This is a genomic window from Neorhizobium sp. S3-V5DH (genome assembly GCF_004343065.1).
GTDB classification, from domain to species: Bacteria; Pseudomonadota; Alphaproteobacteria; order Rhizobiales; family Rhizobiaceae; genus Neorhizobium; species Neorhizobium huautlense.
In genome coordinates this window covers 54,832-111,227 of record NZ_SMCL01000012.1, presented here as the reverse complement: position 1 = coordinate 111,227, position 56,396 = coordinate 54,832, and the positions used below count along the sequence as shown (strand labels likewise).

Annotated in this window: 54 protein-coding genes, 1 tRNA gene and 1 other RNA gene (2 of these 56 only partly in view); 22 read left to right on the top strand and 34 right to left on the bottom strand. The window is 61.3% G+C overall.

Features of this window, described 5'->3' with window-relative positions; translation table 11 throughout:
* Positions 1-389, top strand: partial view of a sensor histidine kinase gene (locus EDE09_RS17435; RefSeq protein ID WP_132411938.1) — the 3' portion only. 994 nt of this gene lie to the left of the window's left edge; only the last 389 of its 1,383 coding nucleotides appear in the window; its start codon lies off the left edge, out of view; it ends in the stop codon at positions 387-389.
* Here the strand turns inward: EDE09_RS17435 and nagA are convergent.
* Genes nagA through EDE09_RS17415 form a run of 4 tightly spaced genes read right to left on the bottom strand, consistent with a single transcriptional unit; the run spans position 386 to position 4,234 of the window.
* Complete coding sequence (gene nagA, locus EDE09_RS17430) at positions 386-1,549, bottom strand: N-acetylglucosamine-6-phosphate deacetylase (protein ID WP_132411936.1); 1,164 nt, start codon at positions 1,547-1,549, stop codon at positions 386-388. The two genes, EDE09_RS17435 and nagA, sit on opposite strands and share 4 nt — an antisense overlap.
* A complete protein-coding gene (locus EDE09_RS17425) occupies positions 1,546-2,568 on the bottom strand; it encodes an SIS domain-containing protein (protein WP_112796466.1) in 1,023 nt (340 codons plus the stop codon). Before EDE09_RS17425 ends, nagA begins: the two co-directional genes overlap by 4 nt.
* Before the next feature lie 17 nt (positions 2,569-2,585).
* The gene (locus EDE09_RS17420; protein WP_112796229.1) at positions 2,586-3,350 is read right to left on the bottom strand and encodes a GntR family transcriptional regulator; all 765 of its coding nucleotides are present in this window, start codon (positions 3,348-3,350) and stop codon (positions 2,586-2,588) included.
* Positions 3,347-4,234 (bottom strand): N-acetylglucosamine kinase, encoded by an 888-nt coding sequence (locus EDE09_RS17415; RefSeq protein WP_112796233.1) that lies wholly within the window; start codon positions 4,232-4,234, stop codon positions 3,347-3,349. Before EDE09_RS17415 ends, EDE09_RS17420 begins: the two co-directional genes overlap by 4 nt.
* Before the next feature lie 206 nt (positions 4,235-4,440).
* On the opposite strand from EDE09_RS17415, the gene EDE09_RS17410 reads away from it, so the two are divergent.
* The 6 genes from EDE09_RS17410 to EDE09_RS17385 all read left to right on the top strand — a co-directional run bounded on the left by EDE09_RS17410 (position 4,441) and on the right by EDE09_RS17385 (position 10,726).
* Positions 4,441-5,355 carry an N-acetylmuramic acid 6-phosphate etherase gene (locus EDE09_RS17410; RefSeq protein WP_112796235.1) on the top strand — a complete coding sequence of 305 codons (915 nt, stop codon included), beginning with the start codon at positions 4,441-4,443 and terminating at the stop codon, positions 5,353-5,355.
* 26 nt (positions 5,356-5,381) lie between these two features.
* A complete protein-coding gene (locus EDE09_RS17405; protein ID WP_132411934.1) occupies positions 5,382-6,638 on the top strand; it encodes an ABC transporter substrate-binding protein in 1,257 nt (418 codons plus the stop codon).
* A gap of 212 nt (positions 6,639-6,850) precedes the next feature.
* Positions 6,851-7,801, top strand: coding sequence for a sugar ABC transporter permease (locus EDE09_RS17400; RefSeq protein WP_112796239.1), 951 nt, complete (start codon positions 6,851-6,853; stop codon positions 7,799-7,801).
* Positions 7,802-7,811: 10 nt separating this feature from the next.
* Positions 7,812-8,651 (top strand): carbohydrate ABC transporter permease, encoded by an 840-nt coding sequence (locus EDE09_RS17395; protein WP_105373598.1) that lies wholly within the window; start codon positions 7,812-7,814, stop codon positions 8,649-8,651.
* Positions 8,648-9,712: a Gfo/Idh/MocA family oxidoreductase gene (locus tag EDE09_RS17390; protein WP_112796241.1), complete on the top strand. Its 1,065-nt coding sequence runs from the start codon at positions 8,648-8,650 to the stop codon at positions 9,710-9,712. The genes EDE09_RS17395 and EDE09_RS17390 overlap by 4 nt, the downstream gene beginning before the upstream one ends.
* Before the next feature lie 12 nt (positions 9,713-9,724).
* Positions 9,725-10,726, top strand: coding sequence for an ABC transporter ATP-binding protein (locus EDE09_RS17385; RefSeq protein ID WP_105373600.1), 1,002 nt, complete (start codon positions 9,725-9,727; stop codon positions 10,724-10,726).
* Here the strand turns inward: EDE09_RS17385 and EDE09_RS17380 are convergent.
* The 6 genes from EDE09_RS17380 to EDE09_RS17355 are packed head-to-tail and all read right to left on the bottom strand — an operon-like array spanning position 10,723 to position 17,230.
* Complete coding sequence (locus EDE09_RS17380) at positions 10,723-11,619, bottom strand: PfkB family carbohydrate kinase (RefSeq protein WP_112796243.1); 897 nt, start codon at positions 11,617-11,619, stop codon at positions 10,723-10,725. The genes EDE09_RS17385 and EDE09_RS17380 overlap by 4 nt on opposite strands.
* Positions 11,619-12,662, bottom strand: a complete 1,044-nt coding sequence (gene ugpC / locus EDE09_RS17375; RefSeq protein WP_132411932.1) for a sn-glycerol-3-phosphate ABC transporter ATP-binding protein UgpC — start codon at positions 12,660-12,662, stop codon at positions 11,619-11,621. The genes EDE09_RS17380 and ugpC overlap by 1 nt, the downstream gene beginning before the upstream one ends.
* Complete coding sequence (gene argH, locus EDE09_RS17370; protein WP_112796247.1) at positions 12,662-14,176, bottom strand: argininosuccinate lyase; 1,515 nt, start codon at positions 14,174-14,176, stop codon at positions 12,662-12,664. Before argH ends, ugpC begins: the two co-directional genes overlap by 1 nt.
* A gap of 4 nt (positions 14,177-14,180) precedes the next feature.
* Positions 14,181-15,023, bottom strand: coding sequence for a carbohydrate ABC transporter permease (locus EDE09_RS17365; RefSeq protein ID WP_112796249.1), 843 nt, complete (start codon positions 15,021-15,023; stop codon positions 14,181-14,183).
* On the bottom strand, positions 15,020-15,961 hold the full coding sequence (locus EDE09_RS17360) for a sugar ABC transporter permease (RefSeq protein WP_112796251.1): 942 nt from the start codon (positions 15,959-15,961) through the stop codon (positions 15,020-15,022). The genes EDE09_RS17365 and EDE09_RS17360 overlap by 4 nt, the downstream gene beginning before the upstream one ends.
* Positions 15,962-15,976: 15 nt before the next feature.
* Positions 15,977-17,230: an extracellular solute-binding protein gene (locus EDE09_RS17355; RefSeq protein ID WP_112796253.1), complete on the bottom strand. Its 1,254-nt coding sequence runs from the start codon at positions 17,228-17,230 to the stop codon at positions 15,977-15,979.
* Between the two features lie 257 nt (positions 17,231-17,487).
* Here EDE09_RS17355 and EDE09_RS17350 point away from each other — a divergent pair, with 257 nt between their 5' ends.
* The 4 genes from EDE09_RS17350 (at position 17,488) to EDE09_RS17335 (ending at position 22,411) form a co-directional block, all read left to right on the top strand.
* Entirely contained in the window at positions 17,488-18,714 is a 1,227-nt protein-coding gene (locus EDE09_RS17350; RefSeq protein ID WP_112796255.1) for an ROK family protein, read from the top strand.
* An 18-nt stretch (positions 18,715-18,732) separates the two neighbouring features.
* On the top strand, positions 18,733-21,135 hold the full coding sequence (locus EDE09_RS17345; RefSeq protein ID WP_112796257.1) for a PIG-L family deacetylase: 2,403 nt from the start codon (positions 18,733-18,735) through the stop codon (positions 21,133-21,135).
* A complete protein-coding gene (locus EDE09_RS17340) occupies positions 21,132-22,040 on the top strand; it encodes a DMT family transporter (RefSeq protein ID WP_112796259.1) in 909 nt (302 codons plus the stop codon). Before EDE09_RS17345 ends, EDE09_RS17340 begins: the two co-directional genes overlap by 4 nt.
* A gap of 107 nt (positions 22,041-22,147) precedes the next feature.
* Positions 22,148-22,411, top strand: coding sequence for a hypothetical protein (locus EDE09_RS17335; protein ID WP_112796261.1), 264 nt, complete (start codon positions 22,148-22,150; stop codon positions 22,409-22,411).
* 60 nt (positions 22,412-22,471) lie between these two features.
* On the opposite strand, the gene EDE09_RS17330 is transcribed toward EDE09_RS17335, so the two are convergent.
* Positions 22,472-22,547, bottom strand: a tRNA-Ala gene (locus tag EDE09_RS17330).
* Positions 22,548-22,703: 156 nt separating this feature from the next.
* Positions 22,704-23,090, bottom strand: coding sequence for a TIGR02300 family protein (locus tag EDE09_RS17325; RefSeq protein WP_105373610.1), 387 nt, complete (start codon positions 23,088-23,090; stop codon positions 22,704-22,706).
* 202 nt (positions 23,091-23,292) lie between these two features.
* On the opposite strand from EDE09_RS17325, the gene EDE09_RS17320 reads away from it, so the two are divergent.
* The 3 genes from EDE09_RS17320 (at position 23,293) to rpsA (ending at position 26,479) form a co-directional block, all read left to right on the top strand.
* Entirely contained in the window at positions 23,293-23,934 is a 642-nt protein-coding gene (locus EDE09_RS17320) for an FMN-binding negative transcriptional regulator (protein ID WP_112796263.1), read from the top strand.
* Between the two features lie 35 nt (positions 23,935-23,969).
* A complete protein-coding gene (gene cmk / locus EDE09_RS17315; protein ID WP_112796265.1) occupies positions 23,970-24,599 on the top strand; it encodes a (d)CMP kinase in 630 nt (209 codons plus the stop codon).
* 173 nt (positions 24,600-24,772) lie between these two features.
* The gene (gene rpsA / locus EDE09_RS17310; protein ID WP_105373613.1) at positions 24,773-26,479 is read left to right on the top strand and encodes a 30S ribosomal protein S1; all 1,707 of its coding nucleotides are present in this window, start codon (positions 24,773-24,775) and stop codon (positions 26,477-26,479) included.
* Between the two features lie 97 nt (positions 26,480-26,576).
* Here rpsA and EDE09_RS17305 read toward each other — a convergent pair whose 3' ends face one another.
* The 13 genes from EDE09_RS17305 to rimP all read right to left on the bottom strand — a co-directional run bounded on the left by EDE09_RS17305 (position 26,577) and on the right by rimP (position 42,368).
* Positions 26,577-28,259, bottom strand: a complete 1,683-nt coding sequence (locus EDE09_RS17305) for a hypothetical protein (RefSeq protein WP_112796267.1) — start codon at positions 28,257-28,259, stop codon at positions 26,577-26,579.
* A gap of 237 nt (positions 28,260-28,496) precedes the next feature.
* Positions 28,497-29,525: a hypothetical protein gene (locus EDE09_RS17300; protein WP_112796269.1), complete on the bottom strand. Its 1,029-nt coding sequence runs from the start codon at positions 29,523-29,525 to the stop codon at positions 28,497-28,499.
* 61 nt (positions 29,526-29,586) lie between these two features.
* On the bottom strand, positions 29,587-30,471 hold the full coding sequence (locus EDE09_RS17295; RefSeq protein WP_112796271.1) for a DUF817 domain-containing protein: 885 nt from the start codon (positions 30,469-30,471) through the stop codon (positions 29,587-29,589).
* Entirely contained in the window at positions 30,471-31,094 is a 624-nt protein-coding gene (locus tag EDE09_RS17290) for a ribonuclease D (RefSeq protein ID WP_105373617.1), read from the bottom strand. The genes EDE09_RS17295 and EDE09_RS17290 overlap by 1 nt, the downstream gene beginning before the upstream one ends.
* 388 nt (positions 31,095-31,482) lie before the next feature.
* Positions 31,483-32,472 (bottom strand): Ldh family oxidoreductase, encoded by a 990-nt coding sequence (locus EDE09_RS17285; RefSeq protein ID WP_112796273.1) that lies wholly within the window; start codon positions 32,470-32,472, stop codon positions 31,483-31,485.
* A gap of 54 nt (positions 32,473-32,526) precedes the next feature.
* Positions 32,527-33,534 carry a TonB family protein gene (locus tag EDE09_RS17280; protein WP_112796275.1) on the bottom strand — a complete coding sequence of 336 codons (1,008 nt, stop codon included), beginning with the start codon at positions 33,532-33,534 and terminating at the stop codon, positions 32,527-32,529.
* Entirely contained in the window at positions 33,531-34,052 is a 522-nt protein-coding gene (gene exbD / locus EDE09_RS17275; RefSeq protein WP_105373620.1) for a TonB system transport protein ExbD, read from the bottom strand. Before exbD ends, EDE09_RS17280 begins: the two co-directional genes overlap by 4 nt.
* 6 nt (positions 34,053-34,058) lie before the next feature.
* Entirely contained in the window at positions 34,059-35,150 is a 1,092-nt protein-coding gene (exbB, locus tag EDE09_RS17270; protein WP_112796278.1) for a tonB-system energizer ExbB, read from the bottom strand.
* Between the two features lie 310 nt (positions 35,151-35,460).
* Positions 35,461-36,222 (bottom strand): 2-dehydro-3-deoxy-D-gluconate 5-dehydrogenase KduD, encoded by a 762-nt coding sequence (kduD, locus tag EDE09_RS17265; RefSeq protein ID WP_112796281.1) that lies wholly within the window; start codon positions 36,220-36,222, stop codon positions 35,461-35,463.
* A 380-nt stretch (positions 36,223-36,602) separates the two neighbouring features.
* Positions 36,603-39,323: a translation initiation factor IF-2 gene (infB, locus tag EDE09_RS17260; protein WP_112796283.1), complete on the bottom strand. Its 2,721-nt coding sequence runs from the start codon at positions 39,321-39,323 to the stop codon at positions 36,603-36,605.
* 101 nt (positions 39,324-39,424) lie between these two features.
* Positions 39,425-40,114, bottom strand: a complete 690-nt coding sequence (locus tag EDE09_RS17255) for an RNA-binding protein (protein WP_112796285.1) — start codon at positions 40,112-40,114, stop codon at positions 39,425-39,427.
* The gene (gene nusA / locus EDE09_RS17250; protein ID WP_105373624.1) at positions 40,111-41,718 is read right to left on the bottom strand and encodes a transcription termination factor NusA; all 1,608 of its coding nucleotides are present in this window, start codon (positions 41,716-41,718) and stop codon (positions 40,111-40,113) included. Before nusA ends, EDE09_RS17255 begins: the two co-directional genes overlap by 4 nt.
* Before the next feature lie 62 nt (positions 41,719-41,780).
* Positions 41,781-42,368, bottom strand: coding sequence for a ribosome maturation factor RimP (gene rimP, locus EDE09_RS17245; protein WP_112796469.1), 588 nt, complete (start codon positions 42,366-42,368; stop codon positions 41,781-41,783).
* A gap of 244 nt (positions 42,369-42,612) precedes the next feature.
* Between rimP and EDE09_RS17240 the strand changes: the two genes are divergently transcribed.
* Positions 42,613-44,244: an MFS transporter gene (locus EDE09_RS17240; RefSeq protein ID WP_112796287.1), complete on the top strand. Its 1,632-nt coding sequence runs from the start codon at positions 42,613-42,615 to the stop codon at positions 44,242-44,244.
* 10 nt (positions 44,245-44,254) lie between these two features.
* Positions 44,255-44,710: a GNAT family N-acetyltransferase gene (locus EDE09_RS17235; protein WP_112796288.1), complete on the top strand. Its 456-nt coding sequence runs from the start codon at positions 44,255-44,257 to the stop codon at positions 44,708-44,710.
* On the opposite strand, the gene EDE09_RS17230 is transcribed toward EDE09_RS17235, so the two are convergent.
* Positions 44,707-45,963, bottom strand: coding sequence for a lytic murein transglycosylase (locus EDE09_RS17230; protein WP_245505183.1), 1,257 nt, complete (start codon positions 45,961-45,963; stop codon positions 44,707-44,709). The genes EDE09_RS17235 and EDE09_RS17230 overlap by 4 nt on opposite strands.
* 17 nt (positions 45,964-45,980) lie before the next feature.
* Entirely contained in the window at positions 45,981-46,586 is a 606-nt protein-coding gene (recR, locus tag EDE09_RS17225; protein ID WP_105373628.1) for a recombination mediator RecR, read from the bottom strand.
* A gap of 54 nt (positions 46,587-46,640) precedes the next feature.
* Between recR and EDE09_RS17220 the strand changes: the two genes are divergently transcribed.
* Positions 46,641-47,252 carry an MOSC domain-containing protein gene (locus tag EDE09_RS17220; protein ID WP_112796292.1) on the top strand — a complete coding sequence of 204 codons (612 nt, stop codon included), beginning with the start codon at positions 46,641-46,643 and terminating at the stop codon, positions 47,250-47,252.
* Here EDE09_RS17220 and EDE09_RS17215 read toward each other — a convergent pair.
* From EDE09_RS17215 to ffs, 4 genes are all read right to left on the bottom strand, one after another.
* On the bottom strand, positions 47,249-47,860 hold the full coding sequence (locus tag EDE09_RS17215) for a LysE family translocator (RefSeq protein ID WP_105373630.1): 612 nt from the start codon (positions 47,858-47,860) through the stop codon (positions 47,249-47,251). The two genes, EDE09_RS17220 and EDE09_RS17215, sit on opposite strands and share 4 nt — an antisense overlap.
* Positions 47,861-47,889: 29 nt before the next feature.
* Positions 47,890-48,213 carry a YbaB/EbfC family nucleoid-associated protein gene (locus EDE09_RS17210; RefSeq protein WP_105373631.1) on the bottom strand — a complete coding sequence of 108 codons (324 nt, stop codon included), beginning with the start codon at positions 48,211-48,213 and terminating at the stop codon, positions 47,890-47,892.
* Positions 48,214-48,231: 18 nt separating this feature from the next.
* Positions 48,232-50,103, bottom strand: a complete 1,872-nt coding sequence (locus EDE09_RS17205; RefSeq protein ID WP_112796294.1) for a DNA polymerase III subunit gamma/tau — start codon at positions 50,101-50,103, stop codon at positions 48,232-48,234.
* Between the two features lie 81 nt (positions 50,104-50,184).
* Positions 50,185-50,281, bottom strand: an RNA gene (gene ffs, locus EDE09_RS17200) — signal recognition particle sRNA small type.
* An 88-nt stretch (positions 50,282-50,369) separates the two neighbouring features.
* Here ffs and EDE09_RS17195 point away from each other — a divergent pair.
* The 4 genes from EDE09_RS17195 (at position 50,370) to EDE09_RS17180 (ending at position 52,961) form a co-directional block, all read left to right on the top strand.
* Positions 50,370-50,777 (top strand): HIT family protein, encoded by a 408-nt coding sequence (locus tag EDE09_RS17195; protein ID WP_112796297.1) that lies wholly within the window; start codon positions 50,370-50,372, stop codon positions 50,775-50,777.
* The gene (gene nudC, locus EDE09_RS17190) at positions 50,774-51,751 is read left to right on the top strand and encodes an NAD(+) diphosphatase (protein ID WP_112796299.1); all 978 of its coding nucleotides are present in this window, start codon (positions 50,774-50,776) and stop codon (positions 51,749-51,751) included. The genes EDE09_RS17195 and nudC overlap by 4 nt, the downstream gene beginning before the upstream one ends.
* 73 nt (positions 51,752-51,824) lie before the next feature.
* Complete coding sequence (locus tag EDE09_RS17185) at positions 51,825-52,520, top strand: YafY family protein (protein WP_112796301.1); 696 nt, start codon at positions 51,825-51,827, stop codon at positions 52,518-52,520.
* 69 nt (positions 52,521-52,589) lie between these two features.
* Entirely contained in the window at positions 52,590-52,961 is a 372-nt protein-coding gene (locus EDE09_RS17180) for a VOC family protein (protein ID WP_112796303.1), read from the top strand.
* Positions 52,962-53,016: 55 nt separating this feature from the next.
* On the opposite strand, the gene EDE09_RS17175 is transcribed toward EDE09_RS17180, so the two are convergent.
* The gene (locus EDE09_RS17175; RefSeq protein WP_105373637.1) at positions 53,017-53,880 is read right to left on the bottom strand and encodes a prephenate dehydratase; all 864 of its coding nucleotides are present in this window, start codon (positions 53,878-53,880) and stop codon (positions 53,017-53,019) included.
* Positions 53,881-53,891: 11 nt separating this feature from the next.
* Entirely contained in the window at positions 53,892-54,650 is a 759-nt protein-coding gene (locus tag EDE09_RS17170; protein WP_112796305.1) for a 3-deoxy-manno-octulosonate cytidylyltransferase, read from the bottom strand.
* 153 nt (positions 54,651-54,803) lie between these two features.
* Between EDE09_RS17170 and EDE09_RS17165 the strand changes: the two genes are divergently transcribed.
* Positions 54,804-55,391, top strand: a complete 588-nt coding sequence (locus EDE09_RS17165; RefSeq protein WP_105373639.1) for a cytochrome c family protein — start codon at positions 54,804-54,806, stop codon at positions 55,389-55,391.
* An 89-nt stretch (positions 55,392-55,480) separates the two neighbouring features.
* On the opposite strand, the gene EDE09_RS17160 is transcribed toward EDE09_RS17165, so the two are convergent.
* On the bottom strand, positions 55,481-56,396 hold the 3' portion of the coding sequence (locus EDE09_RS17160; RefSeq protein WP_112796307.1) for an AEC family transporter. Its footprint extends 29 nt past the window's final position; the window shows 916 of its 945 coding nt (coding positions 30-945); its start codon lies off the right edge, out of view — the gene reads right to left on this strand; its stop codon occupies positions 55,481-55,483.

Here is a 56,396-nt window from a genome sequence, read left to right as displayed (position 1 = left end):
CGGAAGCTGACATCGATCTCGGTTTTGAGGGCGAGGGGGATTCCACGGTCTTCGCCGAGCCCCTGCTGATCGGCGAACTCCTGAAAAACCTGATCGGCAACGCGCTGCTCTATGCGGGCGCCGGTGCAGAGGTAACGGTCCGGGTCAACCAGAAGGGCGACATGGCCGTACTTGAGGTGGAGGACAATGGCCCCGGTATTCCCCCGGACAAGCAGACGCAGGTGCTGAAGCGCTTCGAACGCGGAGGGATGACGGAAAAATCCGGCACAGGCCTCGGGCTGCCGATCGTGGAAGAGATCGCCCGCCTCCACGGCGCGGCATTGTCCCTCGCGCAAGGCCGCGAAGGGAGGGGCCTAAAAGTACAGGTCGCCATTCCGATAGCCGGTTAGTGGTTTTGATAGACCTTGTTGCCGCCAATCCAGGTGCTCTTCATGCCGAGGTCACGTGTGAGGATTACGAAGTCCGCGTCGTACCCTGCCTTCAGTGATCCTTTTCGATCCGAAATATGGACCGCTTCCGCAGGATAGGCCGAGGCCATCCTGAGTGCCTCCTCGAGCGGCAGTCCAAGGGTCCGGTGTACGAAACGCACGGAAGATATCATGTCGATATCGGCGCCGGCGAGCGTCCCGTCGGCGAGCGTCAGGCGGCCGTACCGACGCAGGATCTCCCGGCCGTTCAGGGTGAAGCTCTTCAAATCGGTTCCGATGGTGGACATGGCATCCGTCACAATGAAGATCTTGCCAGGCCCTGTCTTGGCGTGGAGGGCGACCTGCATCGAAGCAGGGTGCACGTGAATGCCGTCGGCAATCAGCCCTGCATAGAGCGAGCCGGTGTCCAGCGCGGCTCCGACGAGACCCGGCTCGCGGTGGCCAAGCGGGCTCATCGCGTTGAAGAGATGCGTCACCGTCCGCGCCCCTGCCGCTGCATAGGTTCTCGCCGTTTCGTAGCTTGTTTCGGTATGGCCGAGGCTGACGGTGAAACCGGCTTGCGCCAGACGCCCTGCCTGGTCGACCGTCACGTTTTCCGGCGCGATGGTGATCATCATCGCCTCGAACTCCCCCCGGCAGGTCAGGATGAGTTCGATATCCTTCTCTTCCATCGGCCGGATCAGGGTCGGGTCATGAGCTCCCTTGCGCGCGACCGATAGATGCGGCCCCTCCAGATGCAGGCCGAGAAAACCGGGTAATCCCTGCTCTTTTGCTTGCTTGCCGGCCGCCACCGTTTTGGCCGTGATTTCCGGCGTATCGGTGATCAGCGTCGGCAACAGCGCGGTGGTGCCGAATTTCGCATGCGCTGCGCAGATCTGTCTCAGGCCTTCCGCTGTCGGCTCCTCGTTCAGCAACACCCCGCCGCCGCCATTGACCTGAAGATCGATGAACCCCGGCACGATCAGCGCGCCCTCGGCATCAATCGTTTCCGCGTCCGATGGCAGGTGCGTTGCCCGCTCCACGGACCCGATCTTGCTGTCTGCGATGATGAGTGCGGCACCGTCATGCCAGATGGTGCCGTCGAAAATGCGGGCACCGGTGATGGCCTTGCGTGTCGTCATAATGTCTCTGTCACTTTCTTGAGTGCTACCGGCGCATCCGGATTGAAGCCCTTGGCGCGCGACCATGCCTCGACGAAACCATAGAAAGGCAGGATCAGGGCGAGCGCATCGGTCAGGGGATGGCCGGTCGGGACAAACGGCAACTGCCTGGCTTTCTTCACCTTGTCCGAAGTGGCAAAAGCAAGCGCGCCCTTGTTCGCCAAGCTGTCGGCGATCTCGGCCACAGAGGCTTCAGCGGCATCCCGTGCAGCAAAGGTTACGACGGGAAACCGCTTTTCGACCAACGCAACCGGACCATGCAGGACCTCCGCCGCGGAATAGGCTTCCGCATGCATATTGGATGTCTCCTTGAACTTCAGTGCCGCTTCGCTCGCAATCGCAAGCGCTGGGCCACGCCCAAGCATGTAGAGGGAGTCCGCTTCGCCGAGTTCCTGTGCGAGCTCGCTCCAATCGAGTTTAACTGCGGTTTCGAAATGTGACGGCAGATTGCCGATCGCCGCCTTAAGTCCTTGGTCGCCTACCCATTCCGAAAGCAAAACGAGACCCGCGACAATGGAATTGACGAAAGATTTGGTCGCCGCGACCGCAAGTTCCGGTCCGGCATTGATATTCACGGCGTGGGCCGAGGCGCCGGCGATCGGCGAAGGCAGCGTGTTGGTAAGCGCAATCGTTACCGCACCGGACTTGGTTGCCGCCTCCGCCATCGCCACGATATCGGGGCTCTTGCCCGATTGGGAAATGGCGATCGCGGCTCCGGCGCCGAGTTCGAGCCTTGCGCCATAGATGGATGCAAGCGAGGGGCCGAGCGAAGCGACGGGTCTGCCGCTGGTGAGTTCGACCGCATATTTGATGAAGGTTGCGGCATGATCGGAGGAGCCGCGGGCGATCGTAATCAGGAAAGCCGGATCTTTGTCGCGAAGCGCACGACCTGCGGCGGCAAGCTCGGATTTCGACCCGTCGAGCAGGCGCTGAACGGCCTCCGGTATCTCATCAATCTCCTGCCGCATGTGAGTCTGCATCATCTTGTCCTCGAACGTTATTTTTCGCCGAGCGAAAGCTCGGCCACGAAATCATAGGCATCGCCCCGATATAGGGACCGCGTCAGCTCGACGACACGGCCGGACGCCAGATAGGATACGCGCTCGATGGACAGGCCGGCCGCTCCGATCGGCACCGCCAAAAGCCCCGCATCCGGGTCTTTCATATTGCAGGCTGATATTCGCTGGATGGCGCGCACGGGGCGGGCGTTCTTCTTTTCCAGCTCCGCATAAAGAGAGTTGGTGACGACCGAAGGGTCCGGGAGGAACTCGACGGAAATACTGGCCCGCTCAATGGCAAGCGGCATGTCGTCCGCAATGCGAAGACGGCCGAGACGGGCGACCTTGGTTCCTGGTGCCAGCCCCAGCATCATCATTTCTTCCGGAGAGGGGTGGAAAAGCCCGCGCTCCAGCCATTCCGACCTCGTCACCAGGCCGCGTCGGGCCATATCCTCCGTGAACGATGTCAGTCGGGTTAGCGGTTGTTCGACGCGTGACAACGGTTTGGCCACGAACGTGCCCGAGCCATGCTTGCGGGTAAGCAATCCGTCCTTGACGAGGTCGTCCACGGCCTTGCGGACGGTGACGCGACTGACATTGGCATAGTCGGCAAGATCGCGTTCCGCCGGCAGTGCGTCTCCATGGCTAAGCCTGCCGGTACGGATCGCATCTTCCAGGCTTTGCCGCAGCTTCATGTAGAGCGGCCCTGTCCCAGCTGACTGAAGGCCATCGAGCGGAAGGATCGTGGCAAGCGTCTCGTTCATACGCGCACCTCCGCCGCGTGGCCATGGGTCTTGACTGCAAGTGCGACAGCGCCCGTAAGGGCGTCCGCAAGTGGTTCGGATAGTCGCGACCGGTGCCGTTCTGCAAGATATTGCGGATAAAGCGGCGCCAGCCCGCCCAGCAGGCAAAGCCGGCCTTTCCCTCTGGTAATGGCGTTCACCGCATCGAGCGCCTGGTCTATGTCCGAGGCTCCCGTCTTCACAATGCGTATTGCGGCTTCGTCGCCGCGCCCGGCGAACTCGAATACCCTCGGCGTGTAGCGGCCGAAGTCGCCGGGCCTGGCGAGACGCGCGAAGTCGACGACATTTTCGGGGTTGTTGCCGAATTCCGCGAGGATCGCCTTCGAGAACTCTGTCATCGGGTGAATCCGGTCATAGGCGAGCAGGCTCTCCTGCAGTGCGAGCTGGCCGAGACGTGCACCGCTGCCGAGATCGCTGACCTGAAATCCCCAGCCTGCGACGGAGCGAAGCACTCCTTCATGCCGGGTGATGTAAACCGTGCCTGTACCGACTATGCCGATCGCGCCGTCATCGTCTCCAATCGCGCCTTGCAAGGCGATGACGCCGTCGGAAACGATATCCGCCTTCTTGAAGGGCAGGCGGCCCTGGACGTAGCTAACCGCGTCGCCGACATTGTTGCCGGCAAGGCCGAGGGTGGCGGCAACGGAAGCGAGATCGGGGATAAGTCCCGCATTCTCGAACGCGAACCGCGCGGCTTCCGTGATGTGCTTGAGCGCAGTATCGGGATCGGTCAGAATATTGGAGGCGCCGCTTTTCCCGCGCCCGATGATCTCGCCTGCACCGTTGGCCAATGCCGCACGGCAGCTCGTTCCTCCACCGTCGATTCCGATAAAATAGTCGCCCATGGATACCTCCGTAATTGATGATACCAAAAAAATACCATTAACCAAGGCCATTTCGGAATTTTTCGAAGCGGATGCCGCATATTATTGAAATAAAGCTATTTTTTACGGGTTCATTCAAACGGTGAGCCTCTTTCTTCATAAAAGTTAATTTTCCTTCTGGACAATTGGTATTTTTTTGGCATCATTTTGGCAGAGGGAGAAACCGGATGAGCAGTAACGCCACCGAAGCCAGGCATGGGAAGGCAGAAGGGCTCGATACGCGTGAGCCTGCTGAGATCCTGCGCCTTCTGGCGGCCGGCCAGCAGCAGGCGGCGAAGGCCGTCGATGATGCCATTCCCGCCATTGCTCAGGCTGCGGATATTGTTGCGTCGACCTTGAGGTCCGGAGGCAAGCTTTTTTATGCGGGTGCCGGCAGTTCCGGCTTGATGGCCATGGCCGACGCGCTTGAGCTGCCGGGCACCTATGGTATCCCGCGCGAGCAGATCGTGCTTCTGCTCGCCGGCGGCATATCGAGTCTCACCGATATGGAAGGCGCGCCGGAAGACGACGTTGCACTGGCCAAAAAGGATGCCGCGATTGTCGGCCGGGACGATTGCGTCATCGCCGTGTCGGCGAGCGGTTCGACCCCTTACGCGCTCGCGGTTGCCGACATTGCCCACAGGCGCGGAGCCAGGATTGTCGCCATGGCCAACAACGCGGGCGCTGAGCTTTTCAAAAGAGCCGATGTCGCGATCCTGCTGGAGACGCCGCCGGAAGTGGTGGCCGGCTCGACGCGCATGGGTGCTGGCACCGCCCAGAAAATGGCCTTCAACATGCTCTCGACGCTCGCTGCGGTGAAGCTCGGCCATGTTCATGACGGTCATATGGTCAACCTGCGCCCCGATAATGACAAGCTGCGTGCCCGCGCCGCACGTATGGTGGCGGAGATCGCCGGCATCGATATGGACGAGGCGGGCATTTTGATGGGGTCTGCCCAGGGTTCGGTGAAGGTCGCGGTCCTGCTGGCCGCCGGCGCTCCCGGCACCGAAGTCGCGAAGGCGCTGCTCGCCCGCTCAGGCGAGGTGCTGCGTGTCGCGCTGAGCGAACTGCAGGCAAATAAGAGTTCCATGAAGCGCGCCTGAAGGCGCAAAAAAAGAGGGAGAACATCATGACCCGCATATTGAAAGGCATGCTTTTCGCCACGACCGTGCTCGCGCCTGCTGGCCTGGTTCACGCGGCGGATGCGCAGCTGACGATCGAAAGCTGGCGGAACGACGACTTGGCGATCTGGCAGGAAAAGATCATTCCGGCTTTCGAGGCGAAGAACCCCGGTATCAAGGTGAGCTTCGCACCGATGGCGCCGACGGAATACAATTCCGCGGTCAACGCCAAGCTGGAAGCCGGTACCGCCGGCGACCTCATCACCTGCCGCCCGTTCGACCTCTCGCTCGCCATGTTCCAGAAGGGCCAGCTTGCTCCGCTGAGCGATCTGCCGGGCATGGAAAACTTCTCCGACGTGGCGAAGTCTGCCTGGACTACGGACGACGGCAAAACGACCTTCTGCGTGCCGATGGCTTCCGTCATCCACGGCTTCATCTACAACAAGAAGGCATTCGAGGAGGCCGGCGTTCAGGTCCCCAAGACGGAGGACGAGTTCTTCGCCGTGCTCGAAAAGTTCAAGAAGGACGGCAACTACATCCCACTCGCCATGGGCACCAAGGACCAGTGGGAAGCGGCGACGATGGGCTATTACAACATCGGCCCCAACTACTGGAAGGGCGAGGAAGGCCGCAAGGCGCTGATATCGGGCAAGGAAAAGCTCACCGATGCGCAATGGGTCGAGCCTTACAAGGCGCTGGCGAAGTGGAAGCCTTATCTGGGCGACGGTTTTGAAGCGCAAACCTACCCGGACAGCCAGAACCTCTTCACGCTCGGCCGTGCTGCGATCTATCCGGCTGGCTCCTGGGAAATCGCGCCGTTCAAGGCGCAGGCTGACTTCGAGATGGGCGCTTTCCCGCCACCGGTGAAGAAGGCCGGCGATACCTGCTACATCTCCGACCATAACGACATTGGCCTCGGCCTGAACGCCAAGGGCAAGAACCAGGAGGCCGCGAAGAATTTCCTGGCTTGGGTGGCCTCGCCAGAGTTCGCCGAACTCTATGCAAACTCGCTGCCGGGCTTCTTCAGCCTGAACTCCAAGCCGGTCAAGATGACCGATGGTCTGGCTCAGGAATTCGTATCCTGGCGCCAGAACTGCAAGACGACCATCCGTCCAAGCGCTGCGATCGTCGGCCGTGGGCAGCCGAACCTCGATCTGGAGATGTGGCGTGTTTCGGCGAACGTGATCAACGGCACCCAGACGCCGGAACAGGCCGCCGCCGAAACCCAGAAGGGTCTCGACAGCTGGTACAAGCCGGCCAAGTGAGCTGAAGGCGCCCTCTTCGAAAGAAGCGCTTCATCCCAACCCTCTCCCTGCAAGCCGGGGGAGGGAATGGACCCTGCTCGACCACGACGTCGAGGAAGTTGCCGCAGAACACGGCCTTATCTCCAATAGACGGGGAGAAGGTAGCTGTAGCTGGATGTAAGTATTGCCGTAACCTTTCCGCCGACACCCTTATGAACACTTGGAACCGAGCCATGAGCGATACCGAAATTGCCGATATCGAAGCGGCTCCTGTCAAACGGTCGACCCGCTGGCACATTGCCGTTTTTCTGGCGCCGGCCTTTCTCGTCTATACGGCCGTAATGATCCTGCCTCTGATCGAGACCCTGCGCCTGTCGCTGTTCAACATGGTCGAGGGCCAGCTCGCCTTCGTGGGTCTCAACAATTTCAAGGTGCTCTTCAGCGATCCGCGGCTTTCCGCCGACTTTTGGAACGCACTGAGCAACAACGTCGTCTTCTTCATCATCCATATGCTGGTGCAGAACCCGGTCGGCATCGCGATCGCCGCCATGCTGTCGGTACCGAATTTGCGCTTCGCCGCTTTCTACCGCTCGGCAATCTTCGTGCCGACGCTGCTGTCCTTCGTTATCGTCGGCTTCATCTGGAAACTCATCCTTTCGCCGATCTGGGGTATTGCGCCGGGCCTGATGGACCTTGTCGGCCTCAAATCCTTCTTCGCGCCCTGGCTCGGCAAACCGGATACTGCGCTGCTCGCTGTCTCCCTCATCTCGGTCTGGCAATATGTCGGCATCCCGATGATGCTGATCTATGCTTCGCTCCTGAATATTCCCGATGAAGTTCTGGAAGCGGCCGAATGCGACGGCATCACCGGCTGGAGCCAGTTCTGGAAGATCAAGCTGCCGCTTATCCTGCCTTCGATCGGCATCGTCTCGGTGCTGACTTTCGTCGGCAATTTCAACGCCTTCGACCTGATCTATACGGTGCAGGGCGCTCTCGCCGGGCCGAACGGCTCGACTGATATCCTGGGCACGCTGCTCTATCGCACCTTCTTCGGTTTCCAGAACCAGATGGGCGACCGCTCCATGGGCGCCACCATCGCCGCCGTGATGTTCCTCATCATCCTGGCCGGCGTATCCCTTTACCTCTTCGTCATCCAGCGGCGCATGCGTCGCTATCAATTCTAGGAGCGCAAAGATGTCGAAAGCCCGCGCCGCTCCGTTGCGCACCGCGCTCATCCACCTCGCGCTGATTGCCTATACGGTGGTTGCGCTTTTCCCGGTCTTCCTGACGGTGGTCAATTCGTTCAAGAGCCGCAACGCCATCTTCCGCGAGCCGATGGCCGTGCCGACGCCCTCGACCTTCAGTCTCGTCGGCTATGAGACGGTTCTGCAGCAGGGCGATTTCATCGGATATTTCCAGAACAGCCTTGTCGTCACGGTTGTCTCCATCGCTCTGGTCCTGCTGTTTGGCGCGATGGCCGCATTCGCTCTGTCTGAATACCGTTTCCGCGGAAACACGCTGCTCGGCCTCTATCTGGCGCTCGGCATCATGATCCCGATCCGCCTCGGCACGGTCGCGATTCTGCAGGGCATGGTGGCCGCCGGCCTCGTCAACACGCTGACCTCGCTGATCCTCGTCTACACCGCGCAAGGGCTGCCGCTCGCCATCTTCATCCTTTCGGAATTCATGCGCACCGTATCAGACGATCTGAAGAATGCCGGCCGGATCGATGGGCTTTCGGAATATGCGATCTTCTTCCGCCTTGTCCTGCCGCTGGTCAGGCCCGCCATGGCGACGGTCGCGGTCTTTACCATGATCCCGATCTGGAACGACCTCTGGTTCCCGTTGATCCTGGCTCCCGGCGAGGCCACCAAGACGGTCACGCTCGGCGCCCAGATGTTTATCGGCCAGTTCGTCACCAACTGGAATGCAGTGCTGTCGGCGCTGTCGCTGGCGATCCTGCCGGTCATGGTGCTTTACGTCATCTTCTCGCGGCAATTGATCCGCGGCATCACCTCGGGAGCCGTCAAGTGAACACATCCACTCCTCCTGTCCGCGTTGTCGTCGCAGGCGTCGGTAACATGGGCCGCAGCCATGCGCTCGCCTATCACAACAATCCGGGCTTCGAGATCGTCGGGCTCGTCAACCGTACGAAACGGGATTTGCCGACGGAGCTCGATGCCTATCCGGTCTTCTCGGATTTCGGGCAGGCACTCGATCAACTGAAGCCTGATTTATGCTCGATCAACACCTATTCGGACAGTCACGCGGACTATGCGGTCATGGCCTTTGAAGCCGGCTGCCACGTCTTCGTGGAAAAGCCTCTGGCGACCACCGTCGCCGATGCCGAGCGCGTCGTCGCGGCGGCGAAGAAGCATGGCCGCAAGCTGGTGATCGGTTATATCCTTCGCCACCACCCGTCCTGGATGCGGCTGATCGAGGAGGCGCGCAAGCTCGGTCCGCCTTTCGTCTTCCGCATGAACCTGAACCAGCAGTCGTCGGGCGAAAAATGGGACGTCCACAAGGCGCTGATGCAAACCACCTCGCCGATCGTCGATTGCGGCGTGCATTACGTCGATGTCATGTGCCAGATCACCGATGCCAGGCCGGTCGAGGTGCGCGGCATGGGCCTGCGCATGTCCGAAGAGATTGCGCCGGACATGTATAACTACGGCCATCTGCAGGTGATGTTCGAGGACGGTTCCGTCGGCTGGTACGAGGCAGGCTGGGGTCCGATGATGTCGGAGACGGCCTTCTTCGTGAAGGACGTCATGTCGCCCAGGGGGTCGGTGTCGATCCTCGTCGATCATAAGGCCAAGTCCGACGACATCGACACGCATACCAAGACTTCGGTCATCCGTGTCCACACCGCCGAGACCGGCCCGGATGGCCGGTTTATTCGGCCGGATGAAGATCTTTCCATGTCCGGTGAGCCGGATCACCAGAAACTCTGCGATCTCGAACAGGCCTATGTTCTGAATGCCATCCGCGGGGACATCGATCTCACCCGGCACATGGACGATGCCGTCCAGTCGCTCAGGATCTGCCTCGGGGCGGATGAGAGCGTACGCACCGGCAAGCCGATCCGTTTATAAGGAAAACGTACCTTGGGTTCTCTTGAGCTGAAATCCATCCGCAAGGCCTTCGGCACGCACGAGGTGCTGAAAGGCATCGACCTTGAGGTCAAGGACGGCGAGTTCGTCATCTTCGTCGGGCCGTCCGGTTGCGGCAAATCCACGCTCCTGCGGGTGATTGCCGGGCTTGAGGATGCCACCTCCGGCAGCGTGCGGATCGACGGCGCAGAAGTCGTCAACACGCCGCCGGCAAAGCGCGGCATTGCCATGGTCTTCCAGTCCTACGCGCTTTATCCCCACCTCAATGTCAAGGACAATATGGGTCTTGGCCTCAAGCAGGCGGGCACCGAAAGAGCGGAGATCGACACCCGCGTCGCCAAGGCGTCGGCCATGTTGTCGCTTGATCCCTATCTTGCCCGCCGACCGGCCGAATTGTCCGGCGGCCAGCGCCAGCGCGTTGCCATCGGCCGCGCCATCGTGCGCGAACCGAAGCTCTTCCTGTTCGACGAACCGCTCTCGAACCTCGACGCGGCACTACGCGTCCAGACGCGGCTGGAGATCGCCGGCCTTCACCGGCGGCTGAAAGCGACAATGATCTACGTCACCCACGACCAGGTCGAGGCTATGACATTGGCCGACAAGATCGTCGTGCTGAATGCCGGCGCGATCGAGCAGATCGGCTCGCCGATGGAGCTTTACAACAGGCCGGCCAACATCTTCGTTGCCGGGTTCATCGGCTCGCCGCAGATGAATTTTATCCCCGCAGAAAAACTCGGTCAGTCCGGCGCGAAAACGATCGGTGTCCGTCCTGAGCACATCGCCCTGTCCCGCGAAAACGGCGCCTGGAAAGGCAGGGTGATTCACGTGGAGCACCTCGGCGCCGATACGATCGTTTATCTGGAAACGGAAGTGACGGGACTTCTGACCGTTCGACTGTTCGGCGAGCATCGTTATGCGCCCGATGACGTGGTTTATGCCACGCCGGACAAGGCAAGCCTTCATCGGTTTGACACGAACGATCGGGCGATTGCCTAATTCGCAGCCGGAAGCAGCCTGGCGCCGCCGGCAGCCTGAACCGCAAGGCTGCCGAAGCGGATGCCGGCACGCAAACAAGCCTCGTCAGAGGCCCCGTTCAGCCACGCATTGATGAAGCCCGCATTAAAAGCATCGCCTGCCCCCGTCGTATCGATAACCGGTACCGTCTCGGCTGGCTCATGCAGCACCTGGTCATTCGACATTGCCCATGCGCCCTTCGCGCCTCCCTTCACCACGACCGTCGAAAACGCAAGCGACAGTTTGCGGATCGCAGCTTGCGGATCGGCAGAAGCGGTGATCGCTTCTGCCTCTTCTAGGTTCGGCATGAACAGATCGACGTCTTCGCAGGCGCGGAGCAGGCCGCGATCGTAAATCAGCGTCGCGTCCCAACTGGGGTCGAGCGAGACGGTGAGGCCTCTTTCCTTAGCGCGGGAAACGAGATCCGGGATTTCGTGCAGCGTTGCGTATTCGGCGATGTGGAGGTGGCGCGCCTCTTCCCAGTCCAAGGCGGCGTCGAGCGTTGCCGGAAGGGCTTGTCCCGCACGGCGGGTCAAGAAGGCGCGGTCCTGCCCGACCACGGCCGCCACGGTCACTTGCGGTCCGGCGTCTTCCGAATGTTCGATGAACTGAAGGTCGACCCCGCTTTCACGAATCTGCGTTTCGACGCCCGCCGACAGAGAGTCCGTGCCGAGCCGGGCAGCGAGCGCCACCTTGCGCCCCGCATGGGCGAGATGCGCCGCAGCGATGAAGGCTCCGCCGCCGGCCGCGATCTCCATCCCGCTTGCAAAAAGCTCGCGCCCCAGCACCGGCAAGTGGTCGAGGCCTGTGAAGATAAGGTCGCAATAGATCCGCCCGATGCTGAGCACCGCGGATCTTGTCTCTGTATGCGTCATTATGAACGCTCCAGAAATTTCTCTGTGCTGGCATCGAAGAGGTAGAGGCCACCGGAAGCGGCGGCGCAGCTGAGAGTACTTCCGACGGCCGGCACGAACTTGTTTCGCGCGGTCGCAATGATTGAGGTTCCGACCACATCCAGATGTACGAGCGTCTCCGGCCCCAGTGGCTCAACGGCTATCACGGTGCCGCGCAACCGGAATGCGGCAGGGGACGCCTTATCATCGTCGGCAACGATCAGGTCGTGGGGCCGGATGCCGATCAGGACATCGCCGCCGTCCTGTGCCTCCACGCCGCTGCCGGTTCTCCTGCCACGCACCAGGTTCATCGAAGGGCTGCCGATAAAACGCGCGGTGAACACGTCGACGGGGCTTTCATAGAGCTCCGAGGGCGTTCCGACCTGAAGGATATTGCCGTCCTTCATCACGACGATCCGGTCGGCCATGGTCATGGCCTCGATTTGGTCATGCGTCACGTAAACGGTGGTTGTCTTCAGCCGCTGGTGCAAGCGCTTGATCTCGATGCGCATCTGGGCGCGAAGCTGGGCGTCGAGGTTGGAAAGCGGTTCGTCGAACAGGAAAGCGGCAGGATCGCGGACCATGGCGCGGCCGATCGCGACGCGTTGCCGTTGGCCGCCGGAAAGCGCCGCAGGGCGTCGGTCGAGTAAGGCCTCGAGGCCGAGGATGTGGCCGGCCTCCTCGATTCTTCTGTCCTTCTCGGGCTTGCTGAATTTCGAGGTATAAAGCCCGAAGCCGATATTCTGGCGCACCGTCATATGCGGATAAATCGCATAGTTCTGGAATACCATGGCAATGTTGCGCTGCTTCGGTTCGCGTTCGTTGACCACCGCCTCGCCGATCTTCAGCGTGCCGCCGGAAATTTCTTCGAGCCCTGCAATCATTCGGAGCGTGGTCGATTTTCCACAGCCGGACGGACCGACGAAGACAATAAACTCACCGTCGGCGATCGAAAGGTCGATGCCCTTGACCGCCTCGACCTTGCCGTAGCTCTTCACGAGTTTCTCAAGTTCGATCGTTGCCATCAGCAGGCTCCCACGAGGGCGGTGAATTTTTCCTCGAGTTCGGCCGCGGCGGCTGCTTCGTACTCCGCCGCCTTCCTTGCGTGCGCCTCGAAAGCGGAAAGTGTCTCGCGATAGCTGGTCAACGCCGCGTTCATCGGCTCGGTCGCGGGGCCGCCGAAGCGGGCGCGCACGGAAACGAAATGCTCCGGCGAGACGATCTCCCTGAACTTGACGAGATCGACCGAGGGCTTGCGGCCCGTGAGATGTTCAAACGCCTTCAGGAAGGGCTCGTATCCGTCATCGCTCAGGCTGCCCTTGGCGGCGACGACGCTCTTGGCGGTCGCGGCGGCAATCTCGTGCGCCTCGCGGAAGGAAAGGTCTTCGATCCTGACCAGGGAGTCCGCAAGCTCGGTGATGGTAATGCAGGACCGGCGGATGTTCTGGTCCACCCGTTCCGGATCGACGCTGATCTGGCTGATCAGCGCGGCAAGCAGGTCGAGCACACGGGAGGCGGAGGCGAAGGCCTCGTAGCCCATGCCTTGGGTCTCGCCCTCGCTGTCGTTCATGTCGGTGAAGGGCGTGTTGTGCATCACGTCGAGCATGGTCCGGGCTCGGCCCATCGTCTGGCTCGCGAGATGGCGAAGATGCTCGATCGGCACCGGATTGCGCTTCTGCGGCATGATCGAGGAAATCTGCACCAGCGCATTCGGCACGTAGATCTGGCCGACTTCGAAGCTCGTCCAGAACTGGAAATCCTGGATCAGTCGACCGAGATGCAGGAACATCAACTCGATCGCCGAATAGGTAGAAGTCGTATAATCGACGGCGGCGATGCAGGAATAGGAATTTCTGAGCGGCGCCGAGAAGCCGAGCAGTTCGGCGACACGGGCGCGGTCGATCGGGAAGCCGGACGTGGTGATCGCCGCAGCGCCCATCGGCGACAGATCGACGATCCGGCGGGCTTCGGCAAGTCGTTCTATATCCCGGATCAGTACCTCGATCGCAGCGGAGAGATAGTGTCCGAACGTGGTCGGCTGGGCCGGTTGGCCGTGGGTATAGGCCACGATCAACGTCGCCTTCTCCCGCTCGGCGGCATCGATCATCGTGGCAAGCAGGCGTCGAGCTTTACCCATCAGCGCATCGATCCTGTCCTTGAGGCCGAGCTTGAAGAGCGTGTGGTCGATGTCGTTGCGCGAACGGGCCGTGTGCAGGCGCCCGGCGATATCAACGCCGATGCGGGCCTTCAGCTCCTTCTCGATGAGGAAAAAGAAATCCTCCACCTCGCCCGTATAAACGAGGGTCGAAGGATCGATTTCCCGATCGATCGCCACGAGCGCATCAGCGATCTTGGACGCAAGACTCTTCTCAAGGATGCCGGTTTCGACCAGCATGACGAGATGCGCGCGGTCGATCCGGCGGAAACCATCAACGTGATGGCTCTTGGCGCCGTCAAAGAGCGGCCGCAGCACCGTTTCCTTGTAGACCGGATCGGGGAACTTGCTGGTGTCGGAAAGGCGCGGGTTGATATCCGCCATGGTTTTATCCTTTCAGGCCTGCCAGCATCACACCGCGGACGATGTAGCGCTGCAGGACGAGGAAGACGAGAAGCGTGGGAAGGGTGGCGATTGCCGCACCTGTCATGATCATTTCCCACTGGATGGACTGCTCGACCGCGAAGCTCGAAAGTCCAACCGGCAGCGTATAGAGTTCCTTGCTGGTGGTGACGATCAGCGGCCAGAAGAACGCCGTCCAGTTGCCAAGGAAGGTGAAGATCGCAAGCGCCGAAAGCGCCGGCGTCACCAGCGGTAGCGCCACTTTCCACCAGATTTGGAATTCATTGAGCCCGTCGACGCGCGCGGCCTCGATGAAATCGTTCGGCACAGTCTCGAAAAATTGCTTCATTAGGAAGGTGCCGAAGGCCGTCATCATGCCGGGAAACATGATGCCCCAATAGCTGTCCAGCCAGCCGAGCTGGCTCGACATTAGATACCACGGAATGACCAGCATCTCGGTGGGAATCATCAGCGTCGAGAGGATTGCGAGAAAGATGAAATAGCGGCCACGAAACTGGAATTTCGCGAGCGTATAGCCGACCAGGCTGTCGAAGAAGCAGTTCGATAGGGTGACTATGACCGCAACCAGCGTGGAATTGAAGAACCAGCGCGTGAATCGGCCGTCGGCCAGTACGGCGATGTAATTCGTAAGTGTAGGCGCAGCCGGTACAAGGCGCAGGTCGTAGACTTGATCGGCCGTCTTGAAGGATGTCGAGAACATGAAGGCAAGTGGCGAGACCATGATGAGGCCGCCGATCAGAAGCAATGTCCAGGCGATGATCCGGCCAGGTCGGATGTTGGAATGGAAAAGGGCTGGCGCTTCGCTCATTTCTTGTCCCTCAGGATGAAGAGCTGCAGCAACGAAACCACCAGCAGAATGGTGAACAGAACAACGGTCTGTGCGGCCGCATATCCCATGGCGTAGGAGTTGAAGGCGGTCTGGTAGATCATCAGCACTAGCGGCTTGGTCGATCCGAGCGGCCCGCCGGGATCGTTGGTGGTCATGTTGTAGACCTGATCGAAGATGCGCAGGAAACCGATCGACGAGAAGACCACCAGGAAGACGGTGGTCGGCTTCAGGAGCGGCAGGGTGATCTTGCGCAGGATTGCCCATTCGCCGAGCCCATCGATGCGGGCAGCCTCGTAGAAAGTAGTCGGAATGGCGCGTAGTCCGGCCATGAAGATGATGATTTGGAAGCCGAGGCCCGCCCATATGGCCGTTACCATGATCGAAAACAGCGCCTGGTCCACCGAGCGGATAAAGGGCTGTTGCGGAATGCCAAGCATGCCGAAGACGTCGTTGATCACGCCGATCGGCGGCGGTTGGTAGAACCAGCGCCAGACCCAGGCCATGGCCGCGGCAGTTGTAAGGTAGGGCAGGAAATAAAGCGCCCGGATGAAGCCGTGTAGGAGGCGAACGCGATCGAGAAAAAAGGCGATGACGAAGGCCAGAACCAGGCTGATAGGAGTGCCGACGATCAGATAGGTGAAGGTATTTTTGAACACCTTCCAGAACTGCGGATCCTTGAACAGCTTCACGTAATTCGCGGCGCCGATGAACTTCGCGGGGCGGAGCAGGTCCCAATTGGTAAACGACAGGTAGAAGGCTTGAAATGTCGGATAAAAGCGGATCACTGTGTAGAAGAGGATCGGCAGCGCCAGAAATCCCCAGACCCAGAGCAGCCGCTTCGTCCGCATGGAAATGCGGTCTCCAAGGGATCCGCCGGGACGGTCGGATGCCGCCCCCCGTTGTTCGATCGCTGCCATGATTGGCTCCGCCGGTTATGGCTTGGCCGCGTCGATGATTTCCTGTTCGGCTTCTGCCGCCTGCTTGATAGAGTCCTTGACGGATTGGCCTTCGAGCAGGACGCGGTTCGCCATATCGATGGCGTTCTGGCGCTGGGCGGCTTCATCCTTGAACAGCGTGGTGTGAGCGTATTCCAGGCCTTTCAGGAAAGGCCCATAGATGGGGTCTTTCAGATTGGCTTCGGTGAGCGCCGCTGAACGCCTTGCCGGCAATTCGCCGACTGTCTTTAGCCAGATCTCCATCGCTTCGGGCGAGGAGATGTAGGCCAGGAACTTCTTGGAAGCTTCGAGTTCTTCGCCTTTGGTCTTGGCGCTGATGCCGTTGGCGAAATAACTAGCGTAGTTGGATCGAACGCCTTCTGCATTGGCGGGCAGTTCGGTTACGCCCCATTCGAAGTCCTTGATCGTCTTGAAAGAGCCGAGGCGGAAGGTGCCATCGATCGTCATGCCGGCCTTGCCGCCGCGAAATGCAGCCTGGCCCTCGTCCATGAAGCCGGCCTGTCCGATCTTCTTTTCGAGTTGAAGACTGGTATAGAACGTCAGCGCCTTGATGCCGGCTTCGCTATCATAGGCAACTTTCGCGTCGTTGTCCGTGTAGGGGGTGCCGCCAAACTGGCGGATCAGCACTTCGCGCCACCATTGGTGGTCCTGCCCGCCCATATCGAGTGTCGAGCCCGCAACGGTAAGGTTACCCGAGGCATCATGCTTGGCGATCTTTTCGGCTGCGGCGACGAACTCGTCGAGCGTCTTCGGCGGGTTCGCAGGATCGAGGCCGGCTTCCGTGAAGAGCTTTTTGTTGTAAAAAAGTGCAAGCGAGCGCACTGCGGTGGGCAAACCGTAATAATCCTCGCCACGCTTCATGGCGCTGACGATCGGGAAGAATTCGCTCTCGATCTTGTCGTGCGGGAACATATTGGTCGGCAGCGGCTGCAGAAGTTGGCCGGATACGAATTTGTCGAGCCAGCCGTAGAAGAGCTGCATGACGTCCGGACCTTGACCCGCCATGTTGGCGGCGATCACCCGGGTCTGATAATCGGCATAAGGGAAGGTGACCTGTTTGACGGTGATGCCCGGATTGGCCTTCTGGAACTCGGCGATGAGCTGGTCCATCGCCTTCACGCGCGTCTCGAAGACATACTGCCAATATTCGATCTCGACCGCCTGCGCGGCATTGAATGCAAATGTGCTGAATCCGGCGACGAGACCGGCGAACAAAGTTGCCTTGCGCATGTGAGCCTCCGTTTACCCCGCCGGATCTCCCGGTCTTTGGGGCTGGTTGTTCCCTGCATCCCACCGTCGATTGACGTTGGACGCCTTGCCGATCTGCGAAAAGATGCTTCCGCCGAAGTGCTGCGGCTCGGTGCCGCAACTCCCTTACGGTTTCCCGGCTGGCATCGTTTGTCAATAAGATAATTTACTTGAATTATTGTATTGCCGCCTGCCGCCTTGCGGCGTTATGAATTTCCCTCGAACCAAGGACCGGCGAGATGACCATACACACGATCGGCACCCATCCGGTAGCCATCGGGAAGAACCCCGAACGAAGCCGCGATCACAACCGGCGCGTTGTGCTCGATGTGGTGAGGCGGCATGGTTCCCTCGGTCGCGCCCACATCGCAAAGCTCACCCGTCTCACACCGCAGGCGGTCGCCAATATCGTGGATGAGCTGGCGAGCGAGGGCTTGCTGATGGAAATGGGGCGCCTGCGGTCCGGCCGGGGTCAGCCGCCGGTTCAGTTCGCCGTCAACCCCGAAGGCGGTGCCACGATCGGCGTGGAAATCGCCGCCGACCATATGGTGACCGTGGCGCTCGACCTCTCCGGAAAACTCCGGGCAAGGCGCATCGTGTCGCTTCGGGATGCGACACCGGAACACATTCTTCCGGCATTTGCGGACGAGCTTTCCACAGTCAGTCGATCGGTCGGCGCAAAACTCCTGGGTACGGGCGTTGTCATGCCGGGTCCTTTCGGGATCGACGGCATGACATCGGTTGGTCCAACCACGCTGCCGGGCTGGGCGGGCCTGGACGCGGCACAATCACTGAGCGAGGCTTGCGGCCATACGGTGCTCATAGAAAACGATGCCACGGCCGCGGCAGTCGGCGAACGGCTTTTCGGGGCAGGCCTGACGATCTCCAATTTCGGCATGATCTATTTTGGCGTTGGCATTGGTTTGGGGATCATCCAGGATGGCGCGCCCTATCGCGGTGCCTTCGGCAATGCAGGTGAAATTGGCCACGTCACGGTCGTGCCGAAAGGCAAGACTTGCCCTTCCTGCGGCCAGCTCGGGTGCCTGGAGGGTTATGCTTCCGTCTATGTGCTGAAGGAAAAGCTCAGCTGTGCCGGCCTTCCGGATTGCGGCTTTTCCGACATCGAGAAATTGCATGCCGAACGGCATCCCCTCATCGAGGAATGGGTTGACGAGGCAGCCACCTATCTCGGTCCGATGGTTGCAATGCTCGAAAACATCCTTGATCCGCAGACCGTGATCCTCGGGGGGGCGCTGCCGGACGCCGTCATCGGCGATATCATCGGCCGCATGGGCAATCTCCCCACCTCGGTCGCTAGTCGGCGCCAGCGAGACCTGCCGCGTGTCTTGCGCGGCCAGACCGGACAACTGACCGCCGCACTCGGCGCGGCAGCACTTCCGCTCTTCGATGTGGTGACGCCCAAGCTCGAAACCTCACATGCCGTGCTTGCCGATATTCCTACCTGATATTTTTGGAGAACTTTCATGCTGACCGCTCGCGAACGCATCGAACGGCAAATGGCCGACCCCTCGCTCGTGCGGCTTCATCGGAGGCTTTCGCGTCTGAAATCGACGGTCACGGTAATGAATACCGGTGCCCATCCGGACGACGAGCAGAACGGGATGCTCGCCTGGTTCCGTTTTGGCCTTGGCATGCGGGTCATCATCGCCTGCTCGACGCGTGGGGAGGGTGGGCAAAATGCGCTGGGACCGGAACGCCTCGGCCCGCTTGGCGTGTTGCGTTCCCGCGAATTGGAAGAGGCGGCCCGGGTCATTGACGCCGATATATCCTGGCTCGGCCACGGCCCCTGCGACCCGGTGCACGATTTCGGTTTTTCCAAGGATGGGGACGCGACCTTCACGCGCTGGGGCGAAGCCCGCATCGTCGAGCGCCTGGTGCGCGCCTACCGCATGGAACGCCCTGATATCGTCATCCCGACCTTCCTCGATGTCCCCGGCCAGCACGGCCACCACCGCGCCATGACCCGCGCCGCCGAGACGGCGATTGCGCTAACCGCGGACCCGAATGCTTATCCTGAGCATATCGCGGAAGGCTTGAAACCATGGAGGGTCGCGAAATATTATCTACCTGGCTGGTCCGGTGGGGGTAATACCTATGACGACGAGGTACCGCCGCCGGATACGACGGTGACGGTTCTTGCGGAGGGTCGCGATCCGGCGACTGGCGTGGAATACGACCGGATCGGCGAATGGTCGCGTTATTACCACGCCTCCCAAGGGATGGGGCATTGGCCGAAACAGGCGGAAAGGGAGTGGCCCCTGCATCTGAAACTCTCCGTCGGGGGAGCGAAGGCGGAGCAGTCGGTCCTTCAGGGTCTGCCGGCCTCGCTGACCGTGCTTTCGGATTTTCCGGATCTTGCGGCAAATGCGAAGGATGCGTTGCGCTCAGCCGATCAGGCTACCGCGGTGGTTATGGCGGCGTTCCCGGATCGTGATGCGATCATTGCGGCGCTGACCGAGGCCGCCGGTTGGCTGGAGCTCGTTGCGTCCACGGCATCAGAGGAGTTTATGGCCCTGCATGGTCATCGCATCGCGCGCAAGCAGGCCGAAGTTGATGCCGCGATCCTCGATGCAGCGGCGATCTTCGAACGCGCTTATGCCGATCCCTCAGCCATTTCCCCCGGCGGCGCTGCGGCGCTCACCGTGGAGCTTGGCGAAGGCGCTTCCAGCCACAAGGTCGATATCGTCCCCGCTCTCCCGCCCGGCGTCTCGTCCTCCGTCCGGTCGCTCGCCAACGAGCAAGTGTTCGCGCTGACGGCAGCATTGGACGCGCCGCTCTCCCGCCTCTATCTGCCTGCTTGGTCGGCACTCGGAGGCAATGGCCATGCGCACGTGAAAGCCTCGGCCGAAATCGGCGGGCGCACGGTCACCGGGACCTTCGATCTCGAAGAGCCGTTCTCGATAACGCCCGCCCAGTCGTTGACCCTGCAGCCAGATGCGCTCCTTGTTCCCCTCGGCACGAAACAGGCGGAGTGGCCGATCAAGGCCGATATCTCCGGCGTCAACGCCCCCGTCTCGTTCAGGACGCCCGCCGGCTGGGTGATGGAAAAGACCGATGGCGGCTGGATCGCCTCCCCGACCGATGCGGTGAAGCCCGGCCTCGTCGAGGTCGAACCGCAGGTCGATGGCCACCCGGCCTTCCAGGTCACGCCGATCGCCTACCGGCATATCGGCCGCACCAGTTTTCGTGCCCCCGCCACCCTGAAGATCCTGTCGCTCGATCTGAAGCTGCCCCAAGGCGCCCGCATCGGTTATGTCGGCGGCGGTGCCGATCGCGTCGGTCTGTGGCTCGCCCGCATGGGCCTCGACGTAGCCGAACTCGACGCTCGGGCGCTAAGCAGTGATCTGTCGCGCTTCACCACAATCGTCGTCGGCATCTTCGCCTTCGGCCTCCGCAAGGACCTTGCAGCCGCGACCCAACGCCTGCACCGCTTCGTCGAAGAAGGCGGCCACCTCGTCACCCTCTATCACCGTCCGATGGACGGCTGGGACCCGAACGAGACGCCGGTCCGCCGCATCGAAATCGGCTCGCCGTCGCTGCGCTGGCGCGTCACCGATCCAAAGGCGGAAGTCACCGTGCTTGCACCCGACCATCTGCTGCTCAAGGGACCGAACATAATCGGCCAGCAGGACTGGCAGGGGTGGGACAAGGAGCGCGGCCTCTATTTCGTCTCCCGCTGGGATGATGCCTACGAACCGCTTCTGGCCATGCACGATGTCCACGAACAGCCGCTGAAGGGTGCGCTGATCTCCGGCGCCATCGGCGAGGGCCGCCATACCCATACAAGCCTGGTGCTGCATCACCAGCTCGAAAAGCTCGTGCCAGGCGCCTTCCGGCTGATGGCGAACCTCGTGCAGCCGGCGTGACGGCGGAACACGCGCCGGAAACGGAAAGCGAGCAGGCCTCGAACGCCCGCATCGGCATCGGCTGGCTGCTTCTCGACATGACGCTGGTCTCCGGCGGCATGACGGCGCTGGTAAAGGCGCAAGGAGCGACCTATCCCGCCTTCCAGCTCGTTTTCATCCGGGCGATGATCGGGCTGTTGTTCATCCTGCCGCTGATCTGGCGGCACCTCGCCGAAATGCGCCGCGTCAAGCACCCGTGGCGCAACATTTTTCGTATCTCCTGCAATGCGGTGGCGCTGACCAGCAATTTCTTCGCCATCACCATGCTGCCGCTCGCCATGGTCAATGCCGTCGGCTTCTCCCGACCGCTGATCACCATGGCCATGGCCGTCGCCATGCTCGGCGAAACGGTGAGCCGCATCCGCTGGCTCGGCGCCGGCCTTGCTTTCGTCGGCGTGCTCATCGTCATGGCGCCCGGCACGTCGAGTTTCGATGTCGAAGTGCTGGTCGTACTGGTCTCGGTCGTCTTCGGCTCGCTGGCGATTATTCAAACCCGCACGCTCAAGGACGAGAACACCACGGTCATGATGGTCTTCTACACGGTCGGCCTTACGGTCATCACGGCCGTTCCGGCGGTCTTCACCTGGCAGCCGGTTTTGCCCTTGGACTGGATCCCACTGCTTGGCATCGGCTTCCTTGCCCAGCTTGGACAATATTGTTTCCTGCGAGCCTATCGGATCGCCGATGCGAGCGTGCTTGCGCCCGTCAGTTACCTCTCGATCGTCTTCGTCACCGTCACGGGTTATGTCTTCTTCGGTGAGGTGCCGGAGGTGAGGGTGGTGATCGGCGTGATCATCATCCTGGCGGCGCTCCAAGGGACTTCTTGGCTCGACCGGCGTCACGGCCGCCCCTGGAGACATCCTTAAGCAAGTGCCCCCTGAGCAAAGGGATGTGATGCGATGTGAACGACGTCGGACTATAATTGCCGAACTTTCTCCATCTGCGCGCGTTATTGCGGTGACAGGAGGCGTTCATGGTCGCTCTAATGTCCGTTTTGGCAGTCGTTGCGGTTCTGGCCGGCATATTCGCAACCATCATCCGGCAGATGGCCGGCGCGCGTCGCCGGCAATATCTGGACGAGGTCGCCGCCGACAGCTCGGCCTGCACGAGCCTGGCGGAGTTGGAGCAAAGGGCCGAGCGTCAGAAGGCACATCCCAGCCGTCCAACAATGATCTCCCGCAAGCGCGTCCATAACCGGCTGGCCCGTCACCCGCGCACCAGTTTGATAACGAGGTAGCGCGGCGCCGAGCAAGCGTCGTGGCCCGGTCGATCAACAACTATATGTAGGGATTAGGTTTGGTGGAGCTAAGCGGGATCGAACCGCTGACCTCTTGCATGCCATGCAAGCGCTCTCCCAGCTGAGCTATAGCCCCATCAGGGTGGTCCGGTATTTTCCGGTCCTGGGAACTCCGAGGCGGTTGGGCCTATCGGGGTGGCGGCTTATTACTTCCCGTTTACGGAGAGTGCAAGCCGAAAATTTCGAGCCCGGCAATTTTTATGGATTTGCCGGGCTTTATCATGGTTGACGATCAGACTTCGTCGTCGTCGCCGGTCACGCCGATGATGCCGGACATATCGTCGTCTTCATCGTCTTCGTCGGCTTCCAGGAAGGTGTCGTCGTCGTCATCGCCGAGATCCACGTCGTCATCGCCGATGTCGGGCAGATCGTCGCCGCCGGCGGCTTCGTCGCCCTCTTCGAGAGAGACGAGTTCGACTTCCGGATTTTCGGTATCGACTTCCTGAACGTCCTCTTCCTCGGCCTGTTCCATCTTCTTGGCCACGCTGTTTTCTTCGAAGAAGGACAGCGGCCAGGACTTGCCGGTATAGGGGGAAACGACCGGATCGCGGTTCAGGTCGTAGAATTTCTTGCCGGTATCGGGGTCGGTGCGCTTGGTTCCGAGTTCCGCTTTTGCCACAGTCAGAGCCTCATGAGGATGGCCGAATAGATCGGCTCGCCGCCTGCGCGGCTTCTATTGGGTGAAAAATCTAAGCCGGTCCCCATAAGGCTTGTCCCCTTTGATGTCAAAGACAAACTTTCATGCGTCCCATCAATGCGCCGCAGGTGATCGCCGGGATGGTTTGTGATATGGACACGCCTGCCATTGAAGGAGCCGTCCGATGTACCAGCCGCCGCATTTCAGGGAAGAGGATCTCGCGACCCAGCATGCCCTGATCCGCGCCCATCCGCTGGGTCTGCTGGTTACCGCCGGCGCGTCCGGCCTGCTCGCCAATCCCGTCCCGTTCCATCTCGATGCGGCAGCGTCGAAGAAGGGTACGCTCCGCCTGCATCTGGCCCGCGCCAACGGCCAGTGGAAGGATATCCGCGACGGTGCCTCCGTGCTCACCGTCTTCCAGGGCGCCAATTCCTACGTGACCCCGTCCTGGTACCAGACCAAGCGCGAGACTGGAAAGGTCGTGCCCACCTGGAACTATGCGATCGTACAGGCGAGGGGATCCGCCCGCATCGTCGAGGACGCCGACTGGCTGCTCTCCCAGATCAACGCCATCACCAGCCAGCACGAAGGCAACCGCGCGCTGCCTTGGTCCGTAAGCGACGCGCCGGATGATTTCGTCCGCGCTCAGCTCAAGGGTATCGTCGGTGTCGAGATAGAGATCGCCGAGATCGAAGGCAAGTGGAAGGTGAGCCAGAACCGGCCCGTCGCCGATCGCGAGGGCGTGGCGGCGGGGCTTGATGAAATTCCCGGACAGGGCGATATGGCGGAACTGGTTCGCCAGTACGGCGCCATGCGGAACGCCTGAAGCCAAGAGACGAGTGGGAATAATTGACGCCAGGAATGATCATCGCCATTGACGGCCCCGCGGCCGCTGGAAAAGGGACGCTGTCCCGCCGGATTGCGGACGCCTATGGCTTCCATCACCTCGACACCGGTCTGACCTACCGCGCCGCGGCCAAGGCGCTTCTCGATGCAGGCCTGCCGCTCGACGACGAGAAAATTGCGGAGAAGATGGCGCGCGAGGTGGAACTTGCCGGTCTCGATCGCGATGTATTGTCTGTCCATGCGATCGGTGAGGCGGCGTCGAAGATCGCCGTGATGCCGGCTGTCCGCCGGGCATTGGTCGAGGCGCAGCGCGCTTTTTCGCGACGGGATCCCGGAACCGTGCTCGACGGTCGCGATATCGGCACCGTCGTCTGCCCCGAGGCGCCCGTGAAGTTTTACGTCACAGCCTCCCCGGAAGTGCGCGCCAGGCGCCGTTACGACGAGATCGTCGGCAGGGGCCAGTCTGCCGACTACGCGGAAATCTTCGTCGACGTAAAGAAACGCGACGAGCGCGACATGGGCCGGGCTGACAGCCCCCTGAGGCCTGCCGAGGATGCGCACTTGCTTGATACCTCGGAAATGAGTATAGAGGCCGCGTTTCAGGCAGCGAAGGTCATCATCGACGCCGCACTGAAGAGGAATTGACGATGCAAGCCGGCTTTGGCCGGCTTCGTCCCTGAAAGACCGGAAAGTCTGGAGATCGGTCCCCGCGCCGGATTTGCCTCTTGAAACAGAGAGGCGGACCTGATGCCCAGGCATGAACAACACCAACCCCCGGCGCTTATGTGCCTTGAGAACAAGGCACTCTAGGAGATTTCATGGCAGTATCTAACCCCACGCGGGAGGACTTCGCAGCCCTCCTCGAAGAATCCTTTTCCAAGACCGATCTGGCCGAAGGCTATGTTGCCAAGGGCATTGTGACGGCGATCGAGAAGGATGTTGCGGTCGTTGACGTCGGCCTCAAGGTCGAAGGCCGCATCGCGCTGAAGGAATTTGGCGCCAAGGGCAAAGACGGTTCGCTGAAGGTCGGCGACGAAGTCGAAGTTTATGTCGAGCGCATCGAAAACGCTCTCGGCGAAGCGGTTCTTTCCCGTGAGAAGGCTCGCCGCGAAGAAAGCTGGGTCAAGCTCGAAGCCAAGTTCGAAGCTGGCGAACGTGTCGAAGGCGTCATCTTCAACCAGGTCAAGGGTGGCTTCACCGTCGATCTCGACGGCGCCGTTGCCTTCCTGCCGCGTTCGCAGGTCGACATCCGTCCGATCCGCGACGTCACCCCGCTGATGCACAACCCGCAGCCCTTCGAAATCCTCAAGATGGACAAGCGCCGCGGCAACATCGTTGTTTCGCGCCGCACGGTTCTCGAAGAGTCGCGTGCCGAGCAGCGTTCTGAAATCGTTCAGAACCTCGAAGAAGGCCAGGTTGTTGACGGCGTCGTCAAGAACATCACCGATTACGGTGCGTTCGTTGACCTCGGCGGCATCGACGGCCTGCTGCACGTCACCGACATGGCATGGCGCCGCGTCAACCATCCGTCGGAAATCCTGAACATCGGCCAGCAGGTCAAGGTTCAGATCATCCGCATCAACCAGGAAACCCACCGTATCTCGCTCGGCATGAAGCAGCTCGAGTCGGATCCGTGGGATGGCATCTCGGCCAAGTACCCGGTCGGCAAGAAGATTTCCGGCACCGTCACGAACATCACCGACTACGGTGCATTCGTCGAGCTGGAGCCGGGCATCGAAGGCCTGATCCACATTTCCGAAATGTCCTGGACCAAGAAGAACGTACATCCCGGCAAGATCCTGTCCACAAGCCAGGAAGTCGACGTTGTCGTTCTCGAAGTCGATCCGTCCAAGCGCCGTATCTCGCTCGGCCTCAAGCAGACGCTGGAAAACCCGTGGCAGGCATTCGCCTACAGCCATCCGGCCGGCACTGAAGTTGAAGGCGAAGTCAAGAACAAGACCGAATTCGGCCTGTTCATCGGCCTCGAAGGCGATGTCGACGGCATGGTTCACCTCTCCGACCTCGACTGGAACCGTCCGGGCGAACAGGTTATCGAGGAGTACAACAAGGGCGACGTCGTCAAGGCTGTCGTTCTTGATGTGGACGTGGACAAGGAGCGCATCTCGCTCGGCATCAAGCAGCTCGGCCGTGATGCGGTCGGCGAAGCTGCCGCTTCCGGCGAACTGCGTAAGAACGCTGTCGTTTCGTGCGAAGTCATCGCCGTCAACGACGGTGGCGTCGAAGTGAAGCTCGTCAACCACGAAGACATCACCTCCTTCATCCGCCGCAACGACCTGGCACGCGATCGCGACGATCAGCGTCCGGAGCGTTTCTCGGTCGGCCAGGTTTTCGACGCCCGCGTCGTCAACTGGTCCAAGAAGGACCGCAAGGTGATGCTGTCGATCAAGGCTCTCGAGATCGCAGAAGAGAAGGAAGCCGTTGCTCAGTTCGGTTCGTCCGATAGCGGCGCTTCGCTTGGCGATATTCTCGGCGCGGCTCTGAAGAACCGCGGCAACAACGAGTAATCGACGCCTCTTAGAACATAAGAAGCCGCCGGATCGAAAGTCCGGCGGCTTTTTTATGCCCATTAATTGTCATCTCGTCCTGGGACGAATCCGAGGATCAGGCCCAACCGGCCATACGCCAGTAAAAGTCGTTCGCTCGCCCTTCGTCCTCGGCATCGTCCCCGGGAGGACTGTCTTCAGCGTCTTCGCCGGAATCTTCCGTCGCATGATCTTCCTCGAAAGCCTGTTCGCCCGGCGAATGCTGCTGCTCGGCATCCTCGTCCGTTGCCGATACGGCTCGGGTCTTTCGCTCTTCGGGATCCCGCTCGCGTTCCTCCGGCGGATAAGGGACGTAGGGAAGCGGCACGCCGTCACGGAAAACCTGTGGCTGTACCAATGGAAGTGACATTTGGTCGGCGATATCTGCCGCCGTATCGGCAGCTTGAGTGCTGGCGTTCGAAGCTGCGGCTGCCGGCCTGCCGGCAGGAGCAGCGTCTTCCCGGACATCGGAAGTCCGGTTTGTCCGTCCGGCCAGGAACCCGCTGGCCGTCTCGTCCGCCTCGGCTGCAGACTGTCCTGGGATTTCGCTGTCGAGCAGCTCCTCCAATGCCTGTTGTTCGGGAGAAGGTTCGGCAGCAAGCGGTAGAAGCTCCAGGAGATCGGTATTGCCTTCAGCAAAGACCTCGGCAAGCCACCCTGTCACGACTGCGGTTGATGTCCTGTCGCTACGAGGCGTATCCGCGGGCACTGGCTGCCTCGGATCTCTTTGGGAAAGTCGGGCAAGCGCCGGGCCGTCATAGAAGACAGGCGCGGATCCCCGCCTGTCCGCCAGGGTTTCGGGCCGCGCGCTTGATTGAGGGCTTTCGGGTCGCCGGCTGCCACTCGACACTGCGGCTTCTTCTTCCGGAAAGGGTGTCGCAAGATCAGGCGTATCGCCTTCGGCGGGCTCCAGCGGGATTTCCTGTTCAATCCCGGTGTCCGTATGGATGGCGAGGCTATCGCCGTCCGCAGGGGGCTGCCGGAGTTCCTCTGTCTCGGAAGCAAGCGCAGCCAGTCCCTCATGGACTTCGGCCGCATCGGCGTCGGGCTCCCCTGCGATCTGCGCGGGTCCCTCCGGCCTGTCCGCCTCCGAACTTTGTAAAATGTCCGCCTCTGCAACCTCGGCAGCGCCTAGGGTGCCGTTTGCGTCATCCTGCGCTGTCCGTGGTTCCTCCGCTGCCGTTGATGTGGATGCTGGAGGTTCGGCAGGCACCTGTGCCGAAGCTGTTTGTTGCGGGAGCAGGCCTGGCGGCTGTTCGACACCGGCGTTCTGCCGATAGGAACTCACCACCGCCCTGGCAGCGAGGTCGCGGTCGAGCAGCTGCGCAGCCTCCATCCGCATGGCGAAACGCGCTGCGTCCGGTCCGGCAGGATTGTTGAGAATTTCCGCCAGCAAGCGAAGCGTGACGCCTTTGACGAGCTGATTAAGGATACGTTCCAGGGCCGCTCTCTCGGCGGGATTCATGGCCCTGACGGCTTCGGAAAGGCGTTGCGCATAATCGAGAAGAGCTTCCCCTTCGCGGCGGGGCAGCTTGATCAATTTGCCGATGGTTTCGGCGAAGACGGAAAAGCCCTGAGCGAGCTGAAGTTGAGCCGAGAGCGACAGGATGTCCAGGCGGCCACCGGACAAAGGTGCCGAGACGGGCGGATCGATATTTGGGGAACTGTTGGCAACGTCGATCCGCTGGCGCTGCAACGGCTGTTGCGATGGCGCGTGATAGTCGACGGATGAGCTTAACGCGGCACGAACCGGAGGCAGCATCGTCCCCTCCATGTCTGATTGCGACGACAGGGCAGCTCGGCGAAGCGGTTCTCGTGTTTTCGCAACGTAGCGGCGCTGCGACCGTAACGCCTCATGGCGTTTCCAATGCCGATATATGGAAGACAGTTTGGAGCTAAAGGGTTAACGTTTTGCTAACGACTCGACGATTTCATTCATGCGTGCTGAATGAAATGACCCTAACTGATGCAATTGAGGGGAATACGGATTAGTTGAAGGTCACGCAGCCAACTTCTTTTTCAACAGTTCGTAAATGCCGATATCGTCGATATGGATGGACAGGATGTCGGCGGAGGTCTCGAGGGTCTTCTCGCTGATAGCCTCGAGGGACGCATCGGCCGCAATTTCACTCGCGGGAGCCTCGTCCTTCAGAGCTTCGGTGGTGGAGGTGCTCTCCGCGTCGGCGGAATTTTCCCCTGCATCTTCCACATCGGAATTTGCGATCTGCTCCGCCGCGGCGGCAAAAACGGCGAGCAGGGTGGTGTCGTCCGTTCCCGTAGCAGGCTGGGAGCCATCGCTATCGAGCTCTTCGGCAGTCTTGTCGTTCTTCTCTTCGATGAGGTCCTGGACCTTCTGAACGTCCTCGAGCTTCTTGCCGGCCTCTGCTGCCTCGATGTATTCCGCTCGTTCTGCCCGGGTTTCCTGGTCCTCCACCCGCGTGGGATCGTAACCCTGGGGGCCGAGCTTCAGCTCTTCAAGCGTCTTCGGGTCCGCCACATCCTCAAGACGCTGAACAACCCTCTCGACCTCTGTGCCCAGTTTGCCGCCATTGGCCTTTCGTGTCAGGCCTTCCACCAATCGCGCGTTGGCGTCCCCATAGGGATTCTTGATCGCGGCGAGCAGAGTATCCATGGTGATACCCAGGTCGTCGAGACCCAGGTAGTCCGCAAGCTCGCTGACCTCGTCCGGCATCATGGATTTGAGCGCGTCTTCCAGCGCCTTGCCGAGCCGGTAGGAGGAGCGCGCCTCCTCGGTGTCGATACCGAGCTTAGCAGCCAGGCGGTCGACAAGTTCGATCTTCAGTTCGTTCGGATCTGTCCGACTGGCGCCGAAAAGGGCGGAAGCTATCTTTTCATTAGCGCGCTTGGCGTCTTCGCTGGCGCTGATGCGCGCCTCGGCGATCGGGTCCCGCTCCTTGCCCGTGCGCTCCGCTTCCTCTTTCCTACGCTGCTCCTCGACGCTTTCGAGCATCGACTGCATCACGTTGGTCGCGGCAAGCCCATAGGTCTGCTGGGTGGGAAGCAACATTGGCCGGTCTCGTTGGAAGATACACCGTTGGTAAAAATAGCTGCCGAGGGTTAACGAGAAGCTACCGATCCGGTGTTTGTTCCAGCTCTGCTGGTGGCCGCGGCTTCACGACAAGGGTTACCAGAACGAAGCTGACGAAGAGAAGCAGATACCAGGATCCGAGCTTTCCGAACGAGACCACATGCCAGGCCTTCTGCGTCGGGTAGATCCATGTGCCGGTGATCGTTCCGATATTTTCCGCCAACCACAGGAAGATCGATGAGAAGAACGCGGCAGCGACCAGCGGCATATGGAGTGTCGTCCGGTCGGTCGTGAAGTGGATGTTCACCCGTCGGAAGACGATCACCGTCATTGCGAAAAGCACGTACCGAATGTCGGGCAGATAGTGATGGCTGAAGAAGTTGATGTAGATCGCAAGTGCGAGCAGATATGTCTGCCACATGGGCGGGTAGCGCGTGAACCGCATGTCGAATACGCGGATCGTCCTGGCCATGAACGAGCCTACCGAAGCGTACATGAAGCCGGAGAACAGCGGCACGCCGGCGATCTGGATGATCGACGGTTCCGGATAGGCCCACGATCCCATCTGCACCTTGAATATTTCCATGACGGTGCCGGTGAGGTGATAGACCAGGATGACCTTGGCCTCATCCAGGCTTTCCATCTTGAGGCGCAGGAAGAGAACCTGGATTACCAGGGCCGAAAGAAAGAGGAAGTCGTAACGATGAAGCGGCCATTCGGGCTGCCACGCGAGCTTCGTCAACAGGATCAGGCCAAGCATGATCGCGGCGAAGAGGCACGCCCATGCCTGTTTCAGCCCGAACAGTATGAATTCCGAAAGCCACCACGGAAGAGGGGCCAACGCCCGGCGGATGGCCAGCCGCAGCGGCTCGAGATAAGGACCGGTCTCGTGCTGCGGCCGGCGTTCTGGAACGTGCTGCTCCATCAGCTATGCGCGAAGATATCCGTTTCTTCCCAGCCCAGCAGATCCAGCTTGGCCCGCGTCGGCAGGAATTCGAAGCAGGCTTTGGCCAGTTCACTTCGGTTGTCGCGGATGAGCCGCTCGTTCAGCTTGTCGCGCAGTGCGTGCAGATGCAGCACGTCGGATGCGGCATATTCGAGTTGAGCCACGGACAATATCTCAGCGGCCCAGTCGGATTGCTGCTGCGCCTTGGAAACGTCGATATCGAGCAGTTCCTTGAGATTGTCCTTCAAGCCATGCCGGTCGGTATAGGTGCGCGTCAGCCTGGAGGCGATCTTGGTGCAGAAGACGGGTGTTGTCGTGACGCCGAACGTCTGGAAGAGAACGGCGATATCGAACCGGCCGTAGTGGAAGATCTTCTGGCGAACCGGATCTGCGAGCAGGGCGACGAGGTGGGGCGCCTCCGTCTGGCCGGCCGCTATGCGGATCACGTCTGCCGAACCGTCCCCGGGAGAGAGTTGTACGACGCAGAGGCGGTCGCGGCGGGGTACGAGGCCCAGCGTTTCCGTGTCGATAGCGATTGATCCCGTATAACGGGCCGCGTCTGCCGGGGAAATATCTCCCTCGTGATATCGAATTTCCGCCATTGCTGCCTCCGTACGCCTTTCCGTTTCGTCGATTCGCTATACATCATGTTTTCGAGAGCGGCGCTACGATGTCTAGAGGCTTGGAATGCAGTGGTTTCTTTCAGGGTTCATGAGCGACCATCTGGAACAAGAGCAAATGCTCAGCTCTGCGCTATGCGCATTGCTGCATTGCAACAAGATGACTTGGCGCGCTTAAACGATTAGCCTATATCTTTGGTCATCGAGCGACGCACTCCTCCTCCCAGTGTCGCTTGGTACGGATCGACAACATCCTCCTCCTCCCAGTTGTCGATCAAGTTTAAAGCCTGGCGCACCTCCTCCCGCGCCAGGCTTTTTCATTTTCAGCCTCCCGCTTCCTTCGATCTCTTCCGGCTTGCCGTTTTCGCGCCTAAAGTAGCGACGTGATCGAGGCGAGGACTTCATCATCGATATGAAGGCCGTGTTCAATCGCCTCGCGGCGGGCGTTCTGGCCCCGACGGCCTGGCAGGCGAACGCCCTCTTCCGAGACCATTTCTCTCGCCAGTTCAGCGATCCTTTCTCCGGCCGATGCGCTTCCGGCGGCCGGGTCGATGACAACAAGCATCTGGCCGACAGAAGGCGGTGAGCCCTTCTCTTCCATGAACGAGCTCGCCTCGAAGGAAAAGCTCGATCCGGTCAGCCCGGCAGCCAGGATTTCCACCATCAGTGCCAACGCTGCTCCCTTGGCGCCTCCGGACGGTGCGATGAAGCCTTTTAATGCTTCAGTCGGGTCCGTGGTGGGAATGCCCTTGGCGTCAAAAGCCCAGCCTTCGGGAATGGCCTCGCCTTTCTGCCGCGCAGCCATGATCTTGCCTGCCGCAACGGTGGAAAGCGCCAGATCGATGACCAGCGGATCGTCATTTGCGACGGGCGTCGCGAATGCGATCGGATTGGTGCCGAAGAGCCGCTTCTTTCCGCCCCAGGCGGCCATGGAAGCGGGGGCATTGGCAAACATCAGCGCTGTGAGGCCTTGCAGGGCAAAACGTTCCACCGTCAGCGCCATCACGCCGGCATGATGCGAGCGATGGATGAGGCCAAGGGCAATCCCTTGCTCTCTGGCTATCTCCGGGAGCCGCTCCACGGCGAGGTCGAAGGCCGGATAGGCATAACCGAGCGCGGCATCGACGGTGAGCACTGCTGGCCGGGGACGGGAAGCGACATATCGTGCCCCGCCGTCCACCTTGCCGCTGCGGACCTGACCGATATAGGCGGGTACGCGGCGCAGCCCGTGCCCATATTGCCCTGCCGCTTCCGCCTGCACCAGCGCATGCGCGACGGATCGCGCGGTTTCGGGCAGAACGCCATTGGTTTCGAAGGCGGTTTGAACCAGCGTTTGGGCGTCTTTGAGAGGCATATGCATTTATGGAATATCCGGGATCAGATCAGCGAAGGATATTCCGCATATAGCCGATCGTTATTCGCAGGTCAGCGGCTGATCGAGATAACTTGCCACTCCGGTCGGCGGAGCAGGGATCGGAGAAGCGCGCCGCACGGCCGAAACGATGTAATTGTCGATCGCCGCGTCGCCAGATGACCGCAATACCGAGACATTGGTGACAGCTCCGCCGCCATCGAAATTGAAACGCACGGTGGTGCTGCCCGTGCTGTTGCCCGGGCACTTGCGTGCATTTCTGGCGATCTTGGCCTGCACGCGCGATTTCCACTTCGCCGGAGAAACTGACGGCGCTATGGAGCCGGTAGAGGTTTGGCTCGCGGCCGTCCGGTCGGACTCCTTGGCCTGAATCTTTGCCTCGGCCATCTCCTGACGCGCCTGCTGTTGCTGCCGCTTCGGCTTCTCAACCTTCTTGACTGGCTCTTTCTTCGGCTCAGGCTTCTTTGCCTCCTCCGGTTTTTCGGCCGGAGGCGGTTCGGGCCGCATCATTGGCAAAGGCACTTCGACATTTTCCAGCGCCGCGGTCATCTGCTGCTCGATGGGGTCGATCTCCTCGACCGGCTCCGGGATCGGCTCGGGAATGGTTTCGGTAACCTCGGGCGTAGGCTGTGGCTCCGGCAGAGGTTCCTCGATCACAGGTTCGGGGGGCGCGGGTTCAACCGGCTCCGCAATCTCCTGCGGCGGAGGCTCGACCGGTTCCGGAGCCTGTTCCACGGTTGGTTCCGGCGTTGGCTCGGGCTCGGGCTGAGGTTCCTCGACCGGCTCCACCTGCTCGCTCTCGACTATCTCTTGATCCCGAGTATCCGGCGAAATCTGTTCTTCTTCGGTTTTGACGGCTTCCGGCTCTGGCGCCAGCTCGATCATGATCGCAGCAGGCGGCGCGTTGTCGGCCGCCGCATCCGGCTCTTCCTTGAGCAGATAGGCTGCGCTGCCGACATGCACGGTGAGCATGATCAGCCCGGCGAGAGCCCAGAGCGCCAGCTCGCCGACGCGTCCGCCAGGACCTGTCTGCGAGACGACGAGGCTCATGGATTGCCTCCCGCTGCGGGAGCGGTGGGCTGCGCCTGTGGAACTGCGACCGGCGCTTGCCCGTCGCCGGTCGGAGAAGCCGCCGGAGCTTGTGGCGCCGGCAGGGTTTCGAGACCGACCAGCGCGATCTTAAGATAGCCGGCATCGCGAAGCAGGTTCATGACCTCCATGAATTGGCCGTAGTCGACCGCCTTGTCGGCGCGCAGAAAGATGCGCGTGTCCTTGTTGCCTTCCGTCATCCGGTCGAGTGATGCAGCAAGCTGCTCGCGTGCCACCGCATCGTTGCCGATGTTGAGGCTAAGGTCTTCCTTGACCGTCAGATAAAGCGGTTCGTCCGGGCGCTCGGCAGGCTTGGCTGTGGAGGCCGGGAGATCGACGTTGACGTCGACCGTCGCGAGCGGGGCGGCCACCATGAAGATGATCAGCAGAACCAGCATGACGTCGATAAACGGCGTCACGTTGATCTCGTGATTTTCGGAAAGCTCGTCGCCGTGATGTTCGCGGATGCCGCCGGCCATGATCGATCAGCCTCCAGCCACCAGCGACACGGGAACCTTGCGGCCTCCCGGAGGGATTTTTCGAAAGTCGAGATCGCGGCTGACCAGCCGTTCGACGCCGGCCGCCGCATCCGCCAGAAGCTGACGGTAACCCGTGATGGACCGGGCGAAGACGTTATAGATGACCACGGCCGGAATGGCGGCGACGAGGCCGATCGCGGTCGCGAGCAGGGCCTCGGCAATGCCCGGTGCGACGACCGCGAGATTGGTCGTGTTCGACTGGGAAATGCCGATGAAGGAGTTCATGATGCCCCAGACGGTGCCGAAGAGGCCGACGAACGGCGCAGTGGAGCCGATCGTCGCGAGTACGCCCGTACCGCGCGACATGCGGCGGCCCGCATAGGCTTCGATGCGCGACAGTGCCGATCCCACGCGTTCCTTCACGCCCTCGCCATGGACGTGGTCCAGCGCGGCTTCGGAAAGCTCCATCTCCTCGGCTGCCGCACGCAGCATGAGGGCGGCCGGGCCGCCACGGCTCCCGGCTGCGTTGACCGCCTCAGAAAGCGTGCGGGATGAGCGGATGGTCTTCAGCGTCCTGGCTGCACGGGCACGCGCTCCGGCAAGCTCCAGCGTCTTGGCGAGCCACACGGTCCAGGTCACCAGCGAGGCGAAGGCAAGGCCGAGCATCACACCTTTGACCACCCAGTCAGCTGCCATGAACATGCCCCAGGGAGAAAGGTCATGAGGCAGGTCCGGGCGGCGTTCGGGCTCCAGGAGCTGGGTGAGCATATCGACCGGCTGTTGTGAAGCAGGTGCGGCGGGCGCAGTCCCGGCGGAGGTGGGTGCCTGACTAGCAGGCGAGGCGGGCACGCCGGCCTCGGAAGCCGGCATGGCGGGAACTGGAGGGGTCTGGCTTGCGGCTGCCGGATCCGCGGGCGCCTGGGGGACCGGCGGCGCTGTCGTGGTTGCCTGCGAAGGTGCCGGCTGCGCCTGGGGCTCAGGGGCAGGAGTTTGCGCCATGCCGGTCGAAGCTGCCAGCACCAGCATCGCCAGCGTTAGGGGAAGCCGGCTCCTGTTCGGCTGGCGCGTGTGAAAAGCGAGCTTCAGGGTAACAGGCATGGCAGGCGGTACTCCGGACTGTTCGACAACGCGATCGGCGGAGGGCGAATCGGCGTCGCCACAAATGGCACACCGGAAGCGGGCGACCACCGCCGCCTGACTTCGCGATTATGCTGCTATCCGATAATAAACATGACTAGAAATGGCAACTAATAAATCTTGAGAAAATCGATCAAATTCATCTGAGGCACAATTGCCGTCAGCGACCGATGAGACAGCAATCGCTGTGGGCCGCTGTCCCATCGGGGTAGGTGGCGTTAAGTGGGAGATTATTGGTCCGCCGGTTGCTCCCGGCGGCCGCGCGGATGCCTTAACGTGCCAGCCAGCCGCCATCGACCGGCAGAACCACGCCATGGACGTAGTCCGCAGCCGGCGACGCCAGAAAAACGGCCGCACCGCCAAGTTCTTCGGGCTGGCCCCAGTGGCCTGCTGGGATGCGGCCGAGGATGGCCGAATTGCGATCGGGATCGTTGCGAAGCGCTTCGGTATTGTTGGTGGAGAAATAACCAGGCGCGATCGCATTCACGTTGATGCCCTTGCCAGCCCATTCGCAGGCGAGCAGGCGCGTCAGCCCGGCCAGGCCGCTCTTGGAGGCCGTATAGGAGGGAATACGAATGCCGCCCTGAAATGAGAGTAGCGAAGCGATATTGATGATCTTGCCGCTCTTGCCTTCACGGATCAGGCGACGCGCGAAAGCCTGGGAGAGGAAGAAGACGGTTTTGAGATTCACATCCATCACCGCATCCCAGTCGGCCTCGCTGAAATCGATTGCGTCGGCCCGTCGGATGATACCGGCATTGTTGATGAGAATATCGGCGCGGCCGGTCCAGGCAATCGTCTGGTCGATCACGTCCTGAACCGGTTCGATCGTCGAAAGGTCCGCCTTGATGGTGCAGCTTTTTCCGCCACCGGCAGCGGCGATGGCCGCTTCAGTCTCCGACATCGAGGACCGCCCCACCAGCGCCACGTCCGCTCCTGCGCCAGCAAGCGCTACGGCTATCGCCTGTCCGAGCCCCGTATTGGCGCCGGTGACGATTGCCGTCTTGCCGCTCAGATCGAATGAAACAGCCATGTTGTCCTCCTCAAAGGCCAGAAAATGCAGATACGGCCTGCTTACCGTTACGAGCGCTCCGATAGAAGCTGAAAATTTTTGCCACAGCATCAGCCGGTGCCGTCAAGGGCTCGAACTGGCATCTCTGAAAGGATTGATCCAGCGGCGGCGTATCAGGCCCCGTAAACAGCCTGTATCGATCTGTAGTCTCATCATAGGGAGAGGTCGCTGCGGCAGAAGACTCGGTGGTGGGCCTGCCTTCGTCTGCTCTCTATAAGTCAGGCCGGCAGCTCGGCCCTGCGCGCCCAGTTCCTCATGCGGTACCGAATCCTCAAAATACCAGAAGCCGCCCGTGAAGATCACGGACGGCTCCTGAAGTTGCTGAGGCTCGTAGCCAAGTGTCACAGGGTGCGCGTGACGTGCTCGACGCGGAAGCACTCGATGACGTCGCCGGCGCGAATGTCTTCGTAGTTTTCGAAGGCCATACCGCACTCCTGACCGACCGGCACTTCCGACACTTCGTCCTTGAAGCGCTTGAGGGTCTTGAGCTTGCCTTCGTGAATGACCACGTTGTCGCGCACGAGGCGGACGCCCGCACCGCGCTCGACCTTGCCTTCGGTGACGCGGCAACCAGCGACCTTGCCGACCTTGGTGATGTTGAACACCTCCAGTATTTCGGCATTGCCGAGGAAGGTCTCGCGACGCTCCGGAGACAGCAGGCCCGACATCGCTGCCTTCACGTCATCCACCAGATCATAGATGATGTTGTAGTAGCGGATTTCGATGCCCGAACGCTCGGCGAAGGCGCGCGCCTGTGCGTTGGCACGGACGTTGAAGCCGATGATCGCCGCATTGGATGCCTCGGCAAGCGAGATATCCGACTCGGTGATCCCGCCTGCACCCGAGTGAACGACACGGGCGCGGACTTCGTCCGTGCCGAGCTTGTCGAGCGCACCAATGATCGCTTCGATAGAGCCCTGCACGTCGCCCTTGATGACCAGCGGGAATTCCTTCAGGCCAGAGGCCTGCAGCTGCGTCATCATCTGCTCGAGCGATCCGCGCGAGCCGGACTGGCGTGCCGCGGCCTTGTCGCGGGCGAGACGCTGGCGGTATTCCGAAATCTCGCGGGCGCGGCCTTCGTTCTCCACGACGGCGAACTTGTCGCCTGCCGCCGGCGTGCCGGAAAGACCAAGCACTTCGACAGGCATGGCAGGACCGGCTTCCTTGACGTGTTCGCCCTTGTCGGTGACGAGCGCCCGGACACGACCCCACTGGTCGCCGGCCACGATGATCTGGCCGGGTCTCAGAGTACCCTTCTGGACGAGGACCGTTGCGACGGAGCCGCGGCCGCGGTCGAGCTGGGCTTCGATCACCGTACCTTCGGCCGTCCGGTTCGGATTGGCCTTCAGATCGAGAATTTCGGCCTGCAGCAGGATCGCCTCAAGCAGCTTGTCGAGGTTGGTGTGGTTCTTCGCCGAAACTTCGACATCGAGCACCTCACCACCCATGGATTCCACGAAAACCTCGTGCTGCAGAAGCTGCGTGCGCACCTTCTGCGGATCGGCCGTTGGCTTGTCCACCTTGTTGATCGCCACGATGATCGGAACGCCTGCCGCCTTGGCATGGTTGATCGATTCGATCGTCTGCGGCATCACGCTGTCGTCGGCAGCAACCACGAGGATTGCGATGTCGGTCGCCTGCGCACCACGGGCACGCATTGCTGTAAAGGCGGCGTGGCCGGGGGTGTCGATGAACGTGATCTTCTGGCCGTTCTGTTCGACTTGGTAAGCGCCGATATGCTGGGTGATCCCGCCGGCCTCTCCTGCCACCACGTTCGCGTGACGGATGGCGTCGAGCAGCGAGGTCTTGCCATGGTCAACGTGACCCATGATGGTGACCACCGGTGGGCGCGAAACCATTTCGCCTTCGTCGTCTGCAACGTTGAAGATGCCTTCCTCGACGTCCGATTCCGAAACGCGTTTGACGGTGTGGCCGAATTCGCCGGCGATGAGTTCGGCAAGGTCGGCGTCGATGACGTCGCCCGGCTTCATCATCTGGCCTTCCTTCATCAGGTACTTGATGACGTCCACGGCGCGTTCGGACATGCGCTGCGACAGCTCCTGAATGGTGATGGTCTCAGGCAGAATGACTTCGCGCACGACTTTTTCGCGCGGTTCCTGCATCTGGCTGCGGCGGAATTTCTCCTGCCGGCGCCGCATGGCTGCCATCGAACGACCGCGAGCACCGCCCTCGTCGTCCTCGCTGACGGTAGTTACCGTCAACTTGCCGCGGCGGCGGTCTTCCTCGCCCTTCGGTCGGGCAGGAACTTTGGCTGGTGCGGGCGCTGCAACGCGGCCGCGGCCAGGAGTGCCCCGAGCCGGAGCCCGTTCCTCTTCTTCGTCCTCGCCGGCCCTGCGGCCGCGACCGACGACGGGCTGACCTGCAGGTGGTGCCGCCGGAGATGGGCGGGGAGCCGATGGACGCGTCTCCTGCGGGCGACCCGCCGGAGTGGCGGCACGTTCTGCCGGCCTTTCGGCAACCGCAGGGGCGGGAGCCGCAGCTGCGGCGGGCTCTTCCTTAGCGGGTTCGGCCGCGGCTTCCGCTGCGCGGCGAGCGGCCTCGGCGGCCTCCTCGACCCTACGGCGTTCATCTTCGAGCCGGCGGCGCTCGTCTTCTTCGGCGCGACGCTTGGCTTCCACGACTTCGCGGGCTTGGGCCTCAACCAGCGCTCTGCGGCGGGCTTCCATTTCACCTGCCGAGAGGTCGTGCAGCACCTGTGGACGCTGCGGCTGACGCGGCGGCGGTGCCGAAGGGCGTTGCCCTTGCTGGGGAAGCGGACGCTGGCCACCCTGAGGGGCGGGTTGATGGATCCGTGGCTGAGGATTGACGGGCTGCGGCGCGGGCTGTGCCGCTTCGACAGGTTTCGGCGTCGGAGCTGCGGGCGCAAATACCGGCTTCTCATCGAGCGGCCGGGTCGGCCGGCGTTTCACCGTCTCGACCACGACGGCTTTTGTGCGACCGCGACCCATGTCTTGGCGCACGGTACCCTGGCTTACGCCCGTTGGCTTCAGTGTAAGGGTTTTCTTAACGCCGAGTGTCTTGTCGTCTTTGTTATCGGTCATTCCGTTCCTGTTCCTTCGGACAGGAACAGATGAAAGCCATCAGAACCTGTCGTTCAATTCATGTATTTCGATTATGCGTCCGGCTGAAGCCGGTGACCGCGTCATTGCTTCGGCATGTCGGCGACATCCTTTTTTTGGGACAGGCCGCCTGTGCGGTACTGTTCAAGTAGGTTTGCGCGCTTCACTACACCCTCACCCGCCTGCCCTGCAAGCGCGCAAGCATGGATAAAAGCATTCTGGCCCATCACTTCGTCCAATTCAGCTCCGGTAAAGAGCGAAAAGGATGGAATATCTTCCTCGGCATTGGTCCCGAGCTTCCAGGCCTTGCGGGCCTGATCTATCTTTCTCACCCCATCGGCAGCAGCGTCCGCCGCATGAAAGACGGCAAGCGCGGCACCCGCACGGACGGCGGCATCCACCTTCATGGCGCCGGAAACGAACTGACCCGCTTTGCGGGCCATGTTCATCATGCCGACAAGATCGGCTGCGAGCAGCCTGTCCACCAGTGCACCCAGATCGGCATCGGCTTTCGCCTCGGTCTTCAGCGCCCGGGCGAAAAGCTTTTTCTGAACCGCCCGGTCAACCAGAGCCCGGTCAGCCTTGACCCAGCAGCCGCGCCCCGGAAGCTGACGCTTCAGGTCGGGCACGACGCGCCCGTCCGGGCCGGCAACGAAGCGGATCAGCGTCTCCGGCGAACCGCTTTCGCGCGTCACGATGCAGGTGCGGTCATTCACGACAATCTCGCTCCGCCCGTCATCGTCGCTGTCCGGCTCGCCTGCGAGCGGAATCATTCCTGTTCGGCGGTATCCGCCTCCTCGACCTGCTCCTCCTGCTGCTGCGCAAGATCCTCTTCGGTAATCCAGCCAGCCAGCAGACGCGCCTGGACGATCATGTTTTCAGCTTCCACCCGCGAAACGTCGAACTTTGAGAAAAGGCCCTCGAACTTCTTCGTTTCGCCGTCCTTGCGTTCGCTCCAGCCGACCAGATCGTCGGCTGCACAACCGGCAAAATCCTCGATCGTCTTGATGCCGTCCTCGCCGAGGGCGACCATCATCTGCGCCGTCAGGCCGTCGATCTGGCGCAACTCGTCGGAGACGCCGAGTTCCTTGCGCTTGGCATCGTTCTCCGCCTCGACGCGATCCAGATATTCCCGGGCGCGGGTCTGGATTTCAGTCGCCGTGTCTTCGTCGAAACCTTCGATGGAGGCAATTTCGTCGAGCTCGACATAAGCCAGTTCCTCGACCTGCGCGAAGCCTTCGGACGCCAGCACCTGGCCGATCATTTCGTCCACGTCGAGCGCTTCCATGAAAAGGTTGGAGCGTTCGTTGAATTCCTTCTGGCGGCGTTCGGACTCTTCCTGCTCGGTCATGATGTCGATGTCCCAGCCGGTAAGCTGCGACGCGAGGCGGACGTTCTGGCCGCGGCGGCCGATGGCGAGCGACAACTGCTCGTCCGGAACCACGACTTCGATGCGCTCGGCATCCTCGTCGAGAACCACCTTGGCGACTTCGGCCGGCTGCAGCGCGTTGACGATGAACGACGCCGGATCCTGGCTCCAGGGAATGATGTCGATCTTCTCGCCCTGCAATTCGCCGACGACGGCCTGGACGCGCGAACCGCGCATACCGACGCAGGCGCCGACCGGATCGATCGACGAGTCGTTCGAGATGACGGCGATCTTGGCGCGAGAACCGGGGTCGCGGGCGACCGACTTGATCTGGATGATGCCGTCGTAGATTTCCGGCACTTCCATGGTGAAGAGCTTCACCATGAACTGCGGATGGGTGCGCGACAGGAAGATCTGCGGGCCGCGCTGCTCGCGGCGCACGTCGTAGACATAGGCGCGGACGCGATCGCCGTAGCGCATGTTCTCTCGCGGGATCATTTCGTCGCGGCGGATAATGCCCTCGCCACGGCCGAGGTCGACGATGACGTTGCCGTATTCGACGCGCTTGACGGTGCCGTTGACGATTTCGCCGACACGGTCCTTGAATTCGTCGAACTGCCGATCGCGCTCGGCTTCGCGAACCTTCTGGACGATAACCTGCTTTGCCGACTGCGCGGCGATGCGGCCGAAATCCATCGGCGGCAGCGGGTCGGCAATGAAGTCGCCGATCTTGGCATCTGGATTGCGGTCGCGGGCCAGTGCCAGCGGGATCTGCGTGCCGTAATCTTCAGCGGCCTCGACCACCTCCAAGAGGCGCTGCAGACGGATTTCGCCGGTCTTGGAGTTGATGTCGGCGCGGATATTTGTTTCCGAGCCGTAACGGGAGCGGGCAGCCTTCTGGATGGCGTCGGCCATCGCGGCCAGCACGATTTCGCGGTCGATGACCTTTTCGCGCGCCACTGCATCCGCGATCTGCAGAAGTTCAAGCCGGTTCGCACTCACTGCCATTGTCGTTGGTCTCCGTAGGTCGAAAGGTATGGCCTCTCCTCGAGGCCCCTTAATCTTTTCTGTTATTCGTCGTCTTCGTCGTTCTGGTTCGCTGCCTGAGTTTTGGCAAGCTTGTCTGCCTTAAGGGCGTCGCGGATCAGATCGTCGGTCAGAATGAGCTTTGCCTCAGCCAGTGCCGAAAACGGGATTATCACCCGCGGTTCCTCGCCATAGGCGACCTGGTCCCGCTCGAGGGTGAACCCTTCCGTGTCCGCTTCCGTGATCCTGCCGCGGAACCGCTTGCGGTTGTCGATCATGATCGACGTTTCGCATTTGACCAGATGGCCCTTCCAATGGGTGAAATCCGATTTCCGGACCATCGGGCGGTCGATGCCCGGCGAGGACACTTCGAGATGATACGCTTTATCGATCGGATCTTCCACATCTAGGACCGGCGAAATCGCCATGGACACGGCCTCGCAGCCCTCGACATCCATGGTCCCGTCATTGCGCTCGGCCATGATCTGCAGCGTCAGGCCGTTCTGGTTCAGCAGGCGAACGCGAACCAGCCGGAAATCCATGGAAATCAGCACGGGCTCGATGATTTCGGCGATCCTGAGGTCGAGCCCGGTCTCGATGATGAGCCGCGGCTCGTGTTCGGTTTGCGGCATAAGCTCTCCGGCATCATTGCCGAATCCGGCCTGGCCGGGATTCGGGTTGAACCGACCGCCTAACAAAAAAGAGCGGGTCCGGTCGGGCCCACTCTTCATCGGACGATCAAGAATATGGCCTGCATATACGCCCTCATGCCCTGGATTGCAAGAGTCGCCTGTTTCTTTGCCCCTGGCTGCTGGAATTTGAATATGCCCCGTCTATAACGGTTGCGTGACGACGCAGTAAAAACGAGGACGGAAATTGCCTGACCGGATATCGACCTTGGCACCCTTCAGGCACGAGACCTTCAGGACCATCTGGATAGCAAGCCTGGCCTCCAATTTCGGAGGGCTGATCCAGGCCGTCGGCGCCGCCTGGATGATGACCTCGATTTCCCATTCGCAGGATATGGTCGCATTGGTTCAGGCCTCGACGGCCTTGCCGATCATGCTTTTCTCCCTGATCGCGGGTGCTCTCGCCGATAACTTCAATCGGCGCAACCTGATGCTGACGGCGCAGATCTTCATGCTCGTGGTTTCGGTCATACTCACGCTCTGTGCCTATTTCGACCTGCTGACGCCCTGGCTGCTCCTGGCGTTTACCTTCCTGCTCGGCTGCGGAGTAGCGCTCAATAACCCTTCCTGGCAGGCATCGGTCGGCGACATGGTCCCCCGCGAGGTGCTGCCTGCGGCCGTGACGATCAATAGCGTGGGCTTCAACATCACCCGCAGCCTTGGCCCGGCCATTGGCGGCGCGATCGTTGCAGCGGCAGGCGCCGCCGCCGCCTTCGCCGTCAATGCATGCAGCTATTTCGCGCTGATCTACGCGCTCTTTCGTTGGAAGCCCCCTGTCCGCGACAATGCCCTGCCGCGGGAAACGTTGCTGCGTGCGCTTTCGGCGGGGCTCGGTTATGTGGCGATGTCGCCGAACATCCTCAACGTCCTGTTCCGGGGACTGGTCTTCGGCCTTTCGGCGAGCGCCATTCTCGCCCTTCTGCCGATTGTGGCGCGCGATCTGGTGGCGGGAGGCCCGCTCACCTACGGCGTCATGCTGGGTGCTTTCGGGGTCGGGGCGATCGCTGGGGCGATGGGCAACTCGAGGCTGCGCGAGAAACTGTCGAGCGAGTCGATCGTACGCCTCTCCTTTCTGGGGTTTGCCGCAAGCGCCGCCATTCTCGCGCTCAGCACCAATACCTGGCTCAGCACTGCGGTGCTTCTTGTTCCCGGTGCTTGTTGGGTCATGGCGCTCTCGTTGTTCAACACGACGGTGCAGCTCTCGACGCCGCGCTGGGTCGTCGGCAGGGCGCTCTCCTTCTACCAGACGGCCGCCTTTGGCGGCATCGCCGGGGGCAGTTGGCTATGGGGCATCCTCTCGGAAGGCTTTGACGTATCGGTTGCTTTATCATTGTCGAGCCTCGCGATGCTGCTCGGTGCGGCGATCGGCATGCGAGCGCCCCTGCCGCAGCTCAGCGACCTCAATCTCGATCCGCTCAACCGGTTCAACGAGCCTCTATTGAGGCTCGACCTGCAGCCTCGCAGCGGCCCGATCGTGTCGCTGATCGATTACATCATCGCTGACGAGGATGTGCCGGAATTCCTTGCCCTGATGTCACGCAGGCGGCGGATCCGCATTCGCGACGGCGCCCGGCAATGGGCCCTGATGCGCGACCTCGAGCATCCGGAGATCTGGACCGAGACCTACCATACGGCGACCTGGGCCGATTACGTGCGGCACAACCAGCGGCGCACGCAGGCGGATGCCGAGGTTTGGGACGCGATCCGCGCGCTCCATCACGAAAAAGAAGGCCCGCGCGTCCATCGCCTGATCGAACGGCAGACGATTCCGCCGGACGACGACGTATTTCACAAGTCACCCCCCGACCTGCATCATTAACCGGCCCACCATGTTCCTTTTCAGAAAAGCCCGCCATTTTGATCTTCCCGCTATCGTCGCGTTGCTGGCAGACGACCCGCTCGGGCAATCGCGGGAGATCCTCTCTCACCCGACCGATCCGCGCTATGAGCGTGCCTTTGCGGCGATCGATGCCGATGAGAACCAGCTTCTGGCGGTCGCGGTGGATTCAGCGGATCAGGTGATCGGCTGCCTGCAGCTCTCCTTCATTCCGGGCCTGTCCCGCACCGGCATGTGGCGCGGCCAGATTGAAAGCGTGCGCATCTCGGTCGGGGAGCGAGGCAGCGGGCTCGGCTCGCAATTCATCGAGTGGGCGGTGGAAATGGCTCGGGAACGCGGCTGCAAGCTGGTGCAACTCACCTCGGACAAGGCGCGGCCGGATGCCATCCGCTTCTACGAAAAACTTGGCTTTGTCGCCAGCCACGAAGGCCTGAAACGAAACCTCTAGCGGATTTTGCCTTTGAGCGACGGGTGCGGGTAGCAGGTGGGGGCGAGGCCGTTCTTCACCTGCCAGTCGCCGAGCGAACGGCGGGTCTTGTAACCGGGCAGACCGTCCACATTGCCGACGTCATAGCCTTTGGCGACCAGCGCCTTCTGCATGGCGAGCACGTCCGAACGCAACATCTTGCCTATGTCGTCCCATTGTGCCGCGAAGGGGCCGGCCCCCGAGGCGATCCGGTCGGCAAGATTGCCGATGAATAGCGCATAGAGATCGGAGTTGTTGTACTCCTTCAGCACGTAGAAATTCGGGGTCACGATAAATTCCGGTCCGTGCCGACCGGCCGGTACGAGCATCATGCCGGAGGCTTTCAGATCAGCGGCGGGGAAGTCTTTCCCCGAAATGCGGGTAATTCCCGTTGCGGCCCATTGCGAAATGGGCTTGGCGAGATCCGGGCCTTCCTGGGCGCACGAGACTCGTTCGGGGATGGTCACCTCGAAACCCCAGTCACGGCCTCGGCTCCATCCTTCCTTCTGGAGATAGTGGGCGATCGAGGCGAGGGAATCCGGCACGGAATTCCAGATGTCCGGATGGCCGTCCCTGTCGAAATCGACGGCGTATTTCAGATAGCTGGAAGGCATGAACTGCGGCTGACCGAGTGCGCCGGCCCACGAGCCCTTCATGGTCGCGGCATCGACATCGCCCCGTTCGATCATCTTCAGCGCGGCGATCAGTTCGTCGCGGAACATCTCCTTGCGGGTGGACATGAAGGCTTTGGTTGCAAGAACCTGAACGGCGGAATAGGGCAGTTTCGCCCTTCCGAAGCCGGATTCGCGGCCCCAGATGGCGACGACGATCTCTCCGGGAACGCCATAGGTCGCTTCGATCTTCTTCAGCACCGCCGCATGAGTGGAGGCGAGGCCTCGGCCTGTGGCGGCCAGTCCCTGCAATCGTTTCTCCGAGAAATAGGCGCCAGGCGAGGAAAACTCCGCCTGAGTTTGGTCCTGGTGCTTCGGCGGAGTTGTACCGGGAGGCACGAGGTCAGGCAGATCCCAGTTGAGCGTGACGCCCTGAAACGCTGCCCTCAGCGTCTTTTCGGAGATACCGGCTTTTTTGGCTGCCGGTCCCAGATCGCCGACAATCCATCCCTGGAACTGTTTTTCAACATCGGGGCGGTTCTGGGCGAGTGCGGGGACGGAGAGGAGGGCCACGATCATGGCGAAAACCAATGCGATCGCTCGCTCGACGGTACGCTTGCTCATCATCATCCTCTTCAACGCTATATCACCGTCCTCGCCCTCAAGGCCGCCGTCAGCGTTCCCTCGTCGAGATAGTCGAGTTCGCCACCGACCGGCACGCCATGAGCAAGCCGGGTGATCTTCACCTCGATGCCGGAAAGCTGGTCGGTGATATAATGCGCCGTCGTCTGGCCTTCGACCGTCGCGTTGACCGCGATGATGATTTCGCGAATCGTACCCTCGTTCACCCGGTCGATCAGCCCGCGGATATTGAGGTCGTCAGGCCCGATGCCGTCGAGCGGCGAGAGCGTGCCGCCGAGCACGTGATAGGCGGCATTCATTGCGCCCGCCCGCTCCAGCGCCCAGAGGTCGGAAACATCCTCCACGACGATCAGCAGGGATTGGTCGCGGCTGACATCGGTGCAGACGGTGCAGGGGTCGACCGTGTCCACATTGCCGCAGCGCGAGCAGATCTTCACCTTGTCATATGCTTCACCCATGGCGTGGGAAAGCGGCCCGAGGATTTGCTCTTTCTTCTTGATGAGGTGCAGCGCCGCCCGTCGTGCCGAGCGCGGCCCCAGCCCCGGAACCTTTGCCAGAAGCTGGATGAGTTTTTCGATTTCGGGACCAGTGACTCGCTTTGCCATATTTTCCCTTTAGCCCATATGCTTCCGAAACGGAATCGCGGAAGGGATGCCTGCATGAAACTTCTCGCCATCTGTCTCGGCCACCCCGAAAAGCTGCCCGGTAAGAGCTTTAAGACCGGCATCTACAAGGCCGCCGTCAACTCTGCCGTCATGATCGACAGGCTCGGCCTGGTCGGCGATGCCGTTTGCAACACCAGACATCACGGTGGCGAGGATCAGGCGGTGCTGCTCGAAGGTTCGCTGACCCTGGACTGGTGGGCTCAAGAGCTCGGCCGCGATCTTCTGCCGGGCACGTTTGGCGAGAACCTGATCATCGACGGCCTCGATAACCGGGACGTTGCCGCCGGCGACCGCTTTCATGTGGGCGAGGTCGTGCTTGAGGCAAGTTGCGCCCGCTCGCCCTGTAACACGCTTGCGGTGAAGATGGGCGACCCGACATTCGTGAAGGCCTATACCAGAGCCGGCCGCCCAGGCATCTATTGCCGTGTGATCGTACCCGGCATGGTTTCGCGAGGCGATCCCGTCCGCCACGAACGTTATGCCGGCGAGCGCGTCACCATCCCGGAAATGCTAGCGGCCGTCGGCAGAAGCCTCTCGGACGCGGAACGAGCTCGTTTCCTCTCAGCTCCCATAGGCCACCGGTGGAGGCCGACCTTCGAGGCTTAGCGCGTGGCGATTGCTGCGGCCGCACCCGCCATCGTCCCGGCCGAAATGCGGTTGGCGATCTTCACGGCGCGCGGACTTTTCAGGAATTGCCGGGCCTTGGCGGCAAGCAGAACCCATGCAAGATCGACAACGACCAGCACGACAAACATCGCGGCAATCAGCTCCAGCCAACCGGCAAGCGTCACGCCTCCAAGGTCTATGATCGAGGGCAGCAGCGCCACATAGAACATCATGATCTTCGGATTGCCGAGCGTGAGCGTCAGCCCGGTCAGAAACATCTTCAGCGCCGATCGGCTTTCCGGCAGTTCCTTGTCGGAACCGGCAGGCTCTGCGACCCACATCTTCCAGGCGAGATAGAGCAGGTAGATGACCCCGAGCCACTTGATCGCGACGAAGACGAGGTGAAAACTCTCGGCAATGGCGGCGAGGCCTGCGACTGCAAAGGAAAGCCATACCGCTTCACCGATCCACATGGCGGTCAGGAAAGGCAGCACGTCGCGGTAGCCTTTGGAAAGTACGCGGGCGACAAGCGCAGCGATGCTCGGCCCGGGCGAACCGGCGGCAACGAAAAGCGCTGCTGCAAAAACCAGAAGCGATGTAAGCGTCATCGGAACCTCCCAATTCCCTTCTAGACGGATCAGAACGGCATCTTGAAGCCGGGCGGGATCGGCAGGCCGGCAGTCAGTTCCTTCGTTTTTTCGGCAGCGATCGCCTCGGCGCGCTCCTTTGCGGTCTTGTGGGCCGCGACGATCAGGTCTTCCAGGATTTCGACCTCTTCTTCCTTGAAGAGCGATGGATCGATCTTCAAGCCGAGCATTTCGCCCTTGCCGTTCAGCCGGACGGTCACCAGGCCGCCGCCGGATGTGCCTTCGACGTCCAGCGCGGCGATATCCGCCTGCATCTGTTCCATCTTGGCCTGCATTTCCTTGACTTTGCCCATCATGCCCATGATGTCGCGCATGTCGAAAATCCTCTTCTTTTACAATTCGATGTCATCGCCGGGCAGGATGTCGCCCTCTTCGGATTCCGCGGCTGCCGGTGCAGCAATTTCTGCCGCCTCGTCTTCTTCTTCCTCCGCCCGGATACGGACGTCGATGATCCTGGCTCCCGGGAATTGCGCAAGAATGGCCGCCACGTCCGGATCGGCTCGGGCATCGGTCTTGCGCTGCTCCTTGGCCTGTTCTTCTGCTTGAGCCAGCGTCGGGGCGCCGCGCTCATTGGAGAGTGTCACCCACCAGGTGATCCCGGTCCATTCCCGGAGCTTCGACGTAAGGTCGTTGACGATGGATTTGGGCGCATCGGGTTCAAGGTTGATTTCGAGCCGCCCCGGCTCGAGCTTGACCAGATGGACGGACTGCCGGATGCGGGCGCGCAATACGGGTTCGCGATTTTTGGCGCAGAGGTCGCCGATGTCTTCCAGCGACCGCACGTGAACCTTGGGCTCCGGCTGGGGTTCGGCCGCCGCTTGGAGTGCGGGGTGCTCCAGTGGTTCCTGTGCGGTTTCCGGTGAAGGAACGGCACGCAGCATTGCTGTCGGTCCTCCAGCAGGGACGCGGGGCGTCGACATCTCGGTGCCGCGTGCATTGACCGGAGGCTGGGACGGCGAGGCCGCCCGTCCCCCGCCGTTCGGTGAGGGTGCGGAGCGCTGGCCGTCGCCGCCGGACAGATCTGAGAGCCTTCGCGCGGCATCTTCCGGTGAGGGCAGATGAGCCGCATGGGTCAGACGGATCAGGACCATTTCGGCGGCACCTGATGGCCGCGAAGAATTCTCTGCCTCCGGAATGCCTTTGAGCAGCATCTGCCAGATGCGCGACAGCGTGCTTACGGCAACGCTCTCGGCGAATTCCCGGCCGCGCAGGCGTTCCACTTCGCTCAGCGACGGATCGTCGGCCGCATCGGGAATGTATTTGAAACGGGTGACGAGATGGGTGAAGTCGGCAAGATCGGTCAGCACCACCACCGGATTGGCGCCGGCCTCGTATTGCGCACCGAATTCTGAAAGCGCAGCCGTGACATCGCCCCGCACGATATGTTCGAACAGATCGACGATGCGGGCCCGGTCGGCGAGCCCGAGCATGCCCCGCACGGTGTCGGCGAGGACACTGCCGCCGCCATGCGCGATTGCCTGGTCGAGCAGCGACAGGCCGTCGCGCGCCGAACCTTCGGCGGCTCGCGCGATCATCGACAAGGCTTCCTGCTCCGCCGGAATGCCTTCCTTTTCGAGGATCGTTGTGAACAGGCCCACAAGATCGGCCGCACTGATGCGGCGCAGGTCGAATCGTTGGCAGCGGGAGAGGACGGTGATCGGAACCTTGCGGATCTCTGTCGTCGCGAAGATGAATTTCACATGCTCCGGCGGCTCTTCGAGCGTCTTCAGGAGGCCGTTGAAGGCCTGCGTCGAAAGCATGTGCACTTCGTCGATGATATAGACTTTGTAGCGCGCCGAGACGGGACGGTACCGCACCTGCTCGATGATCTCTCTTATATCGTCGATGCCGGTATGGGAGGCCGCGTCCATCTCGATGACGTCGACATGCCGGCCTTCCATGATCGCCTGGCAGTGATCGCCGGGGATGCGGAGGTCGATCGTCGGTTTATCGATCTCGGGCGTCTTGTAGTTCAGCGCACGGGCAAGGATGCGGGCTGTGGTCGTCTTGCCCACCCCGCGAACGCCGGTCAGCATATAGGCCTGGGCGATGCGGCCGGTCTCGAATGCATTGGTGAGGGTTCTCACCATTGGCTCTTGCCCGACCATCAGGTCGGAGAAATCCTTCGGACGGTATTTGCGGGCAAGCACCCGGTAGCCGCTACCAGTTGTAGTGCTGTTCGATGTCGGCCCGGTATCGCTCAATCGAGTCCTCACAATCCTGGCGGGCCGCGGCCGGCCACTTGACCGGACCGGATTTTGACCAAGATGCTGTTGAAAGCAAGGGTGGGAGGCTGGCACGGCGACCCGTGCCGGGCTCGTTAGGGCTGCTTCCTTCCGGACCTGACCCGGTTGGCGAGTGGCTCGTCCACCACCAACCTCCCGCCGCACATATCGTCAATAACGCTTCCAAATGCAAGCCAGACCTGTAAAAAACTGCTATCGAACAGAAAACACGACGGGAGGAAAGCTTGGGCGCATTCGAACTGGACGGACGAATCGAGAGGGATTCCGAGCTTGTGAAAAAGCTGGACCTCTGCCAGTTGCGTCTCCAGAACGACAGCCGCTGGCCCTGGCTGGTCATGGTGCCTGAGAGAAACGGAATGAGCGAGATCTTCGACCTCTCCCCCTCCGATCAGGCTCTCCTTTCCGCCGAGATCAATCGCGTGGCGGCGGCTTTCAAGCAGGTCACAGGGGCAACCAAGATCAATGTCGGCGCCCTCGGCAACATCGTGCGCCAGCTGCATGTCCACGTCATCGCCCGCTTCGAAGGCGATCCAAATTGGCCAGGCCCCATCTGGGGTTTTGGCCAGGCGACGCCCTACGAACAACCACAGAAGCAGAACCTCATCAAGAAACTGGTTGAAGCCCTTTCATGACCGCTACCCTTTTCGATACCGATGCACCCCACCCGGAGCCAAGCGAGCTCACGGCCTTTTCCGGCAACAAGCTCGACAGGCAGGCGGAATATCGTGCGGATGATTGCGTGGAAAAGGCGCTGGCCGTCGAGGGTACGCATATTCTCGCCTTCAGCGGCAGCCGGCTGATCCTCAAGCATGACGGCCAGATCCTCGATCCGCTGTTTTCGGCCTACGAGCTTGCGGAACTGAAGCCCGATTTCGATGCCGCGGTCCTGCTCGGCTACAAGGAAAACGGGGAGCCCCGGATTGCGGTGCCGGTCCTCATTCCAGCGGAAGAGCTGGCAAGTCATTACAAACCGACGGAGGCGCGGGCGCTTTTCCGCGATTCCCTTATTCAAGGTGAGCTGCTGGGGGAAGTCGCGCAGGCCGTCGCGCTTCTCAATTGGAATGCCGCCAATCTTTTCTGCGGCAAGTGCGGCTCGCCAACAGAGATGAAGATCGGCGGCTACAAGCGCGTCTGCACGAAATGCGAACACATGATGTTTCCGCGGACCGATCCGGTTGTCATCATGCTGACCATCGATGTGGAGCGGGATCGTTGCCTGCTGGGCCGCAGCCACCATTTTCAGGAAGGCATGTATTCCTGCCTGGCAGGCTTCGTCGAGCCTGGTGAGACGATCGAGAATGCCGTGCGCCGCGAGACCTTTGAAGAGGCGGGAATCGAGATCGGCCGTGTCCGCTACCATGCGTCGCAGCCCTGGCCTATGCCTCATTCGCTGATGATCGGATGTTATGCCGAAGCCAGATCGGTTGAGATCAAGATCGATACCCAGGAAATGCAGGACGTCCGCTGGTTTGGGCGGGCGGAAGCGGCTGTCATGCTGAATGCCGGTCCTGGCAGTCCCTATTTCGCGCCGGTCGAAGGCGCGATAGCCCATCGGCTGCTACGCGACTGGATCGAGTGGGGTGGCGAGCGGTCAGGCGCAGCCTGAGCAATCGATCCGGCGAATCGATTGCAGCGAGGAACGCCCTGAGCCTAAGCGGGGGCTGGAGGATTCAAATCTCATGACCGTCGCTCGCTCGGAGCGCCTGCTGGCCCTTCTCCAGACGCTCCGGCGCTACCGGCAACCTGTCAGCGGTGCCAAGCTCGCTGCCGAAACCGGCGTCAGCCTTCGCACCCTTTACCGGGATATCGCCAGCCTCCAGGCACAGGGTGCCTTCATCGAAGGTGAGGCGGGCGTCGGTTATGTGCTGCGGCCGGGTTTCATGCTGCCGCCGATGATGTTCACCGAAGAGGAGGTCGAGGCGCTGGTGCTCGGCTCACGCTGGGTCGCCAAGACGGCCGATACACGGCTTGCGGCCGGCGCCGTCGATGCGCTTGCCAAGATCGCTGCGGTCCTGCCGCCGGAGCTGAAGGAAGAACTCGACACCTCGCCGCTTCTCGTCGGCGCGCCGCGCCGGCAGGAGGACAAGGCCGATCTGACCCTCCTCCGCAGGGCGATCCGGGCCGAACATATCCTTGAACTCGCCTATGAAGACGAGAAGGGCGTGCTCACTCATCGCGCGGTCTGGCCCTTCGCTCTCGGATTTTTCGAGAATGTCAGGGTGATGATCGCGTGGTGCGAGCTGAGGCAGGGGTTTCGCCACTTCCGCACCGATCGCATTGCGTCAGCCAGTTCTACGGAAAGGCGTTACCCGCGCCGCAGGCAGGTGCTGCTGAAGGAGTGGCGGTTGGCGCAGGGAATTCCAAATCCTCAATGATCGCTACTGCCATTATCTGACAGTAGGGTGGGATACGTGTTCTGTCAGTCCCAACCAAGGAGCACGGACATGATCCACCCTGATTTCACCATCCTCTTCGTCGACAACCCGCTGAAAAGCGCGGATTTCTATCAATCGCTGTTCGGAACCGAGCCAGTGGAGCGGTCCGCCACATTCGCACTTTTCGTCCTTCCCGGCAGTCTTCGGTTCGGGCTCTGGTCGCGGCACACGGCCGAACCGGCCGTGACCTCCGGCGTTGGCGGCATGGAAGTCTGCTTCAAACGTGAGGATGCGGCCGAAGTGGATCGGATTTATGCGGATTGGACAGGCCGTGGTCTGCGTGTCCTTCAGACGCCGGTGCAGATGGACTTCGGCTACACCTTCGTCGTGACCGATCCGGACGGTCATCGCCTGCGCGTCTATTCCATGACGGGACAGTAACGAAACCGGTCGGGGGCAGCGGGCCGACCTGCTGCCCCGTCTTCTTCTGCCTGCGTTATTCCCTATTCAAAGTTCCCCGCATGGGGTGACCCTTGTAAGTGCCGAGAATGCGTACCTTTTCCGAGAAGAATCGCAGCTCTTCCAGAGCCCGGCGCACCGGCGGGTCGTCCGGGTGGCCTTCGATATCCGCGTAAAACTGGGTCGCCACGAACTTGCCGCCGAGCTGGTAGCTTTCGAGCTTGGTCATGTTGATGCCGTTGGTCGCAAAGCCGCCCATTGCCTTGTAGAGCGAGGCCGGAATGTTGCGGACATTGAACACGAACGTGGTGACGATGATTTCCGACGGATCGTTGCGCTGGACCCATTTTTCGTCGCGCGACAGCACGACGAAACGAGTCACGTTGTTTTCCGTGTCCTCGACATTTTCCGCTATGATCTCAAGGCCGTAAAGGTCGGCTGCAAGCCGGGGGGCAAGCGCCGCCATGGTGCGGTCGCCCTTTTCGGACACCAGCTTCGCGGCACCGGCGGTGTCGCCCGCAACCACTGCCTTCCAGCCGTTCGCCCGGATGATCTTGCGGCATTGGCCGAGCGCGTGAATATGGCTGTGAACGGTGCGGATTTCCTCCCGCTTCACGCCGGGCAGCACCATCAGCTGGAAGCGGATCGGCATGAAATATTCGCCGACGATATGAAGCCGGGATTCTGGCAGCAGATAATGGATGTCGGCGACGCGTCCCGCGATCGTATTCTCGATCGGGATCATCGCAAGATCGGCTTCCCCGTTTTCGAGCGCCTGGAAGGCGTCCTCGAAGGTCGGGCAGGGAAGCGGCTCCATGGCCGGGAACATATCCCGGCAGGCCATGTCCGAATTGGCGCCGTTGTCGCCCTGGAAGGCGATGCGATTGGTGACTGCGTTCATTGGGTTATCCGTCAGGAGGCGGCGCGTGCCGAGAGGATCGCCCGCGCCTTTTCAAGGTCGGCCGGAGTATCGACACCGAGAGGGACCGAGTCAACGATCTCGACATCGATCCGCATGCCGGCTTCAAGGGCACGCAATTGCTCGAGCGATTCACGCTTTTCGAGCACCGAAGGACCGAGAGATACAAACTTCGCGAGTGCCGCACGGCGATAGGCGTAGAGCCCGATGTGATGGTAAAGCGGCCCATTGCCATAAGGCGCCGTGGCGCGGGTAAAGTAGAGCGCCCTCAGTCGGGTTTCCGACAACGGCGACCCAACGACTTTTACGACACTGGGATTGGTCTTTTCATGCTCCTCGGTGATTTCCACGGTGAGCGTTGCAATATCGGTCGAGGGATTGTCGAGGGGACGAAGCGAAGCGCGCACCGCTTCGGGCTCTATCGTCGGCAGATCACCCTGGACATTGATGATGAAATCCATTTCGGCATTCGGGTCGGCTTTTTGTACGGCCTCGAAAATGCGGTCCGAGCCGGATTGATGGTCTTGGCGGGTCCTGACGACTTCAAAGCCGGCGGCTGCCACCACATCGTAAACCGTCTGGTCGTCCACTGCGACGATGATTCGCCCCGCTTCGGCTTCCTGGGCGCGTTTTGCAACCTGCACGATCATTGGCAGGCCCGCAATATCAGCCAGAGGTTTGCCCGGCAGCCGCGTGGAGGCCATGCGCGCCGGGATGAGAACCAGCGTCCGGTCAAAAGCCGAGTTCTTCATGGGGGATACCCTTCTATTCCCGGTGAAACAGTGTCAAAAAGTCTCAAGCGCGGGACGATTATCGTGTTGCAACAATGATGCAAAAGACATAGGTTCCGCGCAATTTCAAGATGGCCCGCCTTGTGACAGGCGGTTGCAAAGGAGCGGTTGCGGATGAACCCCTACGTAAACATGGCGGCAGGCGCCCTGCTTGCAACGGTCTTCGTCATGATGTCGGTGTCGATTGCCTCGGAAGGGATATTCCACGCGCCGGAACCTGAGAAGGAAGGCTTTGCTATCGTCGCGGCTGAAGAACCTGCCGCTGGCGAAGGTGGCGGCGAAGCTGCTCCGGCTGCCGTTCCGGTTGGTCAGCTTATGGCCAAGGCCGATGCTGCCGCCGGCGCTGCTGTTTTCAAGAAGTGTCAGAGCTGTCATGCGGTTGAAAAGGGCGGGGCGAACAAGGTCGGGCCTGGCCTTTGGGGCGTTGTCGATCGCCCGATCGCTTCGCATGAAGGCTTCGCCTATTCCGCCGCCATGAAGGATTTCTCCAAGGGCGGTGCCGAGAAGTGGACTTTCGAGCACCTCAATCACTTCCTTGCTGCTCCCAAGGCTTACGTGAAGGGTACGGCTATGGGCTTTGCCGGCATCAAGAACGACACCGAGCGCGCCAACTTGCTCGCCTATCTGCGTGAACAGTCCGACAGCCCGGCGCCGCTTCCGGATCCGAATGCCGCTCCGGCTGCTCCTCCCGCCACCAACTGATCGGTGCAGACGAACTCCATTCGAAAATGCCCGGCTTGATCAGCCGGGCATTTTTTGTTTCCGGTGCGAGTTCGATTCCTTAACGATGCTTAGCTCAGCAGCCAGGCCCAGAAGCTGACGGTAACGACTCCAAAGGCTGTGGTGATGCTGATGACCGAGGCTGCCAGCCCGTGGCCCGAGCGGAAGCGCTGCGCGATCAGCCAGGCATTGATCCCGGTCGGCACCGAAGAGGTCAGCACCAGGGCGGCCGCCCAGTCATGCGGCAGGGCAAGCAGATAGCTCATCAGGAAGACGAGCGCCGGCAGCAGGAGCAGTTTCAGGATGGCCGCTGTTCCCGAAAGCCCGATATCGCCGCGGATCGGATATTGCGTCAGCGCCATGCCGATCGAAATCAACGCCACGGGCGCAGCTGCCGCCGAGAGATGATCGATGACCATTGCGATCGCGACCGGCAGATGCAGGTCGAGGAAGTTGAAGCTCACCCCGACCACCAGCGCCAGCACAAGCGGGTTGCGGGCGAGATTGGAGCCGACCTGTTTGAGAATTTCGGCAACGGAGCGTTTTTTCCCTCCATCGACTTTCGAGACTGCCCCTTCCATCAGGATCGTGCCGACCACCATCATCAGCGGCAGGTGGATCGCGAGCAGAATAGAGATCGCCACCAGCCCGTCCTTGCCGACGATATTGGCGACCAGCGGCAGGCCGATGAAGACATTGTTGGCAAACGAGGCGGACATGCCCGTAATGACGCCGACTTTGGCGTCGCGGCGGAAAAGCCGCGTGGCGAGAAGGTGGCCGACGGTCCAGGTGCCTGCAACGCCGAGGAAATAGGCCGCCCACAGCCGGAACGGAGAAACGCCTTCGAAATGCGCGTCCGCAAGCGTCCGGAAGATCAGCATCGGCACCGCGATCTTGAACACGAACTCACCGAGCGCGTCGCCGGTTTCCTGCTTCAAAATGCCGGTCTTGGCAGTCACCCAGCCGATCAGGATCAGGATGAAGACG

What these genes read in the sequence shown, in the direction of transcription:
- EDE09_RS17175 (WP_105373637.1), bottom strand. Translation starts at nt 53,880, where the DNA reads ATGAACGCAGTCACCAATCGCATCGCCTTCCAGGGCGACAACGGCGCC.
- EDE09_RS17350 (WP_112796255.1), top strand. Translation starts at nt 17,488, where the DNA reads ATGACCATACACACGATCGGCACCCATCCGGTAGCCATCGGGAAGAAC.
- rpsA (WP_105373613.1), top strand. Translation starts at nt 24,773, where the DNA reads ATGGCAGTATCTAACCCCACGCGGGAGGACTTCGCAGCCCTCCTCGAA.
- EDE09_RS17400 (WP_112796239.1), top strand. Translation starts at nt 6,851, where the DNA reads ATGAGCGATACCGAAATTGCCGATATCGAAGCGGCTCCTGTCAAACGG.
- ugpC (WP_132411932.1), bottom strand. Translation starts at nt 12,662, where the DNA reads ATGGCAACGATCGAACTTGAGAAACTCGTGAAGAGCTACGGCAAGGTC.
- EDE09_RS17410 (WP_112796235.1), top strand. Translation starts at nt 4,441, where the DNA reads ATGAGCAGTAACGCCACCGAAGCCAGGCATGGGAAGGCAGAAGGGCTC.
- recR (WP_105373628.1), bottom strand. Translation starts at nt 46,586, where the DNA reads ATGGCAAAGCGAGTCACTGGTCCCGAAATCGAAAAACTCATCCAGCTT.
- EDE09_RS17170 (WP_112796305.1), bottom strand. Translation starts at nt 54,650, where the DNA reads ATGAAGAACTCGGCTTTTGACCGGACGCTGGTTCTCATCCCGGCGCGC.
- EDE09_RS17165 (WP_105373639.1), top strand. Translation starts at nt 54,804, where the DNA reads ATGAACCCCTACGTAAACATGGCGGCAGGCGCCCTGCTTGCAACGGTC.
- EDE09_RS17425 (WP_112796466.1), bottom strand. Translation starts at nt 2,568, where the DNA reads ATGCAGACTCACATGCGGCAGGAGATTGATGAGATACCGGAGGCCGTT.
- EDE09_RS17255 (WP_112796285.1), bottom strand. Translation starts at nt 40,114, where the DNA reads ATGATTCCGCTCGCAGGCGAGCCGGACAGCGACGATGACGGGCGGAGC.
- nagA (WP_132411936.1), bottom strand. Translation starts at nt 1,549, where the DNA reads ATGACGACACGCAAGGCCATCACCGGTGCCCGCATTTTCGACGGCACC.
- EDE09_RS17300 (WP_112796269.1), bottom strand. Translation starts at nt 29,525, where the DNA reads ATGTTGCTTCCCACCCAGCAGACCTATGGGCTTGCCGCGACCAACGTG.
- infB (WP_112796283.1), bottom strand. Translation starts at nt 39,323, where the DNA reads ATGACCGATAACAAAGACGACAAGACACTCGGCGTTAAGAAAACCCTT.
- EDE09_RS17295 (WP_112796271.1), bottom strand. Translation starts at nt 30,471, where the DNA reads ATGGAGCAGCACGTTCCAGAACGCCGGCCGCAGCACGAGACCGGTCCT.
- nudC (WP_112796299.1), top strand. Translation starts at nt 50,774, where the DNA reads ATGACCGCTACCCTTTTCGATACCGATGCACCCCACCCGGAGCCAAGC.
- argH (WP_112796247.1), bottom strand. Translation starts at nt 14,176, where the DNA reads ATGGCGGATATCAACCCGCGCCTTTCCGACACCAGCAAGTTCCCCGAT.
- rimP (WP_112796469.1), bottom strand. Translation starts at nt 42,368, where the DNA reads ATGCCGCAAACCGAACACGAGCCGCGGCTCATCATCGAGACCGGGCTC.
- EDE09_RS17220 (WP_112796292.1), top strand. Translation starts at nt 46,641, where the DNA reads ATGAAACTTCTCGCCATCTGTCTCGGCCACCCCGAAAAGCTGCCCGGT.
- EDE09_RS17365 (WP_112796249.1), bottom strand. Translation starts at nt 15,023, where the DNA reads ATGAGCGAAGCGCCAGCCCTTTTCCATTCCAACATCCGACCTGGCCGG.
- EDE09_RS17360 (WP_112796251.1), bottom strand. Translation starts at nt 15,961, where the DNA reads ATGGCAGCGATCGAACAACGGGGGGCGGCATCCGACCGTCCCGGCGGA.
- EDE09_RS17420 (WP_112796229.1), bottom strand. Translation starts at nt 3,350, where the DNA reads ATGAACGAGACGCTTGCCACGATCCTTCCGCTCGATGGCCTTCAGTCA.
- EDE09_RS17405 (WP_132411934.1), top strand. Translation starts at nt 5,382, where the DNA reads ATGACCCGCATATTGAAAGGCATGCTTTTCGCCACGACCGTGCTCGCG.
- EDE09_RS17280 (WP_112796275.1), bottom strand. Translation starts at nt 33,534, where the DNA reads ATGAGCCTCGTCGTCTCGCAGACAGGTCCTGGCGGACGCGTCGGCGAG.
- EDE09_RS17180 (WP_112796303.1), top strand. Translation starts at nt 52,590, where the DNA reads ATGATCCACCCTGATTTCACCATCCTCTTCGTCGACAACCCGCTGAAA.
- EDE09_RS17305 (WP_112796267.1), bottom strand. Translation starts at nt 28,259, where the DNA reads ATGCTGCCTCCGGTTCGTGCCGCGTTAAGCTCATCCGTCGACTATCAC.
- EDE09_RS17395 (WP_105373598.1), top strand. Translation starts at nt 7,812, where the DNA reads ATGTCGAAAGCCCGCGCCGCTCCGTTGCGCACCGCGCTCATCCACCTC.
- kduD (WP_112796281.1), bottom strand. Translation starts at nt 36,222, where the DNA reads ATGGCTGTTTCATTCGATCTGAGCGGCAAGACGGCAATCGTCACCGGC.
- cmk (WP_112796265.1), top strand. Translation starts at nt 23,970, where the DNA reads ATGATCATCGCCATTGACGGCCCCGCGGCCGCTGGAAAAGGGACGCTG.
- EDE09_RS17215 (WP_105373630.1), bottom strand. Translation starts at nt 47,860, where the DNA reads ATGACGCTTACATCGCTTCTGGTTTTTGCAGCAGCGCTTTTCGTTGCC.
- EDE09_RS17345 (WP_112796257.1), top strand. Translation starts at nt 18,733, where the DNA reads ATGCTGACCGCTCGCGAACGCATCGAACGGCAAATGGCCGACCCCTCG.
- EDE09_RS17415 (WP_112796233.1), bottom strand. Translation starts at nt 4,234, where the DNA reads ATGGGCGACTATTTTATCGGAATCGACGGTGGAGGAACGAGCTGCCGT.
- exbD (WP_105373620.1), bottom strand. Translation starts at nt 34,052, where the DNA reads ATGGCCGGCGGCATCCGCGAACATCACGGCGACGAGCTTTCCGAAAAT.
- EDE09_RS17380 (WP_112796243.1), bottom strand. Translation starts at nt 11,619, where the DNA reads ATGACGCATACAGAGACAAGATCCGCGGTGCTCAGCATCGGGCGGATC.
- exbB (WP_112796278.1), bottom strand. Translation starts at nt 35,150, where the DNA reads ATGCCTGTTACCCTGAAGCTCGCTTTTCACACGCGCCAGCCGAACAGG.
- nusA (WP_105373624.1), bottom strand. Translation starts at nt 41,718, where the DNA reads ATGGCAGTGAGTGCGAACCGGCTTGAACTTCTGCAGATCGCGGATGCA.
- EDE09_RS17290 (WP_105373617.1), bottom strand. Translation starts at nt 31,094, where the DNA reads ATGGCGGAAATTCGATATCACGAGGGAGATATTTCCCCGGCAGACGCG.
- EDE09_RS17185 (WP_112796301.1), top strand. Translation starts at nt 51,825, where the DNA reads ATGACCGTCGCTCGCTCGGAGCGCCTGCTGGCCCTTCTCCAGACGCTC.
- EDE09_RS17235 (WP_112796288.1), top strand. Translation starts at nt 44,255, where the DNA reads ATGTTCCTTTTCAGAAAAGCCCGCCATTTTGATCTTCCCGCTATCGTC.
- EDE09_RS17320 (WP_112796263.1), top strand. Translation starts at nt 23,293, where the DNA reads ATGTACCAGCCGCCGCATTTCAGGGAAGAGGATCTCGCGACCCAGCAT.
- EDE09_RS17355 (WP_112796253.1), bottom strand. Translation starts at nt 17,230, where the DNA reads ATGCGCAAGGCAACTTTGTTCGCCGGTCTCGTCGCCGGATTCAGCACA.
- EDE09_RS17210 (WP_105373631.1), bottom strand. Translation starts at nt 48,213, where the DNA reads ATGCGCGACATCATGGGCATGATGGGCAAAGTCAAGGAAATGCAGGCC.
- EDE09_RS17230 (WP_245505183.1), bottom strand. Translation starts at nt 45,963, where the DNA reads ATGAGCAAGCGTACCGTCGAGCGAGCGATCGCATTGGTTTTCGCCATG.
- EDE09_RS17335 (WP_112796261.1), top strand. Translation starts at nt 22,148, where the DNA reads ATGGTCGCTCTAATGTCCGTTTTGGCAGTCGTTGCGGTTCTGGCCGGC.
- EDE09_RS17285 (WP_112796273.1), bottom strand. Translation starts at nt 32,472, where the DNA reads ATGCATATGCCTCTCAAAGACGCCCAAACGCTGGTTCAAACCGCCTTC.